45 protein-coding genes, 4 tRNA genes and 1 riboswitch (2 of these 50 running past the window's edge) are annotated in these 57,671 nt (G+C 66.8%); of the genes, 26 read left to right on the forward strand and 23 right to left on the reverse strand.

From position 1 onward, the window contains the following. The 3 genes from IEW19_RS13285 to IEW19_RS13295 form a co-directional block, all read right to left on the reverse strand. On the reverse strand, window positions 1–2,054 hold the 5' portion of the coding sequence (locus IEW19_RS13285) for a carbon starvation CstA family protein (RefSeq protein ID WP_188572099.1). The gene continues 244 nt to the left of window position 1, outside the view; the window shows 2,054 of its 2,298 coding nt (coding positions 1–2,054); it begins with the start codon at window positions 2,052–2,054; the stop codon falls past the left edge of the window. Window positions 2,055–2,212: 158 nt separating this feature from the next. Next, the gene (locus IEW19_RS13290; RefSeq protein WP_188572100.1) at window positions 2,213–2,818 is read right to left on the reverse strand and encodes a PadR family transcriptional regulator; all 606 of its coding nucleotides are present in this window, start codon (window positions 2,816–2,818) and stop codon (window positions 2,213–2,215) included. Between the two features lie 117 nt (window positions 2,819–2,935). Continuing rightward, window positions 2,936–3,919 (reverse strand): NAD(P)H-quinone oxidoreductase, encoded by a 984-nt coding sequence (locus IEW19_RS13295; RefSeq protein ID WP_188572101.1) that lies wholly within the window; start codon window positions 3,917–3,919, stop codon window positions 2,936–2,938. A 109-nt stretch (window positions 3,920–4,028) separates the two neighbouring features. Between IEW19_RS13295 and IEW19_RS13300 the strand changes: the two genes are divergently transcribed. Continuing rightward, window positions 4,029–4,116, forward strand: a tRNA-Ser gene (locus IEW19_RS13300). Window positions 4,117–4,540: 424 nt separating this feature from the next. Next, window positions 4,541–9,061 (forward strand): ExeM/NucH family extracellular endonuclease, encoded by a 4,521-nt coding sequence (locus IEW19_RS13305; protein ID WP_188572102.1) that lies wholly within the window; start codon window positions 4,541–4,543, stop codon window positions 9,059–9,061. Window positions 9,062–9,125: 64 nt separating this feature from the next. Here IEW19_RS13305 and IEW19_RS13310 read toward each other — a convergent pair whose 3' ends face one another. Then, entirely contained in the window at window positions 9,126–11,057 is a 1,932-nt protein-coding gene (locus IEW19_RS13310) for an FAD/NAD(P)-binding protein (RefSeq protein WP_188572103.1), read from the reverse strand. Between the two features lie 83 nt (window positions 11,058–11,140). On the opposite strand from IEW19_RS13310, the gene IEW19_RS13315 reads away from it, so the two are divergent. The 4 genes from IEW19_RS13315 (at window position 11,141) to IEW19_RS13330 (ending at window position 15,725) form a co-directional block, all read left to right on the forward strand. Further along, on the forward strand, window positions 11,141–13,399 hold the full coding sequence (locus IEW19_RS13315; RefSeq protein WP_188572104.1) for a prolyl oligopeptidase family serine peptidase: 2,259 nt from the start codon (window positions 11,141–11,143) through the stop codon (window positions 13,397–13,399). Between the two features lie 5 nt (window positions 13,400–13,404). Continuing rightward, window positions 13,405–13,929, forward strand: a complete 525-nt coding sequence (locus IEW19_RS13320; RefSeq protein WP_188572105.1) for a GNAT family N-acetyltransferase — start codon at window positions 13,405–13,407, stop codon at window positions 13,927–13,929. A gap of 107 nt (window positions 13,930–14,036) precedes the next feature. Further along, window positions 14,037–14,125 (forward strand) — tRNA-Ser (locus IEW19_RS13325). 118 nt (window positions 14,126–14,243) lie between these two features. Continuing rightward, the gene (locus tag IEW19_RS13330; protein ID WP_188572106.1) at window positions 14,244–15,725 is read left to right on the forward strand and encodes an MFS transporter; all 1,482 of its coding nucleotides are present in this window, start codon (window positions 14,244–14,246) and stop codon (window positions 15,723–15,725) included. Here IEW19_RS13330 and IEW19_RS13335 read toward each other — a convergent pair. After that, on the reverse strand, window positions 15,649–17,853 hold the full coding sequence (locus tag IEW19_RS13335) for a RecQ family ATP-dependent DNA helicase (RefSeq protein WP_188572107.1): 2,205 nt from the start codon (window positions 17,851–17,853) through the stop codon (window positions 15,649–15,651). The genes IEW19_RS13330 and IEW19_RS13335 overlap by 77 nt on opposite strands. Window positions 17,854–18,004: 151 nt before the next feature. On the opposite strand from IEW19_RS13335, the gene IEW19_RS13340 reads away from it, so the two are divergent. The 4 genes from IEW19_RS13340 to IEW19_RS13355 all read left to right on the forward strand — a co-directional run bounded on the left by IEW19_RS13340 (window position 18,005) and on the right by IEW19_RS13355 (window position 21,693). Beyond that, window positions 18,005–19,423 (forward strand): phosphomannomutase/phosphoglucomutase, encoded by a 1,419-nt coding sequence (locus tag IEW19_RS13340; protein WP_188572108.1) that lies wholly within the window; start codon window positions 18,005–18,007, stop codon window positions 19,421–19,423. A 6-nt stretch (window positions 19,424–19,429) separates the two neighbouring features. Then, on the forward strand, window positions 19,430–19,927 hold the full coding sequence (locus tag IEW19_RS13345; protein WP_188572109.1) for a hypothetical protein: 498 nt from the start codon (window positions 19,430–19,432) through the stop codon (window positions 19,925–19,927). A gap of 15 nt (window positions 19,928–19,942) precedes the next feature. After that, entirely contained in the window at window positions 19,943–20,392 is a 450-nt protein-coding gene (locus IEW19_RS13350; RefSeq protein WP_188572110.1) for an RrF2 family transcriptional regulator, read from the forward strand. 140 nt (window positions 20,393–20,532) lie between these two features. Continuing rightward, window positions 20,533–21,693, forward strand: coding sequence for a globin domain-containing protein (locus IEW19_RS13355; RefSeq protein WP_188572111.1), 1,161 nt, complete (start codon window positions 20,533–20,535; stop codon window positions 21,691–21,693). Window positions 21,694–21,826: 133 nt separating this feature from the next. On the opposite strand, the gene IEW19_RS13360 is transcribed toward IEW19_RS13355, so the two are convergent. Next, window positions 21,827–23,659: a phosphoenolpyruvate carboxykinase (GTP) gene (locus tag IEW19_RS13360; protein WP_188572145.1), complete on the reverse strand. Its 1,833-nt coding sequence runs from the start codon at window positions 23,657–23,659 to the stop codon at window positions 21,827–21,829. 277 nt (window positions 23,660–23,936) lie between these two features. Between IEW19_RS13360 and IEW19_RS13365 the strand changes: the two genes are divergently transcribed. From IEW19_RS13365 to IEW19_RS13385, 5 genes are all read left to right on the forward strand, one after another. Further along, window positions 23,937–24,013: transfer RNA gene (locus IEW19_RS13365), tRNA-Arg, on the forward strand. A 75-nt stretch (window positions 24,014–24,088) separates the two neighbouring features. Continuing rightward, the gene (locus IEW19_RS13370; protein WP_188572112.1) at window positions 24,089–25,543 is read left to right on the forward strand and encodes a dihydrolipoyl dehydrogenase family protein; all 1,455 of its coding nucleotides are present in this window, start codon (window positions 24,089–24,091) and stop codon (window positions 25,541–25,543) included. Between the two features lie 69 nt (window positions 25,544–25,612). Further along, a complete protein-coding gene (locus tag IEW19_RS13375) occupies window positions 25,613–26,317 on the forward strand; it encodes an ABC transporter ATP-binding protein (protein WP_188572113.1) in 705 nt (234 codons plus the stop codon). Next, the gene (locus IEW19_RS13380; RefSeq protein WP_188572114.1) at window positions 26,314–28,350 is read left to right on the forward strand and encodes a YhgE/Pip domain-containing protein; all 2,037 of its coding nucleotides are present in this window, start codon (window positions 26,314–26,316) and stop codon (window positions 28,348–28,350) included. The genes IEW19_RS13375 and IEW19_RS13380 overlap by 4 nt, the downstream gene beginning before the upstream one ends. Beyond that, window positions 28,347–28,994, forward strand: coding sequence for a TetR/AcrR family transcriptional regulator (locus IEW19_RS13385; protein ID WP_188572115.1), 648 nt, complete (start codon window positions 28,347–28,349; stop codon window positions 28,992–28,994). Before IEW19_RS13380 ends, IEW19_RS13385 begins: the two co-directional genes overlap by 4 nt. Before the next feature lie 550 nt (window positions 28,995–29,544). Here IEW19_RS13385 and IEW19_RS13390 read toward each other — a convergent pair. After that, window positions 29,545–30,549, reverse strand: a complete 1,005-nt coding sequence (locus IEW19_RS13390) for an EamA family transporter (RefSeq protein ID WP_188572116.1) — start codon at window positions 30,547–30,549, stop codon at window positions 29,545–29,547. 72 nt (window positions 30,550–30,621) lie between these two features. Between IEW19_RS13390 and IEW19_RS13395 the strand changes: the two genes are divergently transcribed. Next, a complete protein-coding gene (locus IEW19_RS13395; RefSeq protein ID WP_229748472.1) occupies window positions 30,622–31,596 on the forward strand; it encodes a LysR family transcriptional regulator in 975 nt (324 codons plus the stop codon). Here the strand turns inward: IEW19_RS13395 and IEW19_RS13400 are convergent. The 3 genes from IEW19_RS13400 to IEW19_RS13410 all read right to left on the reverse strand — a co-directional run bounded on the left by IEW19_RS13400 (window position 31,574) and on the right by IEW19_RS13410 (window position 34,815). Beyond that, window positions 31,574–32,101, reverse strand: coding sequence for a SixA phosphatase family protein (locus IEW19_RS13400; protein ID WP_188572117.1), 528 nt, complete (start codon window positions 32,099–32,101; stop codon window positions 31,574–31,576). The genes IEW19_RS13395 and IEW19_RS13400 overlap by 23 nt on opposite strands. 298 nt (window positions 32,102–32,399) lie before the next feature. After that, entirely contained in the window at window positions 32,400–33,266 is an 867-nt protein-coding gene (locus tag IEW19_RS13405) for a winged helix-turn-helix domain-containing protein (protein WP_188572118.1), read from the reverse strand. 583 nt (window positions 33,267–33,849) lie between these two features. Continuing rightward, on the reverse strand, window positions 33,850–34,815 hold the full coding sequence (locus IEW19_RS13410) for a hypothetical protein (RefSeq protein WP_229748473.1): 966 nt from the start codon (window positions 34,813–34,815) through the stop codon (window positions 33,850–33,852). A gap of 224 nt (window positions 34,816–35,039) precedes the next feature. Here IEW19_RS13410 and IEW19_RS13415 point away from each other — a divergent pair, with 224 nt between their 5' ends. The 6 genes from IEW19_RS13415 to IEW19_RS13440 all read left to right on the forward strand — a co-directional run bounded on the left by IEW19_RS13415 (window position 35,040) and on the right by IEW19_RS13440 (window position 43,973). Beyond that, the gene (locus IEW19_RS13415; RefSeq protein WP_188572119.1) at window positions 35,040–35,780 is read left to right on the forward strand and encodes a response regulator transcription factor; all 741 of its coding nucleotides are present in this window, start codon (window positions 35,040–35,042) and stop codon (window positions 35,778–35,780) included. A gap of 12 nt (window positions 35,781–35,792) precedes the next feature. Beyond that, on the forward strand, window positions 35,793–37,271 hold the full coding sequence (locus IEW19_RS13420; protein ID WP_188572120.1) for a sensor histidine kinase: 1,479 nt from the start codon (window positions 35,793–35,795) through the stop codon (window positions 37,269–37,271). 88 nt (window positions 37,272–37,359) lie between these two features. Further along, the gene (locus tag IEW19_RS13425) at window positions 37,360–38,733 is read left to right on the forward strand and encodes a bifunctional glycosyltransferase family 2/GtrA family protein (RefSeq protein ID WP_188572121.1); all 1,374 of its coding nucleotides are present in this window, start codon (window positions 37,360–37,362) and stop codon (window positions 38,731–38,733) included. Next, the gene (locus tag IEW19_RS13430) at window positions 38,730–40,835 is read left to right on the forward strand and encodes an ArnT family glycosyltransferase (RefSeq protein ID WP_188572122.1); all 2,106 of its coding nucleotides are present in this window, start codon (window positions 38,730–38,732) and stop codon (window positions 40,833–40,835) included. The genes IEW19_RS13425 and IEW19_RS13430 overlap by 4 nt, the downstream gene beginning before the upstream one ends. Before the next feature lie 24 nt (window positions 40,836–40,859). After that, entirely contained in the window at window positions 40,860–42,926 is a 2,067-nt protein-coding gene (locus IEW19_RS13435; protein WP_188572123.1) for an ArnT family glycosyltransferase, read from the forward strand. Window positions 42,927–43,093: 167 nt separating this feature from the next. Further along, window positions 43,094–43,254: riboswitch (cyclic di-AMP (ydaO/yuaA leader) on the forward strand. 5 nt (window positions 43,255–43,259) lie between these two features. Next, complete coding sequence (locus IEW19_RS13440; protein ID WP_188572124.1) at window positions 43,260–43,973, forward strand: aggregation-promoting factor C-terminal-like domain-containing protein; 714 nt, start codon at window positions 43,260–43,262, stop codon at window positions 43,971–43,973. Window positions 43,974–44,174: 201 nt separating this feature from the next. Here the strand turns inward: IEW19_RS13440 and IEW19_RS13445 are convergent, their stop codons facing one another. The 3 genes from IEW19_RS13445 to IEW19_RS13455 are packed head-to-tail and all read right to left on the reverse strand — an operon-like array spanning window position 44,175 to window position 46,061. Further along, window positions 44,175–44,564: a VOC family protein gene (locus IEW19_RS13445; RefSeq protein ID WP_188572125.1), complete on the reverse strand. Its 390-nt coding sequence runs from the start codon at window positions 44,562–44,564 to the stop codon at window positions 44,175–44,177. A 45-nt stretch (window positions 44,565–44,609) separates the two neighbouring features. Beyond that, window positions 44,610–45,245 carry a uracil phosphoribosyltransferase gene (gene upp, locus IEW19_RS13450; protein ID WP_056330138.1) on the reverse strand — a complete coding sequence of 212 codons (636 nt, stop codon included), beginning with the start codon at window positions 45,243–45,245 and terminating at the stop codon, window positions 44,610–44,612. A gap of 24 nt (window positions 45,246–45,269) precedes the next feature. Further along, entirely contained in the window at window positions 45,270–46,061 is a 792-nt protein-coding gene (locus IEW19_RS13455) for a phosphatase PAP2 family protein (protein WP_229748474.1), read from the reverse strand. Between the two features lie 56 nt (window positions 46,062–46,117). Between IEW19_RS13455 and IEW19_RS13460 the strand changes: the two genes are divergently transcribed. Next, window positions 46,118–46,624 carry a nucleoside deaminase gene (locus IEW19_RS13460; RefSeq protein ID WP_188572127.1) on the forward strand — a complete coding sequence of 169 codons (507 nt, stop codon included), beginning with the start codon at window positions 46,118–46,120 and terminating at the stop codon, window positions 46,622–46,624. Here IEW19_RS13460 and IEW19_RS13465 read toward each other — a convergent pair. The 4 genes from IEW19_RS13465 to IEW19_RS13480 form a co-directional block, all read right to left on the reverse strand. After that, window positions 46,621–47,715: a glycosyltransferase family 4 protein gene (locus IEW19_RS13465; RefSeq protein ID WP_188572147.1), complete on the reverse strand. Its 1,095-nt coding sequence runs from the start codon at window positions 47,713–47,715 to the stop codon at window positions 46,621–46,623. The genes IEW19_RS13460 and IEW19_RS13465 overlap by 4 nt on opposite strands. Window positions 47,716–47,717: 2 nt before the next feature. Continuing rightward, entirely contained in the window at window positions 47,718–48,113 is a 396-nt protein-coding gene (locus tag IEW19_RS13470) for a 6-pyruvoyl trahydropterin synthase family protein (protein ID WP_188572128.1), read from the reverse strand. 3 nt (window positions 48,114–48,116) lie between these two features. After that, window positions 48,117–49,157, reverse strand: a complete 1,041-nt coding sequence (locus IEW19_RS13475; RefSeq protein ID WP_188572129.1) for a zinc-dependent alcohol dehydrogenase — start codon at window positions 49,155–49,157, stop codon at window positions 48,117–48,119. A 190-nt stretch (window positions 49,158–49,347) separates the two neighbouring features. Next, complete coding sequence (locus IEW19_RS13480; protein WP_188572130.1) at window positions 49,348–50,781, reverse strand: HNH endonuclease signature motif containing protein; 1,434 nt, start codon at window positions 50,779–50,781, stop codon at window positions 49,348–49,350. 186 nt (window positions 50,782–50,967) lie between these two features. Here IEW19_RS13480 and IEW19_RS13485 point away from each other — a divergent pair. Beyond that, window positions 50,968–51,057 (forward strand) — tRNA-Ser (locus IEW19_RS13485). Between the two features lie 160 nt (window positions 51,058–51,217). Here IEW19_RS13485 and IEW19_RS13490 read toward each other — a convergent pair. Continuing rightward, a complete protein-coding gene (locus IEW19_RS13490; RefSeq protein WP_188572131.1) occupies window positions 51,218–51,514 on the reverse strand; it encodes a hypothetical protein in 297 nt (98 codons plus the stop codon). Window positions 51,515–51,720: 206 nt separating this feature from the next. Beyond that, complete coding sequence (locus IEW19_RS13495; protein WP_308419995.1) at window positions 51,721–52,410, reverse strand: GNAT family N-acetyltransferase; 690 nt, start codon at window positions 52,408–52,410, stop codon at window positions 51,721–51,723. Here IEW19_RS13495 and IEW19_RS13500 point away from each other — a divergent pair. After that, the gene (locus tag IEW19_RS13500) at window positions 52,340–52,726 is read left to right on the forward strand and encodes a DUF7793 family protein (RefSeq protein ID WP_188572132.1); all 387 of its coding nucleotides are present in this window, start codon (window positions 52,340–52,342) and stop codon (window positions 52,724–52,726) included. The genes IEW19_RS13495 and IEW19_RS13500 overlap by 71 nt on opposite strands. Before the next feature lie 54 nt (window positions 52,727–52,780). On the opposite strand, the gene IEW19_RS13505 is transcribed toward IEW19_RS13500, so the two are convergent. From IEW19_RS13505 to IEW19_RS13515, 3 genes are all read right to left on the reverse strand, one after another. Next, window positions 52,781–54,400, reverse strand: coding sequence for an ABC transporter transmembrane domain-containing protein (locus IEW19_RS13505; RefSeq protein ID WP_188572133.1), 1,620 nt, complete (start codon window positions 54,398–54,400; stop codon window positions 52,781–52,783). Continuing rightward, window positions 54,397–55,506 (reverse strand): P-loop NTPase family protein, encoded by a 1,110-nt coding sequence (locus IEW19_RS13510; protein WP_188572134.1) that lies wholly within the window; start codon window positions 55,504–55,506, stop codon window positions 54,397–54,399. The genes IEW19_RS13505 and IEW19_RS13510 overlap by 4 nt, the downstream gene beginning before the upstream one ends. Window positions 55,507–55,812: 306 nt before the next feature. Then, the gene (locus IEW19_RS13515; RefSeq protein WP_188572135.1) at window positions 55,813–56,373 is read right to left on the reverse strand and encodes an SRPBCC family protein; all 561 of its coding nucleotides are present in this window, start codon (window positions 56,371–56,373) and stop codon (window positions 55,813–55,815) included. Between the two features lie 406 nt (window positions 56,374–56,779). Here IEW19_RS13515 and IEW19_RS13520 point away from each other — a divergent pair, with 406 nt between their 5' ends. Next, entirely contained in the window at window positions 56,780–57,394 is a 615-nt protein-coding gene (locus IEW19_RS13520; RefSeq protein WP_188572136.1) for a Rho termination factor N-terminal domain-containing protein, read from the forward strand. A gap of 107 nt (window positions 57,395–57,501) precedes the next feature. Here the strand turns inward: IEW19_RS13520 and IEW19_RS13525 are convergent, their stop codons facing one another. Then, window positions 57,502–57,671, reverse strand: partial view of a gluconokinase, GntK/IdnK-type gene (locus IEW19_RS13525; protein WP_188572148.1) — the end only. Its footprint extends 2,110 nt past the window's final position; only the last 170 of its 2,280 coding nucleotides appear in the window; its start codon lies off the right edge, out of view; it ends in the stop codon at window positions 57,502–57,504.

The following is a 57,671-nucleotide window of genomic DNA, read 5'->3' on the forward strand; positions in this document are numbered from 1 at the left end:
TGGATGGCCGTGTTGCGGACAACGGCTTCCATCGCGGCCACCGATTTCGCGGTGCCGAATTCCTTCTTGCCGTCGGCCAGCGCCTTGCTGAAGGCAGCGTTGTTGGCGAAGTAGCCCACCGCAGGGGTAGAGGAGAAGATCTTCTGGTAGCTCGCAGTGATGGTGACCACTGCGGCGAACGCCAGCGGCAGGGCCACGATCCACAGGTACTTGAACGTTCCGCGCTTGGCCACGATGGCCAGGCACACGGCCAGCGCAATGGCGGCCAGCAGCTGGTTGGCGATGCCGAACAGCGGGAACAGGGTGTTGATGCCGCCCAGCGGATCGGTGACGCCCATCAGCAGCACAGCACCCCAGGCAGCCACCATGACGGCGGTGCACAGCCACGCACCGGGACGCCAGGAGGCTTCCTTGAACTTGGGGACGAAGTTGCCGATGGAGTCCTGCAGCATGAACCGGGCCACGCGGGTGCCCGCGTCCACTGCGGTGAGGATGAAGAGCGCCTCGAACATGATGGCGAAGTGGTACCAGAACGCCATCATGGCCGTCCCGCCGATGAACTGCTGCATGATGTGTGCCAGCCCCACCGCCAGGGTGGGGGCGCCGCCGGAGCGGGACACGATGCTCTGCTCGCCGACGTCCTTGGCAGTCTGCGCGAGGACGTCGGGCGTGATGTTGACTCCGGCCAGCCCGAGGCTGTTCACCCACTGCGCGGCCGTTTCCACGGTGCCGCCCGTGAGGGCCGTGGGGGCATTCATCGCAAAGTAGATGCCGCGGTCGATCGAGATGGCTGCAACGAGGGCCATGATGGCCACGAAGGATTCCATCAGCATGCCGCCGTAGCCGATAAACCGGGTCTGGCGTTCCTTTTCGATCAGCTTGGGCGTGGTGCCCGACGAGATCAGGGCGTGGAAGCCGGACAGGGCCCCGCACGCGATGGTGACGAACAGGAAGGGGAACAGTGCGCCGGAGAGCACGGGGCCGTTCTCGCGGGAAGCGAATTCACTGAAGGCAGGGACCGTGATTTCGGGACGGACAACGATGATTGCCAGCGCCAGCATGACGATGACGCCGATCTTCATGAAGGTGGAGAGATAGTCGCGGGGAGCCAGCAGCAGCCACACCGGCAGGATCGCGGCGATGAAACCGTAGATGAGCAGGCCCCAGGCGATGGTCACCTTGTCCAGGTGGAAGAACGCTGCTCCCCATTCCGTGCCTGCTACGGCGCCGCCGCCGATGATGGCGGCCATCAACAGGACGAAGCCGATGATCGAGACCTCCATGACCTTCCCGGGCCGCAGGTAGCGGAGGTAGACGCCCATGAAGAGGGCGATCGGGATGGTCATCCCCACGGAGAACACGCCCCACGGGCTCTCACCCAGTGCGTTGACGACGACGAGGGCCAGGATGGCCACGATGATCACCATGATGAGCAGGGTGGCGATGAGGGCGGCCGTGCCGCCGATGACGCCCAGCTCCTCGCGCGCCATCTGGCCGAGGGAACGGCCTCCGCGCCGCATTGAGAAGAAGAGCACCAGGTAGTCCTGCACCGCACCAGCGAGGACGACGCCGATTATGATCCAGATCGTGCCCGGGAGGTAGCCCATCTGTGCCGCGATGACCGGGCCTACCAGGGGGCCGGCGCCGGCGATGGCTGCGAAGTGGTGGCCGAACAGGACGTTGCGGTCCGTGCGGACGTAGTCCTTGCCATCGGCCTTGTACTCGGCCGGGGTGGCACGGCGGTCGTCAGGCTTGGTGATGTAGCGTTCGATCACCTTGGAGTAGAAGCGGTACCCGATCAGGTAGGTGCACACCGAGGCGAAGACGAACCAGATGGCGTTGACGGTTTCACCGCGGACGATCGCCAGCATGAACCAGGCGACGCCGCCCAGAAGGGCGATGGCGGCCCAGAGAGCAACCTTGCCCGGAGTCCATTTCCGGTCCTCGGCGTCGAGCAGTGCCTGGTCCACAGCGGGCGGGGGAAGATCCGGGTCTGTCGCCAGTCCGCCCTCCGCCCGGGATCCGTTGTTCCGTTGGTCAGGCACTCCGGCCATGTCTCCTCCTTGAGAGATTTCGCACTTCTGCTACGGGCACCCTACCAACCAGTAACCCGCCAGGAGCTACCGACGGCCGCGCGGCGCCGGCCTGTGCGGTGAGCGGCGTCGGCCCGGCGACGAACGACCGGGTCACGCTGGGCAGGGCCGCTGCCCACTCACCGGCGGCTGTCCGCGTTGAGCGGGGCGTCTTCCGTGGCCCCGTTGGACGTTTTGCGTGCTGCCCCCGCGGCAGCGGCCTGCGCCTGCTGGACCATCCTGGCCTCGCAGAGGTCCAGCCAGCGGACTTCCGCTTCGGTCTGGAAGATCAGCGAATCCAGGACCAGGAGCCAGGCGGTATCCGCGGCCCGCTGGTTCGCGGCAGTGTCGCGGCGGGCCTTGGTGTAGTCCTGCAGGGCCCTGATGGACGCCACGCGCTGGGCCTGGATGATGGCCTGGACGTCAACCCCTGGCAAGGTGACGGCGAGCGCGAGCTTGATGGCGAGCTCGTTGCGCGGGGGATTGTTCCGCTCCACGGGGGCGGAAAACCAATTCCGAACCTCGGCTTTGCCCGCGGGGGTGATGCTGTACACCACGTGGCCCTCGCCGTCGTCGCCCTCCCTGGCCACCAGGGCATCGCGTTCCAGCCGGTCAAGTGTGGTGTACACCTGTCCGATGTTCAGGGGCCACGTGGCCCCGGTGCGGTTCTCGAACTCGACCCGCAGTTGGTAGCCGTAGCGCGGCTGGTCCTGCAGCAGGGCGAGTAGGCTGTGCCGAATGGACATTGTGCTCCCCCGGGCTTAGTCATTGCCGGTATGCACAGGCCCCCAAGACCCTGTGCATACCGCGTATACCAAGCCTAAGCCGGAAGCCCTCGCAGGCGCAATACCGGGTATGCAGTTCTACATGACCAGGAGGACCTTGCCCACGTGGTCGCCGCTGTCGAAATAGCGGTGGGCGGCTGCCACCTGGTCCAGCGGGAATGTCTTGGCAACCAGCGGGCGGATCCGGCCATCGGCCACCAGTGGCCAGACAGCATCCCGGACTGCAGCCATAATGGCGCCCTTCTCCGCCACCGGCCTGGGCCGCAGGGCGGTGGCCACCACCGCCGCGCGCTTCTTCAGCAGCAGCCCCAGGTCCAGCTCGCCCTTGGTGCCGCCCTGCAGGCCGATCACCACCAGGCGTCCGTAGTCGGCCAGCGCGTCCACATTCTGCTGGAGGTACTTGGCCCCCACCACATCCAGGATGACGTCAGCCCCCTTGCCGCCGTTCTGCCGCCGAAGGCTCTCCGGGAAGTCTTCCTCGGCGTAATTGATGGCGATGTCCGCACCAAGGAAGGCTTTCGCAGTGCTGACCTTCTCGTCGGTGCCGGCCGTGGTGGCCACCTTGGCGCCAAACGCCTTGGCGAGCTGGATGGCCATGGTGCCGATCCCGCCGGTGGCCCCGTGGATCAGGACGGTTTCACCGGGCTGCAGCTGCGCGGTCATGATCAGGTTCGAGTAAACAGTCGCAGCCACCTCGGGCAGCGACGCGGCGGTGACCAGGTCCACACCGTCCGGGACCCGCAGCACCTGCTCGGCTGGAACGGCCACCTGATGGGCATAGCCACCGCCGGCCAGCAGCGCCACTACTTTGTCCCCCAGTGAGAAGGGCTTGCTGACACCGGGCCCGAAGCCCGCGATCCGGCCCGACACTTCCAGGCCCGGGATCTCGGACGCACCAGGCGGCGGAGGGTAGAAACCACGCCGCTGCTGGACATCGGCCCGGTTAAGGCCGGCAGCCACCACATCAATCAGCACTTCACCCTGGCCGGGCACGCAGGCATCCACGTCCCGGACTTCCAGCACTTCCGGGCCGCCCGGCTCCGATATGTAGACGGCTTTCATGGACCTCTCCCGTTCCTGACTCAAATCCTGGCTGCAACCAGTGTGCACCGGGCACCTTCCCGGGGCCTGTTTTGTTGCAGGCAAGTGCCTATGAAACACTACTAGCTGAGGAAGGTTGTCCGAGCGGCCGAAGGAGCTGGTCTTGAAAACCAGTGTGCGGTAACCCCGTACCAAGAGTTCGAATCTCTTACCTTCCGCAAGGAAACCCCTGGCAGCCGGCACCGGCCGCCAGGGGTTTTTTGCTTTAAGCGGCCGCCCCGGGCCCTGCCGTGTTGCGCGCACGTAAATTCTTTGGAGTAACACCCTGCCGAAACCCGGCCTGAAGACTACCCACCGGTATCGTTTTGTGCCTGCCGGCACACCGTTGGGTTTGCCGGCAGGCATCACTCCCGCCACCAGCATCTCCGGCACGGGTTGGGGAAACCCGGGCCGGAGGGCGGGCCGCTCCGTTGGGGAACGCCCCACCGAATGCACGCTCCAGCCACCCTGCGTTCATTCAGTGCTGTTGTCATATGCCTGGACAACCGCTTGGCCACGGGCACACTCCCGTCCCAGTGCGATCCATGCAACACGCACCCACCGGGCCACCCACCCGGGACACCTCAATGAAAGTAAGAGCCGATGCATCACACACCTTGGAAGTTAGCGCTGGGCACAGCGCTGTCCGCGGGGCTCATCGCAGCCCCGCTGGCAGCTGTCCCGGCGGCCGCGGAGGTCTCAGCCGCGGCCGGCACCTCCCCCGTTGTCATCAACGAGGCCTACCTGAGCGGCGGCAGCAGCGGCGCCGCGTTCAAGAACAAATTCGTGGAGCTGTACAACACCTCCAACGCCCCCGTGTCCCTTGACGGCTGGTCCGTGCAGTACCGCTCCGGTACCGGCACAACGGCTCCCAGCGGGGTAGCTCCCCTATCGGGGTCCATCCCCGCGAAGGGCTACTACCTGGTGCAGGGCAGCAGCAACGGCACCAACGGCGCCGACCTGCCTACGCCTGACATTGCAACCTCCCTGAACCCCAGCGGCACTACGGGCACCATCGTGCTCGCCAAGCAGCGCACCGCCGGCGCGCTCTCCACCGGCTCCGTGGTGGAAACGGCAGGCGTGGCGGACCTCCTGGGCTACGGCACGTCCAACACTTTTGAGACGCAGGCTGCCACGGCACCTGCCGGAAACACCGACGTGACGAGCCTCAACCGGACCGCCGGCGCGGACAGCAACAGCAACGCCGCGGACTTCACCCTCAGCGCCGCCATCACGCCGACGGCCACGGGCGGGGCTGCTCCCGCTCCGGATCCGATTCCCACCCCCGATCCCGTTGCAAAGTCCATCGCCGAAATCCAGGGCACCGGCACTGAAAGCCCGCTGGCCGGCACCACCGTCACCACCAAGGGCAAGGTCACCGCAGCCTTCCCCACCGGCGGGCTCAACGGCTACTACATCCAGACCGCCGGCACCGGCGGTGACCTGACGGCCACCAACCACGCCGCGTCCGACGGCATCTTCGTCTACTCACCCGCAACGGTGGGGTCGGTGCAGACCGGTGACTTTGTTCAGGTAACCGGCACCGTGGCCGAGTACTACGGCATGACCCAACTCAACGTCACGGCGGCTGCGGGCCTCACCAAGCTCACCGAGGCCGCACCCGAGGTCAAGCCCACCATGTTCACCCTCCCCTCCACGGAAACCTTCCGCGAGTCGCTGGAAGGCATGCTCCTGGCACCGCACGGCGCCATGACGGTGAGCGACAACTACAGCCTCAACCAGTACGGCGAGATCGGCCTGGCCGGCGGAACCGCTCCCCTGGTCCAGCCCACCGCCGTGGCGCCGTACGGCTCGGCTGACTACGCCGCCGTCGTTGCCGACAATGCCGCCCGCAGCATCAAGCTCGACGACGGGTCCAGCACCAACTTCCTCAAGGACGCCACCACCAAGGCCGAAGTCCTGCCGTATCTCACCACCACGGACCCCGTCCGGGTCGGCTCGCCGGCCACTTTCACCACCAACGTGGTCCTGGGCTACGCCAACAACTCCTGGAAGCTGCAGCCACTCGCGCACCTGACTGAGGCCAACAAGGCTACCGTCCAGCCGGCCAGTTTCGGCCCCACCCGCACCGAGGCCCCTGCAGCCGTGGGCGGCAACCTGAAGATTGCGTCCTTCAACGTCCTGAACTACTTCCCCACCACGGGCGACACGCTGTCCGGGTGCACGTTCTACGAGGACCGCGCGGGCAACCCGATCACCGTTCGCGGCGGCTGTGACGCCCGCGGTGCGGCCAATGCCGAGAACTTCAAACGCCAGCAGGACAAGATCGTCGCCGCCATCACCAAGTCCGGCGCCGACGTGGTGACCCTGATGGAGGTCGAAAACTCCGCGCAGTTCGGCAAAAACCGCGACGACGCCCTGGCCAAGCTCGTGGAGGCGCTGGATATCCCCACCCCGGGCATCTGGGACTTCGTCCGCACTCCCGCGAACGCACCCCCGCTGGCCGACGAGGACATGATCCGCACCGCGTTCATCTACAAGAAGGCGGCGGCCGAACCGGTCGGCGAATCGCTCATCCACAACGACACCGTGGCCTTCGCCAGCGCCCGCAAACCCCTGGCCCAGGTGTTCAAGCCCGTCGGCGGGGGCGCCGGCAGCGAGTTCATCGCCATCGCGAACCACTTCAAGTCCAAGGGCTCGGCAGCAACCCCGGACGACACGGACAAGGGCCAGGGCGCATCCAACATCGCCCGCACGGCGCAGGCCAAGTCCCTCCTGGACTTTGCCAACTCCCTGCAAGCGGCCAAGGGCACCGACAAGGTGTTCCTGATCGGTGACTTCAACTCCTACGGCAAGGAAGACCCGATCAACGTCCTGACCGGCGCGGGGTACGTGAACCAGGACGATAAGGCCAAGAACGCCGACGGTACCGCCAAGCACTCCTACCTCTTCGGCGGCCTGGTCGGCTCGCTGGACCACATCCTGGCTTCACCCGCGGCCAATGCGGTGGTCGCCGGTGCCGACATCTGGAACATCAACTCGGTTGAATCCGTGGCGCTGGAATACAGCCGCTACAACAACAACGTCACCAGCTACTACGCTCCGGACCAGTTCCGTGCCAGCGACCACGACCCCGTGGTGGTGGGCCTGAACCTGGCCTCCACGCCAGCAACTGTTGACCTGAACCTGCTGAACATCAATGATTTCCACGGCAGGATCGACGGCAACACCGTCCAGTTTGCCGGCACCATCGAGAAGCTGCGTTCCGCAGCCGCCCCGGGCGCCACAGCCTTCCTGTCGGCAGGTGACAACATCGGCGCGTCCTTGTTCGCCTCGGCGGTTGCCAAGGACCAGCCCACCATCGATGTGCTGAACGCCCTGGAGCTGAAGGCCTCTGCCGTGGGCAACCACGAGTTCGACGGCGGCTGGGCGGACCTGCGCGACCGCGTCATCGCGGGCGGCACCAACGCGAAGTTCCCCTACCTGGGTGCGAACGTCTACAGAAAGGGCACCACCGAGCCGGTCCTTCCGGAGTACACGGTGCTGGACCTGAACGGCGTCAAGGTTGCCGTGATCGGTACCGTCACCCAGGAGGTCCCTTCACTGGTGACTCCCGCCGGGATCGCCGACCTCGACTTCGGAGACCCGGTGGACGCCATCAACCGGGTGGCGGCGAAGATCACGGCGGACAAGCTTGCCGACGTCATCATTGTTGAGGATCACGACGGCGCCGGCTCCGGTGTGGTGGAAGGCGCCACGCTGGAGCAGGAAGTGGCAGCCGGCGGCCCGTTTGCCAAGCTGGTCACCGAAACGTCCCCCGAGGTGGACGCCATCTTCACCGGCCACACCCACAAGGAATACGCCTGGGACGCCCCCGTTCCGGGCGTTGCCGGCAAGACGCGGCCCATGGTGCAGACCGGCAACTACGGGGAGAACGTGGGCCAGATCCAGCTGACCGTGGACACCGCCAGCAAGCAGGTGGCCTCGTACAAGGCCGGAAACGTCAAGCGCACCGCTGACCCCGCCGCCAACCTGGTGGCAGCCTACCCGCGCGTGGCCGCGGTGAACGCCATCGTCAAGAAGGCCCTGGCGGATGCCGCCGTGGTGGGCAACCAGCCAGTCGGTTCGGTCACCAAGGACATCACCACCGCGTTCACCACGGACGCAACCGGCGCCGCCAAGCGTGATGACCGCGGCAGCGAATCCACCCTGGGCAACCTGGTGGCGGACTCCCTGCGATCCTCCCTGCAGCCGGCTGAGGCCGGCGGTGCGGAGATCGGCGTCGTCAATCCAGGCGGCCTGCGCAACGAGCTGTACTACGCCCCGGACGGCACCATCACCTATGCCGAGGCAAACGCTGTGCTGCCGTTCGTGAACAACCTGTGGACCACGTCCCTGACCGGTGCACAGTTCAAGACCCTGCTGGAGCAGCAGTGGCAGACCAACCCGGACGGCACGGTTCCCAGCCGCGCCTATCTCCAACTGGGCCTGTCAAAGAACGTCAACTACACCTACGACGCTGCGCGCAGCGCAGGTGACCGGATCACCTCGATACGGGTGAACGGCGAACTGCTGGATCCCGCCAGGTCCTACCGGGTGGGCACGTTCAGTTTCCTGGCAACCGGCGGCGACAACTTCCGGATCTTCACGGCAGGCACCAACACCCGGGATTCCGGGCTGGTGGACCGGGACGCGTGGATCGGGTACCTGCAGAAGAGCAGCCCGGTTTCCCCTGACTTCTCCCGACGCACGGTGGCCGTCACGAACACCACCGCCGCTGGGGTCAAGCCCGGCGAACCCGTCACCCTGGCGGTATCCAAGCTGGACCTGACGTCCCTGGGCAGCCCGGTGAACACGTCCCTGTCGGCTTCGTTCACGGACGCTGCCGGCACGGTGACGCAGCTGGGCTCAGTTCCGGTGTCCTCCGGCGCGGCTTCCGTGAACCTTGCGGTCCCGGCCGGGGCGGCTGCCGGGACCGGCACCCTGGTGCTCACCGCCGTCGAGTCCGGCACCGTGGTGAAGGTCGGTGTGCTGGTGGGCGCGGACACCCCGGCGCAGCCGGTCTGCGTCCCGCCGGTGAAGCCCACCCGCCCGGCGGACGTCAACGGCCAGGCGAACTACGGACAGGCTATGGCCGCCTACCGGGCCTGCCTGCGCGGCTAATCCCCCAGATGCGCCATCACCTGTGGCCCCTGTTCAGGGACCACAAGTGATGGCGCATCGCCAGTTAAACCCTGCGCAGGATTGCGGCGGCGATCTCGTCGGCGTCGCGGAGCGTGCGCTGGCCGCTGCGGTACGCGGGCCCGCCCTGTTGGCGAGCCTCGGCGGCGATCGCGGTGCCCCACTGGGTGGACGACAACTGCAGGCCCAGCACGAACAGGCCCTCGGTGACGGACCCGTTGGCGGCAACGGGGCGGTAGGGATGGGGCTCCACGTCCAGACCCGTGGACTGGACCGGCGCTCCTTCGGCGGTCATCATCAGCTTGGAGCGCACCAGCCCGTCGGACAGCAACTGTTCCAGCACCGGCGAGTCATTGGCCGAGACCCGGTTGCCGGGGGCCAGGGCCTCCACCATGGTCCGGGCCGTCGCCGGCGGCCCGGAAACCCAGGGCGAGGAGGCAGTGAACATCGCTGCCTTCCGGTCCACCCGGAATTTCGGGTCCGGCCCAACAAAGCTGACCACCCCGGCCCTTGCCAGCGCGGCGAGCTGTTCGGACCGGAGCGCCGGCGGTCCGCTGGCCAGGCCTTCTACAAACGACTCAAACCAGCCGCGCAGGCCGGCGACCCACGACTCATCGGTGATGCCGCCGTCGGCCACTGCTGTCTTCAGGACGGCGCGACCGTGGTGCAGTGCCGCAATGGCCATCTTGACCGGATCGTCCTCGCCCAGGGCCGAGCGCCGTGCATCATCAAGCAGGAACTCCACCACAGCGGCATCATGCTCGTTGCGCGTGGCGAAGGAACGGCCGGCCAGCGGAGCCGCCAGGCCCGGCAAATCCAGGCGGTGCCGGGGACCGACGTGCACGGCCAGGACGCTCTCAACGCTGTCTTCCCAGTTCGCCGCGCTGTGCGCGTGCGGCTGCAGGGCCTCCTCCAGCGCTGCGAGGAACGCCTCTGCATCGGGCACCGCGCCGGGCTGCGAGCGCACCAGCGTTGAATAGTAGGCCCAGAGGGCGTCGCGCTGCAGCAACGGCCAGAGGTCATGGTCGAACGCTGGCCGGATTCCTGCCTTGGCCAGCCGCCCGATGGCCGCCTCGGTGAGGTAGCGGAGCGTAATGGACGAGGCGTAGTAGCCGTTCAGCGCAGCTTTTGCCCGGTAGGGTGTCCCGCGCCGGGACGCCGCGATGATCAGGGGCTCCTGGCCGGAGGGTTCGTAATCGAGGCGGCTGTTGGTGGACACGAACTTCCCGCCCCGGCCTTCGGTGAGCTGGCCCATGGTGTCAAAGAAATTCAGGCCCATGCCGCGGACCAGGACCGGCTCGCCGGCGGGGATCCGGGACCAGTCCACGTCCGCGGGCGCAGCCGGGGGAAAGTAGTGCAGGCCCAGTTGCGCGGCCGAGGCCTGCAGATCACGCTGTTCCGGGTTCAACCGCGATGGGATGTGCCCCAGGGCCAGCACCACGGAGTTGGCCCTGAGGGTCACGCCGGTGCCCAGGCCGACGTCGAACATCCCGTCCCCCACGGGACGCACCGACACTGCCGACGTTTCGCGGAAGTCGATCGTGACGCCGTCGGGAGCCTTGTCCAGCAAGTCCTCAACCGTGCAGCGAAGGTAGCGTCCATAGAGGGCGCGGCTGGGGAAGTCGTTCGACCCCAGCACCGCCAGCTCCGCCCGTTCATCGGCGGTGAGGGCGGGCAGGGGGTCCCGCTGCTGCCTCACCCGCCACTGGTCGAAGGTGGTGCCGGCAACCGGTGCGGGCAGCGACGGGTCCTCGGGAATCAGCGTGGGGTAGAAGGACTGGGTGTTCATGAGGAACAGCCGGGACTGGCCGGGCTGCCATACATGGCCGGGACCTGCCGGGTAGGGGTCCACGACGTCGACCTGCAGCCGCACTGGGCCTTCCGCCGCGGCCGTGTGGGCGAGCAGCCGCTCCAGCACGCTGGTGCCGCGCGGGCCGCCGCCGATGATGACGGCCCGGTTGCTCTGCGATAATTCCACGGCATCCAGCGTACGGGCTGAAAGCGGGGTGTGCGCTGCACGCTTGACTTGCCAGCCTTGGGGGATGTTGTTTGGATGGGCGCATGACCACCACAGCAGCTGATCAAGCGTCCGTTCCCGGTCCCGGCCCGGACACCTCCGGCACCGCCTCCCAGGAAGCAGCACCGGAGCCCGTCGACGAAAATGTGTGGCTGGAGGACATCTACGGCGAGGAGCAGCTGGCCTGGGTCAAGGAGCAAAACTCCCGCACCGAGGACCTGCTGGAGGGCGGCGGCTATGCCGAACTAGAGGCCGCCATCCTGGAGGTCCTGGACTCCACAGACCGGATCGCCATGGTGGGAAAGCGCGGCGACTGGTACTACAACTTCTGGAAGGACGGGCAGAATCCCAAAGGCCTGTGGCGGCGCACCACCTGGGAGAGCTACTGCACTGACTCCCCCCAATGGGACGTCCTGCTGGACATTGATGAGCTGTCCCGGACCGAGGGCCACGAGTGGGTGTTCCACGGCGCTACGTTCCTGCGCCCTGATGCCGGCGAGCCCTACCGGCTGGCGCTGCTTGCCCTCTCCCCCGACGGCGGCGATGCAAACCGCTACCGCGAGTTCGACGTCGAGGCACGCGGCTTTGTTGATCCCGCCCACGGTGGATTCGACCTGCCGACGGCGAAGGGCAACGTGTCGTGGCTGGACGCGGATACGCTGCTGGTCGCCTCCACCGCGGACGGGTTGCCCAAGACGGCGTCCTCCTACGCCCGTACGGCGGTGACCCTCAAGCGCGGCAGTTCCCTGGCCACGGCACCACGCCTTTTTGAGGTGCCCGAAGACCACATGATGGCTCTGGTGGCGCACGATTCAACCCCCGGCTTCGAGCGGACCTTTGCCGTGGACTACATCGACTTCTTCAACCGCAGCAACTTTGTGTTGCAGGACGGTGGCTGGGTCCAGATCGATGTGCCCACCGACGTCAACGTCAGCGCCCACCGGGAATGGCTGCTCTTCCGGCCCCAGCAGGACTGGGTCCTGGACGGCATCACGTATCCATCCGGAGCCCTGCTCGCCGCCGGCTTCGAGGACTATCTCGCCGGCGTCCGGCGGCCCACCGTGCTGTTTACTCCCGATGCCCACACCTCCCTGCAGTCCTGGAGCTGGACCCGGAACTTCCTGCTGCTCAACCTGCTCAAGGACGTCTCCTCGGAGATCCGGGTGCTGGACCCGTCATGGGCCGCCGGCGGCGAGGAAGGCGGCTGGGCGGCCACCACACTGGACGCCTGCCCGCCGCTGCACGACGTGAACGCTTACGCCGTGGACGACGAGGACGCAGGGCCGGCCGACGGCGGCGCCGGCGACGACTTCTGGCTGGTCGCCACCGGCTTCACTACCCCCACTACGCTGATGCGCGGCACCCTGGAACGGGCTCAGGCGGAGCAGGACGACGCCGGGACGTCCGGCGTGGTGAGCCGGCAGGCGACAGTCAAGGCCTCGCCGTCGTTCTTCGCCGACGGTGACTATGAGGTGGAGCAGCACTTCGCCGTGTCCGACGACGGCACCCGGGTCCCGTATTTCCAGGTGGCTCCGCGGGGCCTGGCTTTGGACGGGCAGAACCCCACCCAGCTTTCCGGCTACGGCGGGTTCGAAGTCTCGCGGACGCCCGCCTACAGCGGCACGGTGGGCCGGGCATGGCTGGAGCGACGGACCCCGCACTCGGACGGAAGCGACGGGAAGGACCCGCACTCGCGCGGCGGAGTGTACGTTGTGGCGAACATCCGCGGCGGCGGCGAATACGGGCCTGCATGGCACCGCGCCGCGCTGAAGGAAAACCGGCACCGCGCCTACGAGGACTTTGCAGCCGTGGCCCGGGACCTGATTTCCCGCGGAGTCACTTCCCCGCGGCGGCTGGGCTGCGTGGGTGGCTCCAACGGCGGCCTCCTGGTGGGAAACATGCTCACCCGGTATCCGGAACTGTTCAGGGCCGTCTCCTGCGGGGTGCCCCTGCTGGACATGCGCCGCTACACCAAGCTTTCGGCCGGGCATTCGTGGATTGCCGAGTACGGTGACCCGGACGTTCCCGAACAGTGGGAGTACATCAGGACCTTCTCGCCCTACCACCTGCTCAAGGACGCGGTGGAGTATCCGGAGACCTTCATCTGGACGGCAACCTCGGACGACCGCGTGGGCCCGGTCCAGGCGCGGAAAATGGCGGCCCGGATGCTGGCCATGGGCATCCCCAACGTGTGGTTCCACGAAGCCCTTGAGGGCGGCCACGCCGGCGCCTCCGACAACCGGCAGGCCGCGGCGCTGCAGGCGCGCAGCCAGCACTTCCTGTGGAAGGCGCTGGCGGGCTGACCTCGATGGCACCCGGGTTGGTGGTCAGGAGGGCAGGCGCAGGCGACATTGATCGGCTGGCCCACGTGCACGTCCGCTGCTGGCAGGAGACCTATCGGGGGATGTTGTCCGACGGGTTCCTGGCCGCCGCGGATCCGGCGGACCGGCTACGGCTCTGGCGGCACCTGCTGGACCGCCCCGAACCCGCCGATGCGTGGGTGGCGTGCGACGGCGGGACGGTAGTTGGGTTCGCGGGTGCGCGCGTGCTGCCTGCTCCCGGTTCCCCGGAAGGGCACCCGCCGCCGGCTTCCGGAGACCTTGAGTTGTGGGGCCTGTACCTGCTGGCGTCGCACCAGGGCCTTGGCCTGGGCGGCCGGTTGCTCGCCGCAGCCCTTGGCACCAATGCGGCAAGCCTGTGGGTGGCAGCGGGCAACACCCGGGCCATCGGTTTCTACCGCCGTTTCGGCTTTGAACCCGACGGCGCCGAGGACGTCCTGCCAGACTGGGAGGACCTGCCGGAAATCCGGATGGTCCGCCCGGTGCAGAGCTGAGCGCAAGCGCCGCGGACCACGTCCGCCGGCCTGAACAACCTGTGGCGGGCACGTTTTGCACTGCATGGCAGGATCTGCGTATCCTTGGTGGGCTAGGAATAGCACCTGGAGACGTGCCAGAGCGGCCGAATGGACTTCACTGCTAATGAAGGGTCGGGGTTAAACTCGACCGGGGGTTCAAATCCCCCCGTCTCCGCGTTTGGCCCCGGTCCTCGGACCGGGGCCTTTTGCGTCCCCCGGAGCAGGGCGGAACGCGCTGTCCAACAATCGGACGCGGAGGGCGCCGGCCGTTTCCGTGGTGGCAGGATTAGCGCATGGCCGCACGCAGCACATCAGACCGACCGGAAGGTATCCGGACGGCGTGGAATCCACGCCTGGCACTCCTGGTGGCGGCAACATTCTTCATGGAATTCCTGGACGGCACGGTCCTCACCACGGCAATTCCCAGCATTTCGGCGGACTTCGCCGTTCCCGCCGCAGACGTCAACATCACCATGACGGCGTACCTGCTGACCGTAGCCATCGGGATTCCCATCAGCGGTTGGCTGGCAGAGCGGTTCGGCGCCAGGCGGATCTTCTGTAGAGCCATCGCCGTGTTCACCCTCGCCTCCCTGGCCTGCGCCTTCAGCCAGGACCTGGCCACGCTGACCCTGAGCCGCATCGCCCAGGGCGCCGGCGGGGCCATGATGGTCCCGGTGGGAACCCTGGTGGTCCTGCGGGGCACCCCGAAGTCCGAGTTGTTGCGTGCCACCGCGTTCCTGGTGTGGCCGGGGCTCCTGGCACCGGTCCTCGCACCACTGGTGGGCGGGGCGCTCACCACGTACCTGTCGTGGCACTGGATCTTCCTGGTGAACATTCCCCTTGGCGCCGCTGCATTTGTGGCTGCCCTGCGCCTGGTTCCTGCGGCACCAGGGGATCGCGGCAGGCGGTTGGACTGGCCCGGGATGGCGCTGACCACCGTCGGAGTGGGTGCGCTGGTGGCCGGCCTGGAGCTGGCCAGCAGCCACCCGGAGCTGCCCTGGGCCGGGATAAGCGCCCTTGCCGGGGTCGCCGCGCTCACCGGCGCCGTGCTCTGGATGCGCCGGACTCCCCATCCATTGTTCAACCTGCAGGTCTTCCGCACCAGGACGTTCCGGGCCATGGCCACGGGCGGATTCGTGTACCGGGTCACCATCAGTTCCGTCCCGTTCCTGCTGCCGCTGATGTTCCAGGCCGGGTTCGGCTGGTCACCGCTGCACGCGGGCGCCCTGGTGGCAGCAGTGTTCATCGGAAACATCGGGATCAAGCCGGCCACCACGCCGCTGATCAGGAAGTTTGGCTTCAAGGCCGTGCTGGTTTTCGCCTCGCTGGCATCGGCGGTCACGTTCGCCCTCTGTGCACTCCTGACACCGGAGACGCCCGAAGCCTTGATGGTTGTGCTGCTGGTATGCAGCGGCGCCTTCCGCTCCATCGGGTTTTCGGCCTACGCCTCCGTCCAGTATTCGGACATCCCGCCCGCGCAACTGACATCAGCCAACACGGTTTCCGCAACGCTGGTGCAACTCGGCACGGGCTCCGGCATTGCGATCGCAGCCCTGCTGATCCGGACCTTCGACGGGCTGGCCTCAGGACCGCAGGATCCCGCCGCGCCCTTCCGCGGCGCCTTCCTGGCGATGGCCGTCCTGATGCTGGCCAGCACCGTGGACAGCATCCTGCTCCCCCGGCATGCCGGGGCTGCGGTCAGCCGGCCTGGGCCAGAACCAGTGGAAGGACGGCTCCCGCCCCGGCCTGCCGAAGGGCCCGCCCCGCGACGGTAAGGGTCCACCTGCTGTCTGCGAGGTCGTCGATCAGCATCACTGCCTGGCCCTGGGCAGGCTGCAGGGCCGCTTCGAGCTCCGGGCCCACCACCAACCGGTCCCACACTCCCGCGAGCCGGTACGCACTGTTGCCGCCGCGGCCGCCCGTGGGACCGCCGTGCGCCGGCTGCAGCTCGCCAAGGTAGGGAATGCGCCCGATATCGGAGATCCCCCTGGCAAGCGAACCCACTAACTGTGGTTTGCTCCGGGACGGCACCCCCACGATGGCGGCCGGCCTGCCTGCCCCGCTCCACCCTGGGTTCCGGGCGTCACCCGTACCCCATTCGCGCAGGACCTGCACGCACGCCTGCAGCATGCCAGGATCCACGGGCCGGTCCTCCGCGCCAGCTGCAAACAGCTCCCGCAAGGCACCGCCCCACCCCAGGTCCGTCAGCCGGGCCAGGACCCGTCCCTCCGAGAGGCCTTCGCCCGGCTTGAGCTTCCCCTTCACGGGAACCCCCAACCGGTCCATGCCGCTGGGCCACTGAAGACGCGGTTCCAGGACCCCGCCCGCCCTGCTCAGGGTCTGGCTGGCAGCAGCTGTGGCGTCTGCAGCCACGTCCCCCGGAAACCACTGGCCTGCGCAGTTGTCACACCTCCCACAGGGACGGGCTGTCTCATCGTCCAGCACCGAGGTGATGTACTCCATCCGGCATCCCGCGGTGTCCTGGTAGATCACCATGGAATCCTGCTCGTCCACGCGTGCCTCGGCAATCCGGCGGTAACGCTCCGCGTCGTAGGCCCACGGCTGGCCGGTGGACCGCCAGCCCCCGCCGACCCGTTCCACGGCCCCGTCCACGGACAACACCTTCAGCAGCAGCTCAAGCGGTGTGCGGCGAAGGTCCACCCTGGCTTCCAGGGCCACCGTTGACAACGCCGTTCCGGCCTCGGCCAACGCAGTCAGCACGGCCCCTGCCTTCTCCTCCGAGGGCATGGACGCGGTGGCGAAGTACTGCCAGATCTCGCGGTCCTCGGCGCCGGGCAACAGGAGGACGTCGGCGTTGGCGGCGCCACGGCCGGCGCGGCCCACCTGCTGGTAGTAGGCCACCGGCGACGACGGCGCACCGAGATGGACAACGAAGCCAAGATCGGGCTTGTCGAAGCCCATTCCCAGTGCGGAGGTGGCTACCAGCGCCTTGACCTGGTTGTCTTTGAGCAATTGCTCGGCCCTTTCCCGGTCAGCTGGGTCGGTCCGCCCGGTGTAGGCCAGCACGTTGTGGCCTGCCTCAGCCAGCAGCCGGGCGGTATCCTCGGCCGCTGAAACAGTCAGGGTGTAGATGATCCCGCTGCCGGGAAGGTCGGCCAGGTGGGTCAACAGCCACCCCAGCCGCTCCTTCGAATCAGCCAGCGGCAACACGCCCAGCCGAAGCGAGTCGCGGCCCAGGGAACCACGGATGGTCAGGACCCCCTCGCCGAGCTGCTCTTCGATGTCGTGCACCACCCGCGAGTTGGCCGTGGCAGTGGTGGCCAGGACCGGCACCGTCTCCGGAAGGCGCGTGATGAGGTCCGCGATCCTGCGGTAGTCAGGCCGGAAGTCGTGGCCCCAGTCAGAGATGCAGTGGGCCTCATCGATGACCAGCAGCCCAGTCCGGCGGAGAAGTTCGGGCAGCTGGGTCTCCCGGAAAGTGGGATTGGTCAGCCGTTCCGGGGAAACCAGGAGGACATCCACTTCATCGGCGGCCAACTGCTCACGGACTGTGTCCCACTCGAGCTGGTTGGCGGAGTTGATGGCGACGGCGCGGACCCCGGCGCGGGCAGCGGCCGCCACCTGGTCCCGCATCAGGGCAAGCAGCGGCGAGACGATCAGCGTGGGGCCGGCGCCCCGGCGGCGCAGCAGCAGCGATGCCACGAAGTACACGGCAGACTTGCCCCAGCCGGTGCGCTGGACCACCAAAGCCCGCCGCCCGCCGTCGACCAATGCCTCGATGGCTTCAAACTGCCCGTCGTGGAAGACGGCGGCGGCGTTCCCCACCAGGCCGCGAAGGACCTCGAGTGCCTCGGCGTGCGTGGCGGTCGCCGGCGCCTGCGCGCTTGCCGTGTCTGCAACGGCGGTAGCGGAATTTGTGGACGTGTACTGGTTTTGGGCCATTGGTTCAGTATCCCAGCACCCTCCGACATGCTGCACGGCGCAGGGCTGCTATGTGGAAACCGTCCCAACGCCCGCTGCAAAGCCCCGGCTGTTACGAAAGTGCTCCCCAAACCGCCTTGGCCGCGGGCGCCGCCCACGTAAGATAAAGCCCGTGACTAGCGAACAGACAACGACATTTGATCTCTCGGCATCCTTCAAGGCCTACGACGTCCGTGGGATTGTGGGCGAGTCGATCACCGCCGAAATCGTCGAAGCCGTGGGGGCCGCGTTCGTGGATGTCCTGCAGCTTGAAGGCCAGACCATCGTGGTGGGCGGGGACATGCGTCCCTCCTCCCCCGAGTTCTCCAAGGCCTTCGCCAACGGAGCGGCAACCCGGGGTGCCAACGTGGAGCTGCTGGACCTGATCTCCACGGATGAGCTGTACTTTGCCTGCGGGTTCCTCAACCGCGCCGGGGCAACCTTCACCGCCAGCCACAACCCCGCCGAGTACAACGGGATCAAGATGGCGAAGGCGGGCGCCGTCCCCATCTCCTCCGAGTCCGGCCTCAAGGAAATCCAGGCCCTTGCCGAGCAGTACCTCAATAAAGGTGCCATCCCCGCTGCCGGCACCCGTGGCCTCATCAGTGTCCGCGACGTGCTCAAGGCCTACTCCGAGTACCTCCGCAAGCTCGTGGACCTTTCCGCGTCCCGCCCCCTGAAGGTGGTGGTGGACGCCGGCAACGGCATGGCCGGCCTGACCACCCCGGCCGTCCTGGGTGACGCGCTGCTGCCCAAGCTGCCCTTCGACGTCGTTCCGCTGTACTTCGAGCTGGACGGTTCCTTCCCCAACCATCCGGCCAACCCGCTGGAGCCGGAGAACCTGCGCGACCTGCAGGCGGCTGTTATCGAGCACGGTGCGGACATCGGCCTGGCCTTCGACGGCGACGCCGACCGCTGCTTCGTCATCGATGAGAAGGGCCAGCCCGTGTCGCCGTCGGCCATCACGGGCATGGTGGCGCGCCGCGAGATCGCCCGGGCCAAGGCCCAGGGCGAGGAAAAGCCCGCCATCATCCACAACCTGCTCACCTCACGCGCCGTCCCCGAGCTGGTGGAGCACGACGGCGGACGCGCCGTACGCACGCGCGTGGGGCACTCCTTCATCAAGGCAGTCATGGCAGAGGAAGGCGCAGTGTTCGGCGGAGAGCACTCCGCGCACTTCTACTTCCGCGACTTCTGGAACGCTGACACCGGCATGCTGGCTGCCATGCACGTCCTGGCAGCCCTGGGCGAGCAGGACGGCCCGCTCTCCGAACTGGCGCGCGAATACGAGCCCTACATCAGCTCCGGCGAGATCAACTCCGAGGTGGAGGACAAGCCGGCCGCGGTGGAGCGTGTGCGCCAGGCGTTCGCGGACGACGACCTCACCATCGATTCCCTGGACGGCAGCACCTTCACGGCCAACGACGGCAGCTACTGGTTCAACCTGCGCCCGTCCAACACCGAGCCGTTCCTGCGGCTGAATGCCGAGGCCACGGAGCGGGCCACCATGGAACGCGTCCGCGACCGCGTCCTGTCCCTGGTGCGGGCCTAGCAGCGGATGACTGACCACACCGGGCAGGCAACGGAAGGGCACGGCGGGCAGGAGGGCTGGCGCGATTCCGTCTCCGAGGCCACGGCAACGGACCTGGAGAACCTCCTGGGCACGGGCGTGAGTGCGGCCCAGGAGCAACTCCAGCGCAACGGCGGCTTCCTGCCGTTCGCGCTGACGGTGCAGAACGACGGCGAGGTGCGGCTGGTTGCCGTCTCGCCCTCGGATGCCGCGGCGGGGACAGACGGGGATTTCGACGCCGATGCCATGATCCACGACCTGCAGGCCCTCCTCCGCCAGAACCGGGACGACTTCCGCGCCGCCGCCGTGGTCTGCGACATCCTGCTGGTTGAGGAGGATTCGGACGCCATCCACGTGGCCGCCGAGCACCGGGATGGTTCCCTTTTCGCAGCCGTGCTGCCGTACGCTGCCAACGCAACCACCCAGTCCTGGGAATTCGGCGAGCTGGGTGCGGATTCCAGCGAACCCGCCATCTGGGTGGACTAGACCGGACCTGCAGCAATGAAGATCAATGCCTTCGCTGACGTCAGCCTGCGCGCACTCATGGTGCTCGCAGCCGTTCCGGACGGCACGCTGCTCACCACCCAAAGCATTGCGGACTCCGTGGGAACGCCCTACAACCACGTGAGCAAGGCAATGGCCAAGTTGCGGAGCATGGGCCTTATTGAGGTGGTCCGCGGCCGCTCCGGGGGTTCGCGGCTCAGTCCTGCGGGACGCATCGCCACCGTGGGCCAGATCCTGCGCCAGCTTGATACCCGCACCGATCCCGCCGAGTGCATGGCACCCGGGGGCAACTGCCCCCTGATCAATGAGTGCAGGCTCCGCGGGGCGCTGGCGCGGGCCCGCGAGGCCTTCTATGCCGAGCTTGACTCCGTGGTCATCGCGGACCTCCCGCAGGCCCGGCAAATGGCACCGGTCTTCCAGATGATCGGCCTCCGCCCCGGGCTTTAAGCGCCGAGTATCCGGGCGCGCGCTATCGGTTTGATTTCAAACTTCTACAAGGTGTAGAACGGAGGCAGAAATACTCGCATTCCAAATACGAGTTTTCCCCCGGCCGGACGAAGGCCCCGGCCATAACCTCAGGAGTTCAGATGCTCTCGGACAAGTCCCGCCCCGTCATTGAGGCCACCCTGCCGCTGGTCGGCTCCAGGATCGGATCCATCACCCCCAACTTCTACGCCCGCCTCTTCGCGGCGCACCCCGAACTGATGGATGGCCTGTTCAGCCGCTCCAACCAGCGCTCTGGCAACCAACAGCAGGCCCTCGCCGGGAGCATCGCCGCTTTCGCCACCCACCTGGTGAACAACCCGGGCACCATGCCGGAAACCGTCCTGTCACGCATCGCTCACCGGCACGCCTCCCTGGGCATCACCCAGCCGCAGTACCAGGTGGTCTACGAGCACCTGTTCGGGGCCATCGCCGAAGACCTCGCCGAGGTCATCACCCCTGAGATCGCCGAAGCCTGGACCGAGGTCTACTGGCTGATGGCGGACGCCCTGATCAAGCTCGAAAAAGGCCTCTACGCAGCCCAGGCCAATGACAGGATGTGGATGCCCTGGCGGGTGGCGGCAAAGACGCCCGCCGGCACCGGCTCCATGACCTTCACCCTCGAGCCCGCCGATGACACCCCGGTCACCCCCGCCCTGCCCGGCCAGTACGTCAGCGTGAAGGTGGCACTTCCAGACGGACTGCGGCAGGTCCGCCAGTACTCGCTCTCCGGCGATGCAGGCACCAGCCGCAGCTTCACCACCAAACTGGACGACGGCGGCGAGGTCTCCCCCGTGCTGCACAACACGGTCCAGGTGGGCGACGTCGTCGAGATCTCCAACCCCTACGGCGAGATCACGCTCAAGGAGGGCGACGGTCCGGTGGTCCTCGCGTCCGCCGGCATCGGCTGCACCCCCACCGCATCGATCCTCCGCTCCCTCGCCGAGTCCGGCTCCGACCGCCAGGTCCTGGTTCTGCACGCGGAAAGCACCCTGGACAGCTGGGCCCTGCGCAGCCAGATGACGGACGACGTCGAACGCCTGGATGGAGCCGAGCTGCAGCTCTGGCTGGAGAAGCCGGCGGCCGGCGCCAAGGAAGGATTCATGTCCCTGCGCGAAGTGGACCTGCCCGCCGACGCCTCCCTGTACCTGTGCGGCCCCCTGCCGTTCATGAAGAACATCCGCAACGAGGCCATCAACGCCGGCATCCCGGCCACCAAGATCCACTACGAGGTCTTCGGCCCGGACATCTGGCTCGCCAGCTAAGGTCACTTCGACTGCTCCGTACCGGCCGTTTTGACCCCTCAGAAGGGCCGTTGCGGAGCAATCGATGGAGGAACGACGGCGGCCCCGCACCTTTTCGAGAGGGTGCGGGGCCGCCGTCGTTGGAGCCTGCAGGCTAGTGCGCGGACATCCGTTCCTTCAGGGAATCCAGCTCGGCGCGCAGGGCGTCCGGCAGCGAGTCACCGAACTTCGCGTACCACTCCTCGATGGACGCGAGCTCGGCGTCCCATTCCCCGCGGTCGACGCGGACGGCATCTTCAACATGGGCGTGGGTCATGTCAAGGTCGGTGAGGTCCAGGGAGTGCCCGGCGGGAACGTATCCGATGGGGGTTTCAACGGCATCGGCCTTGCCTTCGATACGCTCGATGGCCCACTTGAGCACGCGGGCGTTGTCGCCGAAGCCCGGCCATGCAAAGCCGCCGTCCGCGGTGCGGCGGAACCAGTTCACCAGGAAGATGTGCGGCAGTCGCTCCGGGTTGGCCTTGCTGGACACGCTGATCCAGTGCTTCAGGTAGTCGCCGGCGTTGTAACCGATGAACGGCAGCATGGCCATGGGGTCGCGGCGGAGCACGCCGACCTGGCCGGCCGCGGCGGCCGTAGTCTCGGAGGAAAGTGTCGACCCCATGAAGATGCCGTTGGTCCAGCTGCGGGCCTGGGTTACCAGGGGAACGGTGGTCTTGCGGCGTCCGCCGAAGAGGATGGCGGATAATTCCACACCCTCCGGGCTGTAGTACTCGTCGGCAAGCATGTCGATCTGGGCGATCGGCGTGCAGAAACGGGAGTTCGGGTGCGCGGCGGGCTTGTCCGAGTCGGGTGTCCAGGAGTTGCCCTCCCAGTCGGTCAGGTGCGCCGGAACCTCGTCCGTCATTCCCTCCCACCACACGCCGCCGTCGTCGGTAAGGGCAACATTGGTAAAGATGCTGTGTCCCTTGGCAATGGCGCGCATGGCGTTGGGATTGGTGCCCCAGCCGGTGCCGGGGGCAACGCCGAAGAGGCCGGCTTCCGGGTTGGTGGCGCGGAGTTCGCCTTCCTTGCCGATCCGCATCCAGGTGATGTCGTCACCCAGGGTCTCGACTTCCCAGCCTTCGATGGTGGGGTCCAGCAGCGCGAGGTTGGTCTTTCCGCAGGCAGACGGGAAGGCCGCCGAGACGTAGTAATTCTTCTTCTCGGGGGAAGTCAGCTTGAGGATGAGCATGTGCTCGGCAAGCCAGCCCTCATCCCGGGCCATCACGGAGGCAATGCGCAGGGCGTAGCACTTCTTGCCCAGCAGCGCGTTGCCGCCGTAGCCGGAACCGAAGGACCAGATGGAGCGCTCTTCGGGGAAGTGGACAATCCACTTGTCCGGGTTGCAGGGCCAGGAGACGTCTTCCTGGCCCTGCTCCAGCGGGGCACCCAGGGAGTGCAGGGCGGGGACGAAAAACGCGTTGGTGCGGGTGATCTTGTCCAGCACGGCCGTGCCGATGTTGGCCATGATCCGCATGGAGGCAACAACGTAGGCGCTGTCGGTGATCTCCACGCCGAACTTGGGGTCCTCGGCGTCGAGGTGGCCCATGACGAACGGGATAACGTACATGGTGCGGCCGCGCATGGAGCCGGCGAATAGCCCGCGCAGCTTGTCCTTCATCTCCCGCGGGTCCATCCAGTTATTGGTGAAGCCGGCGTCGCGCCTGTTTTCCGAGCAGATGAAGGTCTGTTCCTCGACGCGGGCAACGTCAGCGGGATCCGAGAACGCGGCGAAGGAATTCGGGAACAGGTCCTGGTTGAGCCGGGTCAAAGTTCCGGCAGCCACAAGCTCGTCGGTGAGACGGGTGTTTTCCTCTTCGGACCCGTCAACCCAGTAAATGCGGTCCGGCTGCGTAAGCTCAGCAACCTCTTCGACCCATGCCAGCAAGCCGGCATGTGTGGTGGGTGCTTTCTCAAGCAGCGGCTTCTGCGCCAGATCGCCCATTGCAGTTCCCTTCCTCGGGTTCATCGGTGTGTCCTAAATGCTATGGTCCGGACCAGTGGAGTTTTTGGGGAGTTTGCCTGACATATCCGGTGACCGAAAGTGAATTCCGCGGAAAATCAAGGAATTATAGCGACAAAATCGGACATTAAGTGACGAAGGTCACCTAGACCGGTATAGTTGCGGAGATTACAGCTTTCCCGATTTGGCACTACGGGCCCTGCTCGCGTAAAGTAATTCGAGGTTCGGGGAGAGCGGTTCTTCTCCCGGGACACGCAATGCGCCCATAGCTCAGCTGGATAGAGCGTCTGTCTACGGAACAGAAGGTCAGGGGTTCGAATCCCTTTGGGCGCACCAACAAGGTCCGCACTGGTACGCCGGTGTGGACCTTTTTTGCGTCGCCAGGACGGTGATCCCCGCTAGGCTTTGCACATGGAGCCCGAGGCCGTTGAGCGCGAATTTGATGTTGTAGTTATCGGCGCAGGCGCCGTAGGGGAAAACGTTGCGGACCGCATTGTCCGGGGCGGCCTGACAGCCGTACTGGTGGAAGCGGAACTGGTAGGCGGCGAATGCTCCTACTGGGCGTGCATGCCATCGAAGGCACTCCTCCGGCCCGGCACGGCACTCCACGGGGCGCAGACGACGCCGGGCGCCAAGGAGGCTGTCACCCGAACCCTTAGCGCCGCTGCGGTCCTGGAACGCCGGAACTACTTCACGTCCAACTGGCAGGATGACAGCCAGGTGTCGTGGGTGGAGGACACCGGCATCGAACTGCTGCGCGGCCACGCGTGGCTGACCGGCCCCAAGTCAATCGAGGTGGCTGGCCTGGACGGAAATCAGCACCTCTTACGGGCGCGGCACGCCGTAGTGCTGGCCACCGGCTCAACCCCCAACACCCCGCCCATCGAGGGATTGCAGGACGTGCAGGTATGGGGCACCCGCGAAGCGACGTCGGCACGCGAGGTTCCAGAGCGCTTGACAGTATTGGGCGGCGGAGTGGCTGGAACGGAACTGGCCCAGGCCTTTGCCCGGCTGGGCTCAAGGGTCACCCTGGTGGCGCGCAGCGGACTGCTGCGCAATTTTCCGGAGGAGGCGGCCACCCTGGTGGCCGCAGGGCTGCGGGCTGACGGCGTCGAACTCCGGCTCAACTCCGCCACGGAGCGGATCAGCAGGAACGACGACGGCACACTCACCGTCAGCCTGGCGGACGGCACCAGCGTCACGGCCGGGAAAGTCCTGGTTTCCACTGGGCGCCACCCCGCCCTGGAAGGCCTTGGGCTCGAAAGCGTTGGCTTCGAGCCGGACGAATCCGGGCACCTGGCCCTGTCAACGGACACCTCGGGCCTGGTTCAGGGACTGCCCGGCGACGACCCTTGGCTCTACGCGGTGGGGGACGCCGCAGGCAAGAACCTCTTCACCCACCAGGGCAAGTACGAGGCACGCGCCACCGGGGAAGCCATCGTGGCACGCGCCAAGGGCGAGCTCAAGGGAACCCCCGATGACTGGAGCCGCTGCGCCCAGACCGCCAACCAGCATGCGGTGCCCAGCGTCGTATTCACGGACCCGGAGCTGGCCAGTGTGGGACGAACCGTGGAGGCGGCAAGGAAGGACGGGTACAACGCCTCCTCCGTGGAACTACCCATCCAGGTGGCCGGGTCCTCCCTCCACTCTGAGAACTATGAGGGGTGGGCGCAGCTGGTGGTCGACGAAGACCGAAAGGTCCTGCTGGGCGCAACGTTCGCGGGCCCGGACGTTGCCGAATTGCTGCATGCGGCCACGATCGCCGTGGTGGGCGAAATTCCACTGGACCGGCTCTGGCACGCCGTGCCGTCCTACCCCACCATCAGCGAGGTATGGCTCCGCCTGCTGGAGAAATATGGCCTGTAAGGCGTTTATTTGAACTGACTGGTCAGTTCGGTTAGCCTTGATGCAGACTTCTTCTGCGAAAGGCAATCCTTGCTCTCAGCACACCAGCTCCAGGCCAAAGGACGCCGGGATCCGCTGCTTCCCCCCACTTCACTGACTGCCGCCCGCGGCGAACTGCTGCTTGTCGCCGGAGGGCGGCAGGACCAGCGCACCGCATTGTCCCTCCTGCTCAGCGGCAGGATGAAGGCGGCCGGCGGCCAGCTCAGCTGGAATGGCAGTTCCCGGACCAAGCAGCTCCGCCTGGCCGCGGCCCTGGTGGACTCCCCCGGCGTCAATGAACCCGAGGAGCACCTCAGCGTCCGCGACCTGGTGACCGAGGACCTGGCCCTGATACCCCGCCGCTACCGGGGGGCGCTGCTCAGCGGCCCGTGGCTCAAGGTCAATCGCTTCGAGGACATCGCGGGCCTGTGGACGGAACAGCTGGACCCCCAGCGGCGGCTCGAACTGCTGACCTCGCTGGCCCTGGCCAATCCCCGCACGGACCTGCTCGTGGTGGACTCCCCGGACCGCCACAGTGCAGATGAACTCACGTGGCTGCCGCGCCTCAGGGAGTTGGCGTACGACGCCGGGCGGCCACTCGCCGTCGTGGCGGCAGTCAGTGCCGTCCCCGCGTCGTGGGACGGCCCGGTTGCCGTAATCGGCAACGCCGCGCCTGAACCGGCCCCTGCCACCCTTGGCGGCGGGACCTCCCCGGAAAACCATGAATTGAAACTCGAAACCGAGGTCGCCAAGTGACTGTCCTGCGGCTGGCCCGCTCCGAACTCAAACGCATGACCGGTGGACTGCTGCCCAAGCTGACCATCCTGGCGCTGACCATGGTGCCGTTGCTGTACGGCGCGGTCTACCTCTACGCGAACTGGGATCCCTACGGGCACCTCAATAACCTGGATGCCGCCCTGGTGGTGGAGGACTCCGGCGCAACCACTGCCGACGGCACGCGGCTGGAGGCCGGGACAAAGGTGGCGGACAGCCTGGTGGATGGCAATGTTTTCCACTGGGTGCCGGTGGGCAGCTCGACGGAAGCCGATGCAGGGGTCAGCAGCGGCCAGTACGCCTTCGCGCTGAAAATCCCCAAGGACTTCTCGGCCAACCTGGTCTCCCCCGGCAGCTTCGACTCGGCCAGCCAGGCCATGCTGAACGTGACCACCAACGATGCCAACAACTACCTCCTGAGCACCATCGTGGACAAGCTGACCACTGCCGTGCACACCACGGTGGCCAAGGAGGTGGGCGAGGAAACCGCCAACCAGCTGCTCACCGGTTTCGGCACCATCCACTCCAAGATGGTCCGGGCGGCGGATGGCGCGTCCCAGCTTGCCGACGGGGTGGCCACGCTCAGGGACGGAACGGTCACCCTCCATGACGGGACCTCGGCCTTGAGCAGCGGTGCGGACCAGTTGTACGCCGGCCAGCTGAAGCTCCGGGACGGCGCCAACCAGCTGACCGACGGCGCGGGGCAGCTCAGCAGCGGCCTGGCAGTCCTCAAGGACAAGACGGCCACCCTGCCCACGGATACCCAGACGCTCGCATCCGGCGCCGCCCGGGTGGCCGCGGGCAACGCGCAGTTGAACGCCAAGGTGCAGGACGTGGCGGCCCAGCTGGATGCAGCGGACCAAGGGCTCCGCAACCGCGTGGTGGAATCCAACAGCAGGCTCGTGGCGTCCGGCGTCCTGACCCAGGCACAGGCGGACAAAGTCCTGGCGGATTTCGATGCCACCGCGGCGACCAGTCCAATGGCCGCTGCAAAGGGCAAAATCCAGGCAGATGCGGCCCAGGTCCAGCAGCTGGCCAGCGGTTCCGAGGCAGTCAGCGTCGGGGCCGCCCAACTGGCTGCCGGGATGCCGGCGCTCAAGGGGGGCATCGCGCAGGCCTCCGCAGGGGCTGACCAGCTCCACACGGGTGCCGCCGCCATGGCAGACGGTGAGCAGTCCGCCGTCGACGGCGCCGCCGGGCTTGCGGACGGAGCGCGGAAGGTTGATGCCGGGGCAGCCCAGGTTTCGGATGGCGCCGCCCAGGCCACCACCGGCTCCCGCACCCTCGCCGACGAGATCGGTAAGGGCGCCGGGCAGGTCCCTAACCCCGATGACGCCCAGAAGAGCAACCTCTCCGAGGTGATGGCCGATCCTGTGGCCGTCAGTAACGTCTCGCAGGCCAAGGCCGGATCGTATGGCGCCGGGCTGGCACCGTTCTTCCTCACGCTCGCCATGTGGATCGGGATCTTCATGCTGGTCCAGGCCATGCGCCCCATCACGCAGCGGGCACTGGCCTCCAACGCGCCATCGTGGAAGATCGCCTTGGGCGGCTGGCTGCCCTTCTTCCTGGTCTCGGTGGTGCAGGCGTCGCTGTTGACTTTGGTCGCGGATGTGGCGCTGGGACTCAATCCCGCCCATCCGGTTTTGATGTGGCTGTTGATGCTGGCCGCTGCCATGGCTTTCAGCGCGCTTATCCAGGGCGTGGTGGCCCTGCTGGGCTCCCCGGGCAAGCTCGTGGTGCTTATCCTCCTGGTCCTGCAGCTGGTGTCGTCCGGCGGCACGTTCCCCTGGCAGACCACCCCGGAGCCGCTGCATGTGGTGCACCAGATCCTGCCCATGGGATACGTTGTGACCGGAATGCGGCACCTGGTCTACGGCGGGGACCTGTCCATGATCGCTCCCACCTTTGCCGGCCTGCTGGGCTACGCACTCCTCGGCGCGACCCTGTCCACGCTCGCGGTGCGGAAGAACAAGTACTGGACGCTCAAGACACTGAAGCCGGAGATCGCAGTATGACCACAGAGCCAACGTCCGCGGCCAAGGCGCTGCGGCCCGCCCGGACCAACGCCACCCGCCAAAAACTCTTCGATGCCTCCATGGAGCTGATCGGCGAGCGCGGCGCCGCCAGCGTCACGGTGGATGAGATCGCGGCAGCAGCTGGAGTTTCCAAGGGCACGGTCTACTACAACTTCGGCAGCAAATCCGAGCTCATCGCCCAGCTGCTGCGGCACGGCGTGGACATCCTCAAGGCCCGGCTGCTCGAGGCGGCCGACGGCGGGGGCACCGGCCGCGACCCGCTGCTGGCCATGGAGGCGATGATCGGGCAGGCCATGGATTTCATGGCGGAATACCCTTCCTTCGCCCGCCTGTGGGTCAGCGAGAACTGGCGGATCCCCAGTGAATGGCAGGGCACCTTTTCCGTCCTGCGGGCCGAGCTCCTGGAAGTCATTGGCCAGGCGGTGGAAAAGGTTGCTGACGTGTATCCCGTTGATGCCTCGGTGTCCAGGGGCAGCCTGGAGACGGCCATCTTCGGTGCCTGCTTTGTGGTGGGCCTGGACCGGCAGACGTACAACCCCGAGCGCACCCGTGACCAAAGTGTTGCAGCAATCATGGCCATCATGCGCGGCTACGTCCTGAAGGAGCCTGCCCCTCAGGGATGATGGAACACATGCGCCATACGGGGAAGAGCGGAAAGTTTGCGGTCATCTGCGGCGTCGTTGCCGCAGGGCTGCTGGTGCTCACGGGGATGACCCTCGCCGAGCCGGTGTTCGTTGCGTTCCTTGGCGTCCTAGGGCTGTCCTACCTGGCAGCTCTTGCCGAGATCCTGATACGCAGGCGCCGCCTTGCCCTGCTCGCCGCGGGCGCCGGGACGGCCCTCGCCCTCGGGTTTTCCCTGGCGTTCCTCAGCACCTGGGAGCTGGCGTTCGACGGGCAGTCATCGTTCCTGGGCACCCCGCTCCCCACGCGTGATCCGGACAACTATTTCGTGGGTGCCGCGTGCGCGTTGGCGGCAACCTTCGGAGTCCTCTTCCTGGGTGCCTTGTGGCCCGGAAAGAGACGGAGGACGACGGCGGCGCGCAGCAGGGCCGCAGCGCCACGCCCGCGTCCGCAGGGTGCCCCGCGTTCCCAGGGTGCCGCGGGTTCCCAGGCTGCACCGCGGTCTGCAGCGGCGCGAACTGCTGCGCCGGCGCCCAAGCAAGCCTCCGTCCCTCAGCGACCCTCCGGCGCCCGCAGTGCCGGCCGGGAGTCTGCAGCGGCCGGCAAGCGCCCGCCGTCGTCCGGCTCACCTGGTGCCAAGCTGGCACCCAGGTCCGGCAGCGGCGCACTCCCCCGGCGCTGACGCCTCCTGCCGGCTCCGGTGAGCACCGCCGTCGCCACACCGCCCAGGAGAAGCAGTCCGCCCGCCAGCTCCGTCGGTGACGGCACCTCCGCGAGGACCAGCCAGGCGGCGCTCATGCCCACCACCGGGACCAGCAGCGTGAACGGAACAACGGCCGACGACGGATGGCCGGCCAGGAGCCGGTTCCAGATTCCGTAGCCCACCAGTGAGGCGAAAACAGCCGTATACAGGGCGCTCAATATGGTTGGCGCCTGAAGGCTGGACAGCGAATGCCACACGGTTCCGGGCCCGTCAACCAACACCGACAACGCTCCCAACGGGAGTGGCACCACGGCGCCCGACCAGACCACCAGCCCCAGCCCCGAGGCAGCCCTGGCCTTCCTGGCGATGACGTTTCCGGCCGCCCAGGACAGTGCCGCGGCCAGGACGATGACCAGCGGCAGGAGCGGCGCCACGCCGCTCCGTCCCACGGCCACGACGGCGAGCCCCGCAATGCCCAGCCCAACACCCGCCAGCTGGCGCCCACTGGGCCGCTCGCCCAGGAACCCGGCGGCGAGCAAGACGGTCAGCAGCACCTGCGCCTGCAGGACCAGCGACGCGAGCCCTGCCGGCATTCCCAGCGCCATGGCCAGGTAAAGGAGGCCAAACTGGCCTGCACTCATGAAAAGCCCGACGCCGATGATCGCCTTCCAGGTCACGTCCGGCTTCCTGACAAAGAAGATCCAGGGGACCACCACCAGGACGAAGCGAATGGCCACGAACAAAAGCGGCGGAAAGTCTTGGCCGCCCGCATGCAGCCCGATATCGATGGCCACGAAGTTCAGGCCCCACAGCAGGGCCACGAGGACGGCAAGGAGGGAGTCGCGCAGGTTCACGCTCCTACTCTGGCAGAGAGGCCAATGAAGCACCAGCGCCTAATTCGGCGTTAAATCATGTACGTTTGCTTCATGATTGACGTTGGGTCCTTGCGGGCTTTGGCCGCCATCGAGCAGCACGGCACTGTCATCGCCGCAGCCGAGGCCATGGGATTCAGCCCTTCTGCGGTGTCCCAGCAGGTGAAGAAGCTGGAGAAAGAGGGAGGCTTCGCAGTCCTGGAACGCCGCGGCCGCGGGGTTCTGCTGACCGAGCGCGGACTCGCCTTGGCTGCCTACGGCCGGCGCATCCTGGCTGAGCTGGAGGAGTTGGAGTCCACGCTGCTGGCCGATCCGGCCAAACCCACCGGCAGCCTCCGCGTGGTTTCGTTTTCCACTGCCTGCCGAGGGCTGGTGGGACCACTGCTGGCCCGGGTTGGGCAGTCGGGGGCGGCGCTTGATATTTCCGTCCTGGCGGAGGATCCACGCGAGGCCGTGGCCCGGGTTGCCAACGGTGAGGCCGACCTGGGCCTGGTACATAACTGGAACTCAGTCCCACTGGTGATTCCGGAGCACCTGGCCCTGGAATGGCTGTGCGTGGACGTGGCGGACGTCCTGGTCCACCGCGGGCATCCACTCGCGCTGGCGGCGGAGGTTGAGCCCGCCCATCTGGTCGACGAACGCTGGATCAGTACGCCGGGTGGGGCGATCTGCAATGAAGCCCTGTTGCGGATTTTCGCCGACCTGGGGCGGGTCCCGGATATCAGGGTGTACGACCCCGATTTTGCCACGCATATCGCCATGGTGGAGCAGGGGGTGGCGGTTGCGCTCGTACCCCGCCTGGGCCGGCCTGCGCTGCCTCCGGACGTCGTCGCCATTCCGGTGGTCAACCCGGTCCAGGCGCGGCAGGTGGGGCTTGTCCATCGCAGGACCATGACCGCCAGCCCGGGCATCAGGCATGTCGCGGCGCTGCTGCGCGGGATTGCGGCGGGTGATCCCGGGGATGGTGGGGTCGGTGCTGGTGGCGTCGGTGCTAGTGGCGTCGGTGCTAGTGCGCCCGGGGAACCTTGAACCTGGTGATCCGGGCGTCCTGCCCGTCGAGTTCCGCCCATGGCTTCTCCGTCTCCAAAACGGTGAGCGCATTCGTGGGGAAGCGGGTGGCGGCGTCCATGTAGGCGTCGTGATCGGAACCCCGTGAGGCCAGGTGCATGGCCAGGTCCTGCACGCCGGGCAGGTGCCCGATCAGCATCAGCGTGGTCACCGTGTCCGGGACATGGTTCACCACCGCGAGCATCCGGAGTGCCGACGCCGCGTACAGGCCGTCTTCGAGTTTGGGCGTAGGGGCCTTGTCGCCGAGTTCGGAGCAGACCCAGGTGCACGTTTGGCGGGTGCGCAGCGCGCTGGAGCACAGGATGAAGTCCGGAACGATGTTGTGCTTGAGCAGCCAGCGTCCTGCCAGCGGCGCCTCGCGGTGTCCACGCTCCTCCAGCGGCCGCTCGTGGTCAGCCACCCCACCCGGCCAGTCAGCCTTGGCATGGCGCATGATCACAAGGCGTCGAACATGGTGCGAACTCATGGCCCAAGCCTAGCCCGAGCAAAAGCAGGCAAGGACAGGAAGGCAGCCGGAGAAGCGTCACGCAAAGCACGCTTCCAGGGGCCCTCGAAGGCGACAGTCCCGGGAAATCAGGGCGCAGCCACAAACAAGGCCCTGAAAGCCTGCCCACAGTGACGCGAGGCCCCAGCAGCCGCGGAGGCACCGTACTCGGAGAGGGCTCCACCTACGCTAAAGGCGGCACATCCCGACAGCGCCGTTGTTGCGCGAGGAACGAGCGCAGGCGCAGAGGGATCGTGCCGCCTTTAGGGCAGAGAGGGAGTCAGATCGAGTACTCCGGAGCGGCCCAGACAATGACCTCCGGGTGCTCGTAGAACCGGTAGCCCTGGCCGCGGACGGTGCGCACAGTGTTGGCGAGGCGGCCCAGCTTGGAGCGGAGGCGGCGGATGTGGACGTCGATGGTGCGCTCGTTGGGCACTTCCTCGGCGTTGCGCCACAGTCCCTCGAGGAGTTCGTCGCGGCCCACGGTGCGCGTGCCGTTTTCGACGAGGTAGTTGAGGAGCTCAAACTCCTTGAACGTGAGGTTCAGGGATTCGCCGTCTAGGTGGACTTCGCGGCGGGCGAGGTCGATGAGCACGCCGGAGGGGCGCGGCTCCTGCGACTGGGCAGGACGGGCGGCTTCGGTGCGCTGGCGGGAGTTGACCGTGGGGTCACCGAAGGTGGAGCGGACGACGTCGAGCGCGGAACCGGGGGTGCCTGCGGGAGCCACCGCCACCGCGGCATAGCTTTCGGCGCCGGAGACCAGTGACTGGGCGTAGGCGCGGATCTCCTGTGCAAGCTTGGCGATGGATGTTCCGGCTGCGGCCGCGGTTTCCTCGTCAATGCCCATGTAAAGGACGAAACCGCGGGCGACGTTGTCGTTGGCCACCGGGCGGACCGGGTTTGGGCCGGCCACGACAGGGGTAGGGGCAGTAACGGGAGCGGACTCGGCGGGGTGCACAGCGCGAAGCTGGCCGTAAGAGTTCGGGTTGTATCCCTGCGGGGCGAAACCCGGGGCCGGAAAGCTGCTTCCGGAGTTGGAGGGAGCAATCGAGGGACGCGGGCCGAAGCCGGGACGAAGGCCGGAGGGCTGGCCCGCCTTGGCGGCGTTGCGGACAGAGATGTGGACGTATCCGGATGCAACTGACATGAAATACTTACCTCAATGTGAAATGGCCGTCTCCGCGGCTCGAATGCTGGCTTCCCCGTCACGCGGACCGGGGAGGGGCGCCCGACGCTGGGCTTGGGGGCGAATGCCTAAGAACTTCGGTGGGTGGGAAGGTCAGGCGTGCATTCGACAACAGCGCATGTTGGCAGCAGCGGATGTGCTGGGCCAGTATTCTGCGGCTGCAGGTGCTGTTGAGTTCTTGTTCACATTGGAAGTGTGCAGCGTAACAATGCCAACTTGCAAGTAACAATGGACTCGATCGTCCGCATTGTGAGACAAATCCGGGAATTGTGCTGCAGATCACGATTTCGGAAGTGGGAAATAATAAGGTCGCTTATCCAGACAATGGGCTCGCATTGCTGCTTTTTCCGCATATTGTTCGCTTGAATCGCGGTTGACCGAATCGAGCTGAAATTCAATCGCTTGACATAGAATCGGCCGGACAAGGAAGTCCCGTGTCCAGCCGATGCCCTGCTTCTCATAATTTTTTTCGCCGCGGCCCGGCCCTGGGCGCTCCCCGGAGTGCCCTGGACCGGAACCGCGGGCTTGTTTTATTCCCTGGACCTCAGTTGCTGCTGGTGCCGGAGCCCTGCGCCGTGGCCGTGGCCGTGGTTGCCAACTGGATGCCCTGGGCAGTGTACGTGTCCGAATCCTTCAGTGCCGTCACACGCACGCTGGCTCCGGTGGCCACGTTGGACAGACTGAGCGTGCTGCCGGTGGACCCGCCGCGCTGCCGCACCCCCTGTGACACCTGCACGTCGGAAGCGACAGCGTAGGTCCGGGAAAAGCCGTCGTCGCTCTTGACGGTCAGGGAAGTGGCCGAAACCTCCGTCACGGTGCCCGTCTGGCCTGCCATGGTCACATAGCTGGAACCCTGGAGGACCACGTATTCGGAGTGGACGGCGGCATTCAGGCCGGCCGATCCCATGCCCAGGCCGCCAGGGCCGCCATCCATTCCCATGCCGCTGCCGTCCGTGCGGCTTTGGCCGCCCGGGCCTGCCATGCCGCTTTGCCCGCCCGGACCGAATTGTCCCGCCGCACCTGTGCCCTGGCCATTGTTCCCAGAAGCAGTTGCGGTCCCGTTACCGGCGGCGTAGGCGCCGGCACCTGCCGCCGCGGCCACAACCACCGCAACACCGCCCACCAGCAAGCCCTTCTTTGCGGTCCAGTTCCCCTTCCCGGGGCGGGAGGAAACGTTGGGTGCGTACTGCTGGGGTGCGCCCCAGCCCGTGCCGGCATCAGGCACCTGGCCGGGTGCCGCCGTCGTACCCCACCCTGCGGAACGCGGACCCGGAACGGCCGTGCCCCAGCCCTGTGCGGGTTGCCCCTGCCGGGATTGGCCCTGGTCGCCGCCAGCCTGGACGTCCGGGGCTTTCCGTGGGGGCGTCGCGCCACCGGGGGCGGCGCCGTCCGCCGCTCCTTCCCAGACCGGCGCCGGCTGGCCCTGCTGTCCCCAGCCTTCCGCTGCGGGGCGCGGCTGCCCGTTCTGGCCTGATGCCCCGGGGACGGCGCGGTTGTCTTGCTGATCCATGGCTTTCTCCAAGAAGTTGTAACTGTTGGTGGTGCTGTTGTCCCAACAGGCTCTGCCGCTTTGCTGTGCTGGGGCTGTGCGGCAGGCCACGCCATCCTGTGACTGTCAGGAGACTCGCTTGCAAGGGAGCACTTGCCGCAGCCGCAGGTGGCTAGGCTGGAGCTCACAGCTGGAACACAGCAACGGCAAAGCATCGGCAAACCGACAGATCGGAGAGTTGTCCCATGGCATCCCCGCACCCCATGACCAACAACCTCCCCCAGCTCACCCACCCGGACGGTTCCCCGATCCGTGCCCTGGTGGTGGACGACGAGCCCAGCCTTTCGGAACTTATGAGCATGGGCCTGCGCATGGCCGGCTGGTCCGTGGCCGTGGCCGGGGATGGGCCCACCGCCGTCAAGCTTGCCAAGGACTTCCATCCGGACGTCCTGGTGCTGGATGTCATGCTGCCGGGGTTCGACGGCGTGGAGCTGCTGGGCAGGATCCGCGCCTTCGCGCCGGAGGTGCCTGCGCTCTTCCTGACGGCGAAGGACGACGTCCAGGACCGCATCGTGGGACTGGCAGCGGGCGGGGATGACTATGTCACCAAGCCCTTCAGCATGGAGGAAGTCCTGCTGCGCCTGCACCGCCTTGTCCAGCGTTCCGGGGTGGCCGCCATGGACACCGCCGAGCTGGTGGTGGGCGACCTGGTCCTGAACGTGGACACCAGGGAAGTCACCCGTGCCGGGGAGGACATCCAGCTCACAGCCACACAATTCGAGCTCCTCCGCTACCTGATGGAAAACCCCAAGCGAGTGGTCAGCAAGGCCCAGATCCTGGACCACGTGTGGGACTACGATTTCGGCGGCCAGGCGAACATCGTGGAACTGTACATCTCCTACCTGCGCAAGAAGATCGAAGCCAACCATCTGCCGATGATCCATACCGTGCGCGGAGCGGGTTACGTTATCAAGCCCGCAGACTAGCCAGGGAACCGCATGTCGTCGCTTTCCGGTGTCCCCCGGCCCACGGGCCGCTCCTGGTTCAACCCTTCCACCTGGCACCTCCGCACCCGCCTCATCCTGCTGTCCATGGCGCTCCTGGTCGCCATCTCGGGCGCGATCGGGGTGGTCAGCTACGCCTCCATGGATGTGGTCCTTTCCAACCAGCTGGATGCGCAGCTGGCGCTGGCCTCCCGCGGCCGCCCGCCGGAAGGCAACCCGTCCGGCCGGCCCGACCCCCTGGATGCGCGCGGGCAAAGCGTGGGAACGCTCAATGCCAGGGTGGTGGGCGGACAAGTCAGCCGGGAAGCCGGCTTCCTGTCCTCTGATGCCACCCGCACGGCACTGACCTCCCGGGACGTTGCCACCCTGCAGGCGCTCCCCCACAATGGCGTGCCGGTGGACCGCCAGTTGTCCAACGGCGACTACCGGCTGATGGCAACTGAGAGCCCGTACGGTGACGTGGTGATCACTGGCCTGCCGCTGGCAACGAAACAAAGCACAGAGGCCTCACTGGTGCTGACCATGGTGCTGGTATCCCTGGGCGGCCTTGTCCTTATCGGGCTGGCCGGCACTGCATTGATCCGCCGGACCATGCGGCCGCTGGAACAGCTGTCCGACGTCGCCACCAAGGTGTCCAAACTGCCACTGGACGCCGGGGAGGTGGCGCTCGCTGTGCGTGTCCCGCCGGCCGCAGCGCACCCCACCACCGAGGTGGGCAGCGTGGGCCACGCCCTGAACCTGATGCTGGACAACGTCTCCAACGCACTGGAAGCCCGGCAGCGCAGCGAGATGAAGGTGCGCCAGTTCGTTGCCGACGCCTCCCACGAACTTCGAACACCGCTGACCGCCATCCGCGGGTACACCGAGCTGATGCGGATGACCGAACACCTCACCGAGGACGGGCAAAAGTCGCTGGGCCGCGTCCAGAGCCAGTCCGAACGGATGACCGCGCTGGTGGAGGACCTGTTGCTGCTGGCCAGGCTGGACGAAGGCAAGGCAACCGAAACCACTGATGTTGACCTAACCCAGCTGGTGGTCGAAACCGTCAGCGACGAAAAGGTCATGGCCCCGGACCACACCTGGCAGTTGCAGCTGCCTGACGAACCCGTCACGGTCCGCGGGGACACCACCCAGCTCCACCAGGTGCTGGCCAACCTGCTCTCCAACGCCCGGAAGCACACCCCACCCGGAACCACCGTGACCACTGGCGTTATGCGCTCCGCCGACGGGAGCGTGGTGGTTACGGTCACCGACGACGGCCCCGGCATCCCTGCCGAATTCCAGGGCAGCATCTTCTCGCGCTTCACCCGGGCCGACGCCGCCCGCTCCGGCTCGGAGGGCTCGTCAGGCCTGGGCCTTTCCATCGTCGAATCCATCGTCGCCGCCCATAGCGGCACCGTGGAACTGGTCTCCCGGCCTGGCAGGACCGAGTTCGCCGTCCGGCTTCCCGGGGCCGCCCCTGCCAGGTCCTGACACACGGCAACCCGGGCAGCACCATTTACACAGGCACGTCACAGGTTGTGCCTAAAGCCCACAAATTTGTCAGCGCCACTCTTGATTCATGACGCTCACCGACTCCACCTCAGGAACCCTGCCGGACGCCGCGGTGGCGCCGCTGGGCCTTCCTTCACCCGGACTTCCTGCGCCGGGCCTTCCTTCGCGGGGACGTGCCGTGCGGCGCGCCCCCGTGGACACCCGGACCACCGTGCCCGTCCTCGATGTCACCATCCCCGTTTTCAACGAGGAACGCGACCTTGAGGAATGCCTCCGAAGGCTCCACGGACACCTGCAAGACACCTTTCCGCACAGCTTCCGGATCACCGTGGCGGACAACGCCAGCACGGACGGGACGTTGAAGATTGCCGAACGGCTGGCCCGGGAGTTCCCCGAGCTCGTGGTGGTCCACCTTGATGAGAAGGGCCGCGGGAACGCCCTGCGCAAAGTGTGGCTGGCCTCCCCGTCGCCGGTCCTGGCCTACATGGACGTGGACCTGTCCACCGACCTCGCAGCCCTGCCCCCGCTGCTGGCGCCCCTGATTTCCGGGCACTCGGACCTGGCCATCGGCACCCGGCTCACCCGCAACTCCCGCGTCGTCCGCGGGCCCAGGCGGGAGTTCATCTCGCGCAGCTACAACCTGATGCTCCACTCCTTCATGGGTGCCCGGTTCAGCGACGCGCAGTGCGGCTTCAAAGCCATCCGCGCCGATGTCGCCCAGCGGCTCCTTCCCTACACCGTGGACAACTCCTGGTTCTTTGACACCGAACTCCTGGTCCTCGCCGAACGCTGCGGACTTCGCGTCCATGAAGTTCCCGTGGACTGGATCGACGATCCCGACTCCAGCGTGGACGTGGTCCGCACTGCGCTGGCAGATGTCCGCGGAATGGCCCGCCTCACACGCGACCTGGTCTACGGCCGGATCCCGGTTCCGGAACTGCGCGCAGCCCTGGCACGGGGTCCGCTTCCGGCGTCATCCCGGGCGGACGAACAGACCCGCGGCAGCAGCCTGTTCGGCCAGCTGGTCCGGTTCGCCGCCATCGGCGCCGCCTCAACCCTGGCCTACCTGCTGATCTTCCTGTTCTGCCGGGGCTTCATGGATCCGCAGCTGGCCAACTTCCTGGCGCTGCTGATCACGGCCGTGGCCAACACAGGCGCCAACAGGCGGTTCACGTTCGGCATCCAGGGCGGAAACCCGGCCCGGCACCATTTCGAAGGGCTGATCGTGTTCGGCATCGGCCTGCTGCTCACCTCCGGAGCACTCGCCCTGGTCCACCGAACGACGACGCCTGACCGGTGGGCGGAAGTCCTCACCGTCGTGGCGGCCAACCTTGCAGCCACGGCAGTGCGGTTCCTGCTGTTCCGGCTGTGGGTCTTCCGGGCAGCAAACACCACCACTTCCACAGGCGCCACCACTTCCACAGAAACGGCAGCATCATGACCTCCACCCTCTCACCGGCAGGTGCCGGCTCCACCGCCGGCCCGCAGCCCTCACAAACGGGCCATGCTGCGTCCTCCGGGGGGACAGCCAAGCGGGCGCTCCGCTGGACCCGCTACGCCTTCGGCGCCCAGCCCCGCTGGGTACGGCCTTCCGCCGCAGGGCTCCTGGTGGCCACCGCGGTCCTGTACCTGTGGAACCTGGCAGCCACCGGCAACGGCAACTCCTTCTATGCGGCAGCCATCCAGGCAGGAACCAAGGACTGGACCGCGTTCCTCTTCGGGTCGCTCGACGCCGGCAACGCCATCACCGTAGACAAGCCGCCCGCAGCGCTGTGGATCCCCGCCCTGGCAGGCCGCATCTTTGGATTCTCGCCGCTGAGCATGCTGGTGCCGGAGGCACTCATGGGTGTCGCCGCCGTCGGTTTCCTCTACCTTGCCGTCAAACGGGTCTCCGGACCCGCCGCGGGCCTCCTGGCAGGTGGCGCGCTGGCGCTGACACCCGTGGCGGCGCTCATGTTCAAGTTCAACAACCCGGACGCCATGCTCACCCTGTGCCTGGTGCTCGCCGCCTACTTCACCACCCGCACCATTGAGCGGGCGGGCTGGAAGTGGCTCGTGGCGGCCGGTGCCGTGATCGGGCTGGCGTTCCTCACCAAGATGCTGCAGGGCTTCCTGGTCGTTCCTGCGCTCGGCCTTGCCTACCTTTGGGCTGCCCCCACCTCCATCGGACGCCGGCTCGTCCACCTGCTGGGCGCATTGGGCGGGATCGTTGTTGTTGCCGGCAGCTACATCGCCCTTTTCCAGCTGACTCCGGCGTCGGCGCGACCATACATGGCCGGGTCCACCACCAACAGCTTCCTGGAACTGACCTTCGGCTACAACGGCCTGGCCCGGATCACCGGCTCGGGTGAGGGCATGCCAGGCGGCGGAGCGGGAGGCGCGGCAGGCGGACCCGGTGGCAGTCCCGGCGGCGGCAACAGTGGATTCGGCGGGGCCGCAGGGCTGCTGCGGATGTTCGGAACGAGCTTCGGCGGCGAAGTCTCATGGCTGCTGCCCGCCGCCTTGGTCCTGCTGGTGGCAGGCCTGTGGTTCACCCGGCGTGAAGTCCGCGCGTCCCCGAGCCGTGCGGCACTGATCCTGTGGGGCGGCTGGCTCCTGGTTACTGCGGGTGTCCTCAGCTTCATGAGCGGCATCGTCCACCCCTACTACTCGGTGGCACTGGCGCCGGCGATCGCAGCCCTGGTAGGCATCGGTGCAGTTGAGCTCTGGCGCGGCCGGGCGTATTGGCCTGCCCGAATTGTCCTTGCGGTGTCCGTCCTGGGCACGTCGATCTGGTCGTCCGTCCTCCTGGGCCGGGACGCATCGTGGCTCCCCTGGCTGCGCGTGGCCATCATTGTCCTCGGCATCCTTGCGGCAGCTACCATCCTGCTCCGCCTCGACGCACTGGGCGCCCCCGGACGGTTCCGGCGGGCAGGCGCGGCCGCCGTCGTCGTCGTATCCCTCCTGGCCGGAGGACTTGGCGCAGGCGCCTGGACCCTCGCCACCGCCGCAACCGCACACTCAGGCTCCATTCCGACGTCGGGGCCCGCGGGTTCGTCGGCGGGCGGCTTCGGCAACCGGGCCGCTGGCTTCCGTGGCGACCGGACTGACGGCGCAGACATCACACCGGACGCTGCCCCGGGCAGTGACGGCCTCGACCCCGCGGGTGGCGCCGGGGGCGGGCCAGGCGCCCCCGGCGGTGCGGGAGCCGGTGGTCCCGGTGAAGGAACCGCCGATGCCGCGGTGACTGCCCTGTTGAAAACCACCGGCACAAAGTGGTCGGCGATCGTCTCCGGCGCCAGCCAGGCAGCCAGCCTGGAACTCGCCACGAACACGAACGTCATTGCCCTCGGCGGCTGGAACGGCGGCGATCCCTACCCCACCCTGGCTGAATTCCAGGACATGGTGGCCAAAGGCCAGATCGGCTACTTCATTGAAGGCGGCGGCATGGGCGGCGGCGGCATGGGCGGCCGGGGCGGCAACTCCGAGGTCGCTGCCTGGGTCCAGGCCAACTTCCAGGCCCAGACCGTGGGCAACTCCACCGTGTACCAGCTCACCAAGTAGGACGCCATGGCCAGCCAACACACAATGACCGTAACTAACGAAGCCCGCACGGGAAGGAAGCCGCAGGCCCTCGAGCGGCAGCCGGGGAGCCGGGACCGGTTACCCCTTCAGCAGGACCGTGCGGCCGTCCGCCAGCGGCTGGAACTGGCAGTCGTGTTGGCTGGGACGGCCGTGCTGTACCTGTGGAACCTTGGAGCTTCCGGCTGGGCCAACGCGTTCTATTCCGCCGCGGCCCAGGCCGGATCGCAGGACTGGGCAGCATGGTTCTTCGGTTCCTCGGATGCCGCTAATGCCATCACGGTGGACAAGCCGCCGGCGTCGCTGTGGATCATGGGGCTGTCAGTCCGGACCTTCGGCCTGAGCTCATGGAGCATCCTGGTCCCCCAGGCACTCATGGGGGTTGGCTCGGCCTGGCTGGTCTACCTGTCCGTGCGGCGGGCTGCGGCGCCGGCAACGGGCGACGTCCGGCTTGCGCACCGGGCCGGGCTGCTGGCAGCTGCGGTCCTGGCCCTCACCCCGGTTGCCACGCTGATGTTCCGGTTCAACAACCCGGATGCCCTGTTGGTGCTCCTCATGACGGCAGCCGCGTATGCGGTCCTCCGCTCAGTCCAGGAGGACCGGCTTCGCTGGGTCCTCCTGGCCGGGGTATTCCTGGGTTTCGGGTTCCTGGCCAAACAGCTGCAGGTCCTGCTGGTGGCTCCCGGTTTCGCCCTGGCGTACGCGGTGGCAGCCCCGGGCGGCCTCCCGCGGCGGATGCTGCGGCTGGCAGCCGCGGCGGGAGCGATGGTGGTATCCGCTGGATGGTGGCTGCTGGCCGTGGAGCTGACGCCGGCCAGCATGCGGCCTTACATCGGCGGATCGCAGAACAATTCAATCCTGGAACTGACCCTCGGTTACAACGGCCTGGGCCGGCTGACGGGCGACGAAACGGGCAGCGTTGGCGGCGGCAACGGCTGGGGCGTTCCTGGCCTGCTACGGATGTTCAGCGACGAGTTCGGCGGACAGATCGCGTGGCTGCTGCCGACCGCGCTCATCCTTGCAGCGGGTCTGCTCTGGGTGGGGCGGCGGGCCCCGCGAACAGATGCCGTCCGGGCTTCCGTCATGGTCTGGGGCTCGTGGGTACTGGTGACAGGCCTGGTGTTCAGCTTCATGGCCGGCATCATCCATCCCTACTACGCGGTGGCGCTGGCTCCGGGAATAGCCGGACTGACGGGATTGGGCGCAGTCCTGCTGTGGCAGCATCGCCGGCAGGCCGCGGGCGCCATATTCCTGGCTTTAGCGGTGGGCGCGGCAGCCCTCATTGCCTTTTACCTGTTGGGAACCACGTCCGCCTACGGCCCGTGGCTGCGCTGGATGGTGCTTGGCGGAGGTTTGGCAGCAGCGGCGGGCATAGGGCTCAGCAAGTTCCTGCGGGTGCGTTACGTGCAGCGGACGACGGCGGTCCTCGCCATCGCTGCGTCCCTCGCCGGGCCCCTGGCCTACTCCGTTTCCACGGCCGCGGCGCCCCACAGCGGGGCGATCGTCAGTGCAGGGCCGGCCGCGGGCTTCGGTGCCGGCGGCCGCGGCCCCGGGGGCTTCAGTGCGGGCGGCCGGAACGTCTCCGGACGCGGCACGGGGCAGGGCTTCACAGGCCAGGGCTTCCAGCAGCAAGGCACCCAGCCGGCCACCCCAGGCGGATCTGGCACGACAACCCCTGGCGGAGCTGGATTTCCCGGCGGCCCCGGAGGGGGCATGGGCGGTCTCCTCGGCGCACCTACTCCAACCGCAGACGTTGTGGCCGCGCTCAAGAGCGGTGCATCGAATTACACCTGGGCAGCAGCCGTTGTGGGCTCCAACAACGCCGCTGGCTACCAGCTGGCGACTGAACTGCCGGTCATGGCGGTGGGTGGCTTCAACGGCACCGATCCCTCCCCCACGCTAGCCCAGTTCCAGGACCTCGTGACGCAGGGAAAGATCCACTACTTCATTAGCGGCGGGACGATGCGGTCCTCGTCCGGTTCGAATGCCGCTGCCCAGATCGCGCAGTGGGTTTCGGAGAACTTCACTCCGCAGAACGTCGGCGGCACTACTCTCTATGTCCTGGGTAGGTAACCACGGCTTGTGCCCCGGAAGTAACGGCTGGCCGGCCCGCTGGCAGCAAATCGACGCGCTGGAAATCGTTAGTTCCGTTACCTAAATGTGACTTCTGCTCAATCTTCCTGTACCGTCGATTGGGTGCGGCCCGCGTTCGGGCCGCATATCCCGGGATGACGCCAAGCTCTGCCGCTTCCCCGGATTCCGATTGAGCAACGGCAGAGGCGGGGGACCCACCGTCCCGGGCAATGAATGCCCTTGGGGTTAAGCCAGTACGTGATCTTTCCGTACGGCCGGATGCCCTCATCCGAACCCGACAGCTAACTCCGCAGGTGTGAGAGGCGATCAATCATGTCCAAAAACACGGCAGAACCAGGCCTGCACGCCAAACATCGGGTTAAGCAGGCAAAAAAGACTACCCTGGGCCAGCGCGCCACCGTCCTTGCAGCATCCTGCGCAGTGCTGGTTGGAGTAGGCGCGGCAGGTCAGGCGACCAGCAGCATGACTCCGGTGGCCTCCACTGGGTCAAACTCTTCCACGGCAGCGTCGGACTCCCAAATGAGCATCGAGCAGAGCGAGATCCGTTCCAACCCGGCAGCGAACTCCGCTCCCGCTGCAATCAGCGTGGCTCCGCAGGCGGCGGAACCTGCTCCCGCAGCCGCACCGGCGGCCCCAGCTGCCGAGGCACCTGCTCCTGCCCCGGCGCCCGAGCCCGCCCCGGCACCTGCTCCTGCTCCGGCAGCCGCCGTCGCGGTTAATGATCCCGCCGGCGCCCAGGCCTACGCCGCCAGCCAGCTGGCATCCTTTGGATGGAGTGCCGACCAGATGCAGTGCCTCCAGACGCTGTGGACCAAGGAATCGGACTGGACCACCACGGCCACCAACGCCAGCAGCGGGGCGTACGGCATCGTGCAGTCCCTCCCGGCCGAAAAGATGGCAACCTCCGGCCCGGACTACCTCACCAACTACCGCACCCAGATCAACTGGGGCCTGGACTACATCAAGAAGAGCTACCAGTCGCCCTGCGGCGCCCTGAACTTCCACCTGGCGCATAACTGGTACTAGGCACCGCTTGGTACTGGGCACCGCTCCCCCAGCGGCAGGGCCTCGAGGGGGGCGCCTAGAGCTGAGTCTCCCCGGCTTTTGGCGGCGGACGACGGCGCGTCCCCGGCCATCCGCCGTCGTCCGCCACGGTGAAGGGGTAAAGCAGGGGATTCCACCGCCAAACCGCGGGCCGCATCCGCATGATGCGGCCCGCGGTGCGCGTTAATCCGCAGGCTGCCCGGCGTTCCGCCACGGGATGTACTGGACAGACCATTTGTTTCCGTCCGGATCGGCGAAATACACGAAGTGGCCCCATTCCTGCGCGTCCACGTCGCTGACATCCACGCCGTTGTTTTTCAGGTAGTCGTGGGCAGCCTTGATGTCGTCGACCACCAGCTGCAGGTTGGACCCCGTGCCGGGAGGGGCGTCGGTGAGCCCCTCCCCGATGCAGATGGAACAGGCCGAACCAGGGGGCGTCAACTGCACAAAGCGGATGGTGTCCGAGGGCCGCTCGTCGTAATCGGCGTTGAAGCCAGCCTTGTTGACGTAGAAGTCCTTGGCGCGGTCAACGTCGGATACGGGGACAAAGACAAGTTCGAGTTTCCAGTCCATCCGCACAGGCTAGCGGCGGGGCACCGGTTTGAAAAAGGGTGAAAGCTACCCTGCGATGCCGTAAAGGCGGTCTCCGGCATCGCCCAGGCCGGGAACGATGTAGGACTTCTCGTTCAGCTTCTCGTCGATGGAAGCCAGGACGATGTGAACGTTGGCCCCTGACAGCTCTTCCTCGAGCCGTGCCAGGCCCTCAGGAGCGGCCAGCAGGCAGATGCACGTGACGTCGGAAGCGCCCCGCTTGAACAGGAACTTGATGGCCTCGCGCAGGGTTCCGCCGGTGGCCAGCATGGGGTCCAGGACGAAGACCTGGCGGCCGGTCAGATCCTCCGGCAGGCGCTCCGCGTAGGTGATGATGTCCAGCGTCTCCTCATCCCGGGCCATGCCCAGGAAGCCCACCTCGGCGGTGGGGACCAGCTTGGTCATCCCCTCCAGCATGCCAAGCCCAGCACGCAGGATGGGGACCACCAGCGGCGTGGGCTTGGTGAACGCGGTGCCAACCGTGGTGCTCACAGGCGTCTGGATGGTGACGGGCTCGGTGCGGACCTCCCGCGTGGCTTCGTAGGCCAGCAGGGTCACCAGCTCCTCCGTCAACTGGCGGAAGACCGGCGACGGCGTGTTTTTATCCCGCAGGACGGTGAGCTTATGGGCGACCAAGGGGTGGTCAACAACGAGAGTACGCATCCCCCAAAACTATCATCCGGCGCCCTATTTCCCAGGTCCGGAGGACCCGCCGTCGTGCACTTCCTCGGCCAGCACGTCGCGGACTATGGGACGGTCAAACGACGGCGCTGCACCGGCGTGCTCGCGCCTGCGGACCAGGTGGAACAGCCTGTGGGCCAAAATCACCACACCCACCCAGGCGAGCCCCAGCAACCACCCCGCCATGACGTCCGTCAACCAGTGGTGGCCAAGGAAGACCCGGCTCAGGCCCATGGCAACAATGAAGATTGAACCGGCTGTGATGGCCGCGACCCGGACCTGCAGGGTGTGGAATTGCAGGCAGATGAGGTACACCACCAGGCTGATCACCACCGTGGTGTTCAGGGTATGGCCACTGGGGAAGGACGGGGAGTCTTCGTAAGGGGGAACCGCGTCGGCATGGTCCGGACGGGTGCGGCCCACGAGTTTCTTGCCAAGCGTTGTGGCCAGGATGGAGACTCCCGCCGCCCCACCGATCAGGATAAGGGGACGCCAGTTCCGGCCGAGGAACATCAGCCACGCGGTGAGGATGCTGGCAAGGATGGGCATGCCAACGCCGCCGCCGATGTTGGTGAACCCGGTAACGAAAGCATCAAGTCCGGGGCTGCGCAGGCCCTCGGCTAAAGCCAGTGCCGGCTTGTCCAGATTCGCCAATCCCGCAGAATCCACCACGTTGTCGTAGACTTCGGCACCGAGCAGGGCCAACGACACGATGACCACGCCACCCACCAAGATGGTAATGACCAGCGCCGCGTACGGTTTGAACCATAAACCTAGACGGTCCCGAAGCGTGTCCATACTGCCTCCCGACATCGGTCAGTACCCTGAGTATCCCTCGAAACTATCATTGACCCATGCCGCTGCCTGAAAAGAAATACGACGCCTGGATGGGCCTTGCCCTGGCCGAGGCCCGCCGGGCACTCGCCACGGAGGACGTGCCCATCGGCGCCGTGGTGATGGGGCCCGACGGCGATGTGCTGGGTTCGGGCCGGAACCAACGGGAGGAACTGGGCGACCCCACAGCCCACGCCGAGGTGGTGGCCATCAGGGAAGCGGCCGGCCGCCTGCAGGAACGGGCACGGCTCGACGGCGGCCGGGGGGACGGCTGGCGGTTGTCCGACTGCACGCTGGTGGTCACGCTGGAACCCTGTGCCATGTGTGCCGGCGCAATTGTTTTGGCCCGGATCCCCCGGGTGGTGTTCGGAGCCTGGGATGAGAAGGCCGGCGCCGCGGGGTCGGTGTTCGACATCCTGCGCGAACGGCGGCTCAATCACTGGGTTGAGGTGTATCCCGGGGTCCGAGAGGAAGAGTGTGCGTTGTTGCTGCGCGAGTTTTTCGCGGCGCACCGGACCGGGTTCTAGCTTTGCCGTCCGTCCCGCCCGGACAACAGGGCCAGCATCTTTTGTGCCGTGGTGTCCCAGCCTGGAAGCCTCGTCCGCGCGTCCAAAGCTGCGGCTCGCCAGCTTTCCCGGACGTCCGTGCCCTCAAGCCACCCTCGCAGGACCCCGGCCAGCCGTCCAGGACTCTCCTGCGTTCCCGTGGGAAGTGGCACCGCCGCCCCCGGAAGGCGTGGGCCGCCGTCGGCTGTTGCCAGTCCTGCCATGCCGAGCGCCTCCACCGCCCCTGTACCGTCGCGGACCAGGACGGGAATGCCGTGGGCCAGGGACTCGCTGACCGCCATCCCAAAGGCCTCGATCTGTGACACCAGCAAGCTCAGGTCTGTCCGCGCCCATTCAGCTTCCAGCGCTTCACCGGTCAGCTCGCCGCTAAGCCGCACCCGTTCCTGAAGCCCGTTCGCACTAATGGCCGCACGGACCTCCTGTGCGTAGTCCGGATCCACCTGGTCCGACCCCACCAACGACGCAGTCCATTCAAGATCCGGAATAAGGGCCAGGGCTTCCACGGTCAGCAACTGGTCCTTATTGGGCAGCAGTGCGGCGACGACAGCGAAGTGCGGCGGCGTGGAACCGGCGGCCTGGGGAGCGGGATCGACTCCGGGAAGAATGACCTCTACCCGGGGAAGCCCTCGTTCCATGACTGCGGACGCTGCCGACGTGCTGGTGCAGACCACGCCCGTTGCCGCCCGGAGAGCCCTGGCCTCTTTTGCCAGGGCCGCCGTCCCGGAACGTTCCGGCACGGGCATATGCACCAGGACCCATGTTTGCCGTCCGGCCTTGGCCGCGGATTCCAGTTCATCCGGCACACCCACGGCGACGAGTCCATCCACGACGACCACTTCCCGCCCTGGTCCGGCATCCTGGTCCCATGCTCCCAGGAGGGTGCCCAGCCGGCGTCGTTCCCTGGCGCCGGCATCCGGCCAGTTCCCCTGGACTGCGATAACGTCCACCTCGGCACCGAGTGCCTCCAGGCCGGCAACCAGGCGCGCGTTGTAGACGTTGCCGCCCGAGCTGTGGCGGATGTTGCCGGGAACCAGCAGCCGTATAGGGCGCACGGTCAAGCGGTGAGGTCCAGTGAATAGGTGGCCCACGCGTCGGGATTCTCGCGCAGGGTGACATCGATGCCCGCCAGTTCGCGGCCGTCGTCGCTGTCCTTGATCTGGGCGGCGACTTTCTGGGCAATGTACTCGGCGAGGGCCTCCGTGGTGGTTAACTTGCCGTCGAAGTCCGGGTGGTCGTCCAGGTTGCTGTAGTTCAGGCCGGCGAGCACGTCCTCGATGATGGTCCCGGCGGCACCGATGTCCAGGACGATCGCGTCGGCATTCAGGGCGTGGCGGCGGAAGGTCACTTCGGCGACGAAGGTTGCCCCGTGCAGGCCCTGGGCGGGCCCGAAGGCCTCACGGGGAAGGCTGTGGGCGATCATGAAGTGGCGGCGGACGGTCAGGCTGAACATGGGTTACCTCGAGTTTTCCGGGTTGTCGGTGGCTGGGCTGGATGCGGTAGCGCTGGCGGGGTATTCGACGACGTGGCACAGGGCTTCCAGGGAGCCGTCTGACAGGCGCTGGACAACGCCCGGCAGGTCCTCGAACCGGGATGAGCCGGTCAGGAAGGCATCGAAGACGGGGTCCTTGAGCAGCGATACGGCGAGGTCCAGGCGGTCTGCATTGGTGCGGCGGTGGCGCCGGGCACGTGCCACCATGCCTACCTGGCTCGCCCTGATGGACAGCCGCCTCGCGTGGAAGTCCTCCCCCAGCGGCACCGTCACTTCGCGGTTGGCGTACCAGGACATCTCGATGACGTCGCCTTCATCGCCCACGAGCTGCAGGCTGCGCTCCAGGCCTTCCTGCGACGCCGAGCAGTGGAACACGATGTCGCAGTCGGCCAGGGCGTCATCCGGGTGCGCGAAATCCACGCCCAGGGTGTCCGCGAGCTTCTTCCTGCCGGGGTCAAGGTCCACCAGCTGCAGGCGCTGCAACGGGAAGGTGCGCAGCAGCGTCGCCACCATGCCGCCCACCAGGCCGGCGCCGATGACGGCTACCCGGTCCCCGAGTCGCGGCCCGGCTTCCCACAGGGCATTGACCGCCGTTTCGACCGTGCCGGTGAGGACCGCGCGCCGGGATGGGACGTCGTCCGGGATCCGGGTCAAGGAGGCCACCGGAACCACGTAGAGGTCCTGGTGCGGGTTCAGGCAAAAGACGCGCTGGCCTTTCCACCCCTCGGGCCCTTCCTCAACCACTCCCACGGAGAGGTAGCCGAATTTCACGGGTCCGGGGAACTGCCCTTCCTGGTGCGGGGCGCGCATTGCTTCTGCGACGCGCGGGGGTACAGCCCCTGTATGGACCACCATTTCGGTGCCCTTGCTGATACCGGAATAGAGCGCACGGACCAGCGCTTCATCTGGCCCCGGGGCAGGCACATCTTCAGCCCTGAGCTCGCCGTGCTCCTTGGCAGTGGTCCAGTATGCGGTTGCGTGGATCGGTGTCTCTGAATTTGTCATCTTGCTGATGAATCTAACCGGACGCGCATGGGCGGGGAAAGTCCGACGGCGGGTGGCGGGGTTTCGTGGCGGTCTGCTGGCATGCTTGCGCGCGCAGCCAGGGACGGAAGATACAGCAACAGGACGGACGCGACCGGGTCCGCACCGCCCGGCGGCCGGTGATGCCCTTGCTGTGCCACGGCGCGCCCAGTCATGAGGCGAGGTGGTCAAGGAGTGCCTCCTCGAGGAGGCTTCGTTCGCCGGGCATGAACCCGGGCGGCCATTTGGTTGGTTCCCAGTCCTGGTGTTCGCTTGGGTAATGCCGGCCGGTGGGTGAAATCCAGCCGGGCGGCTCGTTTTTGGTGGCCGGGGTGGGTTTCCATCCTGTGCTGTGCCGGAGTTTATGGTGCTTCGGGCAGGGCTGTCCCAAGTTGCTGATCCCGGTGGTGCCGCCCTTGGCCCAGGCCAGGATATGGTCGGCGTCGTTGTCCAACGAATTGTTGCTGCACCCCGGGAACGGGCATTTTCCGTCCCGCATCCGCAACCAGGCCCGCATCGCACCAGTCACCCGATAACTCGTCCGGCCGATCTCCAGCGGCGCGCCGTCCCGCGGATCCACCAACACCCGGTAAAACGACCCCGCACCCTCCGCCACGAGATCCCGGGCCATTGAGGGTGGAATGGGACCGTACCCGTCCAGCATCACCGGTTCATCCGTCAAACCCATCAGGGAGTGCACCGGGACCGTGACCAGCACCTTCGCCCGGATCGGCGAAGGCAAGTCTCCCTGCCCCGCACCGCTGGCGCGGCCGGAGGCAGTGCTGCTGGAGGCGGTGCTGCTGCCAAGAACCGCGTCGGCGAAGTTGTCGGCCCGCAGCTGCGGCATGCTGCGGAACTCGTCGGCTCCCTGCATACCGCGGGAGATCGCGGTGAGCCGGTTCCACCCCGCCAGCGCCTGGCCAGCCGGCAGGCACGCGGACAGCCACGCCATCCCGTCCTGGTCCGGCCGGAACTCCACCCGCCGATCCAACACCCCCCGAACGTGCCGGGTTTCGATGCTCTCGGCATGGTGGCGTTCCCGCCAGGTCCTGGCTTTGGCCCTGAACCGGTGCGCCGGCATCTCCCCCACCGGACACCCTAGCGCCGGGTTCACAACGTCCGGGTCAAGGAAATGCCCCTCCAACGCCGCAGCACCCGCAGCATCCAGGCAAGCAGCCTCATCGGCCATGACGGTGGCGTGCTGCCACGACAACACCCCCGCCAACAGCCCAGCCAGGGTCCGCGGCAACGAGCCTGCCAAAGCATAAGAGGTGGCAAGGAACGAGCCCGCCGCCCGCGGCCCCAACGCCAGCACACACCCGATCTCCGCCGCGACCGCCATCTCCTGCGCCTGCACCGGCGCATCCGGCCCAGCAACAGCACCGGCGGTGTCCGCGTACCTCACCGCGGCCCTGGCCTTCAACGCAGCAATCCCGGCCTCCGCCTCCCGCGCCCCCGCCAGAATGTCCAGGCACCCATCCGCCAAACCAGCCAACGGATCACCCACCGAAAACCGCACCGAACCCGCCCCGTCCACCTCCGCAATAAGCACAGCGACAGCGGCCCTGATCTCCTCAAACGCCTTAGCCACCGCCGCTTTCCCCATAACCCCATCATGGCAAGGGAGTACGACATTCACGCGAGATGGCATTTCACGGCAATCCCACACGCCGGGACTGCCGCCAAGTGCCACCTCGCGGAGACCGTGGGCCACCGAGGCGACCCCCGCAAACGGCGCCGGCGTGCCCACGTTTTGGGGATGCAAGCCTTGCTCCGGTACCCTATTGAGGTTGGTGACGTGTCCGAGCGGCCGAAGGTGCAACACTCGAAATGTTGTTTGGTGTAAAAGCCAACGTGGGTTCAAATCCCACCGTCACCGCCAATGAGAAAGGCCCTGCTTCCCCGTAAACAAGGAAAGCAGGGCCTTTTGCTTTGTCTGGAATCCTTTCCCAGCGTCGACGACGCGCGCGTCGGGCAGCAATTGCTGCACGGGCGCGGCCACTGTCGTCTTTCCCGCTCCGGGGGGCCGTTGAGCCAGCTGCTCAGGATGCAACATCGCCGCGCTTGGCAGTGTCTGAGCCGGCTGCCTTCCTGACTTCCATTTGGTAGAAGGCGTACGGGATGGCGAGGAGTATGACTGCGATAGTCGCCGAGGTCGCGACCAGTTCCGTGGGTGAGAACGGGTCACGACCCTGAAGCAGGTTGAATACCGCAGCGGCGATGAAGCCAAGTACGGCTGCACCGGCCACCGCGAGCCACACCAGCGGTTGCCGTAATCGCGGGCCTGCCCATCGGAAGAAGCTTCGTGGTGCAGGACTCGCGCTGTTATTCCTGATCATGCCGTCAAGCTAAGGGACGAATGGTGCCCCTGGGAAGGGTGATACGCCTGACTCATCTGGCAACAGGCATTTGCACGGCAGGACAGAGTCAACCATGCGAGTTCATCACCCCTGGCGTTCCTTGACGATCCGGATGGCGGCAGCGTGCGGTATGGCCGGCGGTTAAAGAATCCGCTGGTACATGCGGTGGTCCTGCCACCGGCCAGCTATCTGTAGATACGCACGGGCCGTGCCGTAGGCCTCGAAACCGTTCTTTTCCAGCACTCTTTGGGATGCGACATTGTGGACCAGGTTGCGGCTTCGAGGCGGTGGAGGCCGAGCTGGTCTCTCGCGATGTCCACGGCCGCAGCCACCGCCACCGTCATCACCCCTGTTCCCTGGACCTCATGGGAAATCCAGTAGCCGAGGTGGGCGTTCTGGAATGCGCCGCGAACTATTGGGCTGATGGTCAACACGCCCAGGATAGCCCCATCCCGTGCCAGCACCAGTGGAAGTGCCGCGCCTGATGCAAGCTCAGCCCGTCGCCCTTTGATCACTTCTGATTGGCCCTCGACGGTGTAAAACCTTTCAGTCCTAACGGGCTCCCATGGGGCAAGATGCTCGCGGTTCGCCTGAAACACCGCGGCCAGGGCCCTGGCATCCGATTCCTGGACGGGACGGAGCCCGAGGCCATCAGCAAATTCACACAAGAAGTCCACTTGACCAGAGTAGGCGGAAATGGGGCGACGGCCGCTTGACCAGCCAAAACACCCTTCCCAACCCTCTGGACTTTTTGTCGTACTGTTCGGGCAGAATGGGGTTTCGACCATCTGGGGGAAATTAGGAATGAACGAATTCTTCACCGCGTCTTGTGAAAAAGGCGTGCTGCGGTTGCAGTGGGTGCCGGAAGTCCACATAACGTACGAGATTGCCGTAGGCGCTGCCCGCGTTCTGGAGGGTCTCAGTGGCGGCCGCGCCCTACCTCTTCTCGTAGATCTCGCCGGAGTTGCCGGGTTGACCCCTGAAGCCAGGGCCGGCATGAACGTTTACCGCGGGTTCTCCGCCGTTGCCCTGGTTGGGGATGGACCAACGGGCAAAGTCGTGGCGGCGTTCTCCCGGCGGTCCCTGACGCCCACGGGCTATTTCACCAATGAATCCGAAGCCCTTCGCTGGTTGTCGGAGCAGGGCAACCGGGCCAGCGCGCCAGGCAAGGCACAACACAGGGAGCATTGAGGGCCGGCCCCGCTGCGCTCATTCAGGTCCGCGCTGCAGCCCCCGCGGCCTGCTTCATCCGATGAGTTGTGGTTCGCGCTGGGCTCCTGGCCAGATGCGGTGGGAGCTGGGCAGGAGAGCGGGATTGTTGGTCGCCGCGATGACAATGCCGGGATAACCGGTGAGGATGTCCCGGAGCGCGTCCACACCCTGGGCATCCAGGTCGGCGTCGATGTGGTTGAGCAGCAGCAGGGGCGGGTCGCCGAAGGTGGCACGTGCCAGGTGGACCTTGGCCCGTTCCGGTGTGCTGAGCGGTTCACCGCCGCGCCGGAGAACCGTCAGGTCCCCCTTGGGCAGCCGGGCTATCGTGTCGCCGAGCCCGGTGCCCTGGATGGCCCTGGCGAGCTGGGCATCACTGGCTTTCGGGCTGCGGTACCGGATGGCGCGGCCGATCTGCCCTCTTTCCAGGGCCAGGCCGCGGGCCGCGTACCCAACGCAGCGCCGGCGCTCGGATGGACTCATCGCGGGCAGGCTCTTGCCGTTGAGGACCACGCTTGCAGTGGAGTCGGGGCCTGCGGTGTTGAGTCCCAGGAGAGCTTCGAACAGCTCCTCCACGTCAGCATGGCTGGCCGAGGCCAAGAGGATGGTTTCTCCCGGGGCGGCCGCCAACTCGGGCATCAGGTTTCCGTTGACCTCCAGGCCGGTCACCACCAAGCCGGTGCAGTCGGCTTGGGCCGCATCGTCGTAGGTAATGCCAGCCAAAGGACGATGCAGCGCTGGAGCGATGCTCTGGCGTGCGGCCCGGTAGCTTTGCCGGTATTCGACAATGCGTCCGAGGTCGTGGACGGGGCCGCTGATCATACTGACCACGGTCAGTGCCCCGGCGACGAGCCCCCGGTCCAGTCCCATGAAAGCGCCGGTGGCAGCGACGGCGACAGCTGTGGCCGAGGCTGTGCCGATCGCGGTGGCGCGCAGGGATCCGGCGAGGGTTGCGCGTTCGACCGCTGTGGCTGCGACCTCCCGGCCGTGCCTGTCGACCCGGCCGAGCTCACGCTCCTCGCCGCCAGCGGCCCGGACAGCCATGGCGGCGTTGACTGTGTCCGTGATCTGCCCTGCCAGGCGCCCGCGGGCCTTCCTGAGTGCCCGCGCCTTTTCGTACGTGGGCCGCGAAAGGAGCGCCAGGAGTGCCACCGCAACAAGCAGCGGCCCCATTACAGCCAGAGCTAGGAAAGGGGCCATGAACCACAGGGCCGCGGTGAGGGCGAGGATCAGTGGGATCCCGGACACTGCCCCGGCGATGCCGTGGGTGACCCAGTTCCGGACGCTGTTGAGATCGTTGGTCGTCCTTGCGACAGTGATCCCGAGGGAAGGGTTGCGGCCAGGGGCGAGGGCCCCCCGAATGAGTTCCTTGCGGATCTGGTGCACATAGTCCTGCCCCAGCCTCTCGGCGACGCGCCGTTCCAGCACCCGCAACCCGGAAGCAGCGCCAACCAGAAGTAACAACCCACCCACTAACAGGATTCCCCCGCCAGGATCATGCTCGTGCGAGAGTATCGACACCAAACGTGCGGTCCCGGCCGACAGGAGCGCCACCGTCACAGCGATGCCCACCAGGGCCCCCAGGAGGGCGCGGCGCCCGCCAACAGCGAACCGTGGGAGTATCTGTTCGCCGGTTGCCTCTTGCCGGTCGCTCACTGGGGTGCGGGGGCCAGGAACCGCATCGCGGTCTCGGCCTGCGCGAGCTCGTAGGTGCCCAGAACGGGGACATCCAGCTCGGCCTCGGCCTCCGCGGCGGCCAGCGGAGAGACGGTAAGCAGCCCGGTCACTGCCGCTGGATCATGGCCGGCGGCGCGCAGCAGACCCACCCCGGCGGACGCTCCGAGTGCGTCGGCGGCGGCGAACAGGACGCTGTCCACCAGCGGGTGTAGGAACTTTGCGTTCAGCAGCTGCCGGGTCTCGCCCTGGTAGACGCCATCGGCGATCTCGACGACAATCGCCTCGGGGTCCGAACCGGCCAGCTCGTTCACCATGGACATGGCGAGCCCGCGGAGCTCGGCCTCCTCAAGCCGGAAGGTGGTCGGGTAGCCATAGTCGGTAAAGTCCAGGACAGTCACCGCTCCTGCGTCGTGGAACAGGCGAGGGTCTCCCCCGGCCCCTGTGCCCGTGATCTTTCCGGCAGAGACACGCAGCCCGGCGTTGGTCAGGCCCTTGATGAGGCACGCTGCTGCGGTGGTCTTGCCCGAGTTCATGGAAGTGCCGAGAACGGCGACGACGTGGGGCCGGACGCGGGGCTGCGCATCTTGATCGAGCGAGTAGGGAGCGAAGCGCTTGAGGTTTAGTCGTCCGTGGCCGTCGGCGAGGAGTCCAATCGGCAACAGCTGCGTCGGCTTCCCTATGGACCCGTGGCTTACGGTGACTTTTCCTGCCAGGCCGCCGGCGGCTACCAGATGGCACGGCTCGAGGTCGCCAGGGACCTCGGCCAGGACCTGGTCCGGGGCGTAACGGTTAGCATAGGCCACCAGGACCTCGTCCCCGACGAAAAGCGTCTGCCGGCGCGAGACCGGGCTTTCCAGCCGCGGCAGCTGGCCGATGCGCTCCACGCGTGCCAGGACGATGTCACCGGGAGCAGGGTTCACATCGGGGCCAGTGAGCAGCCGGTAGCCGGACGGGTCAGCCTGCAGCGAGTCGGCCAGGAAGCGGGTGGTGTATGCCTTTTTGGCGGCCGTCAGCCGCTGCTCGAGGCTCTTCTGTCCGGCCCGTTCAAGCGGCGCCGCGGCAGGGTGGAGTGTGGGGGTACTCATCGAGGGTGCCTTTCCAGGTCATCGTAAATTAGATGCGCACCGCGGGGACGGAAACGCGGGGACAGCTCGCCCAGCTACCGGGTTCGGAAGAAACGTATTGCACCCAGCATCGGGAGACCCTGAATCCCTGTGAATCCTGTGCAACTACTTGCCTAAAACTAGGTTTCAGTGTCGCCCGGGGTGAAACAGCAGTCGCTGGTGTGCTGACGGCGGGTTTTCGTTGTTCCTTCCCGGACTCCAGCCCGGTCGAGCCAAAAGGAACCCCGCCCAGACGGACTGGACGGGGTCTCCCTGGTGAGTGTTTGCCTAGGCACCGACGACGGCGGTTTCCGTACGTGCCTCGCTGTCGGCGCGCTTCTTGATGCCCAGCAGCATGGCACGCTCCATGACGAGATAACCGGGGCGAAGGAGGAAATCCGTGACGCGAAGGCCGACGGGGCGTCCCGGGCCGGACCGCGACCTCAGCAGCAGCCTGGTACCGGCAGCTCCGTCGTCGTGCAGGACGAACTGCCAAGTCCCGGTCACTCTCCCGGGCGCCGCGCCAGGGCTTGAGTCCAGAACCAGGTGCCGGCCGCTCTCCAATGCCACCACCCGCGGTCCCATCCGTCCTCCCGGATACCGCTCGGGCATGAATGCAATGATGTCTCCAACCTGCAGGTCCTGCCATTCCGGGTGGATGCGGTCAGCGTTGGTGACCCCCAAATGGAGCAGCCCGTTCTCCACCCACGTATAGGAATACAGGCCGGCCCGGTCCACGCCCATTTGTACGAGCCAGGGCCAGATCTGTTCAGGACGGGCAGAGATGGCTACCGCCATTGTCTGGACTTCGTCGGGGTCGGGAATCAGGTCGTCGCCCGGAAGTGGCATCGATCCTTCGGACTGCGTCGCTCCCCACGTCCGCAAGGCGCGTGGCAGGACAGCGTGCGTGAAGAACGCAGCCGCTGCGGCTGCGCCGAGAAACCCCGGAAAGCGGCGGGGCATACCAACGGACGCGGCCGCGGACCGCTGTAACGGCGCGACGAGAGCCAATAGACCCAGTGCCATTCTGCTCATGGTCCACCTTCGGGGATTCGGAATGAATCGAGCCTAGGGATGGTGCTCCCGTACCCCCAGAGTCCGAAGGCCCCTGCCCACTACCCACCGTGGCCGGACCGCGAGCCGGGGACCGCCGCTTGACGCCACATCCGGCACCGGATAGAAAGTAAGCAACCTTAGTATTCGTCGGTTCGACAAAACAGTTCCGCAAATGAGTTCCGCAAAAGGAGGACATGCCATGAGTGACAAGCCGGGTAACCAGACTCCCAACACCCAAGACGTCAGTGAAACCGAACTGCGCAAAATGAAGGTGGACGAACTCCGCAAGGAGGCCAAGGAAGAACACATCGCCGGCGCCTCCGGCATGCGCAAGGAAGAGCTGGTGAAAGAGGTGGCCGGAGCCCGGCAGGAAGGCGCGAACCGCGGCCGGAACGCAGACACCGGCGAAGAAGATGCGAAGGACCTGGGCGCGGGCCCGGACGGCGGCAAGATCCGCTACGGCGACGAATCGTCCAAGTCATTGAAGTATTCGCAGGAAATCACCTCCACCGAAGAGGAACCCGAACGCGAAGGCCGCAGCCTGGCCACCACCCACCACGAGGTCATCAGGCAGTGGGCCGAGGAACGCGACGGCGTCCCGGCGACGGTCGACGGCACCGAACATGGGGACCACCTGGGCGTCCTGCGCATCGATTTCCGGGACAAGGACGCCAATCTTCGCGAAGTCAACTGGAGGGAATGGTTCAAGACGTTTGACCAGCGGCGCCTCAATTTCATCTACCAGGAACAGCGGTCCGATGGAACCCAGTCCAACTTCTTCCGGCTGGAGAACCCGGAACGCGAAGACGCCTAAAACGGCGCGTGAATAAGACGCCTGGAGCCATTCGGGTAAAGGCGTTACTGGCCGGGCGAAGCAGGAATTTCCTGCTTCGCCCGGCCAGCGCGCGCTCAACGAAACGGCTACAGCCGCGTATCGAATGACCCGCAGAATACGTTCTCGTTGAACGTCCCCTGGAACTCCGACTTGCCTTGGATCTTTTCCACCGCGGCACGGATGGCTTCCCGCGTTCCTGCATGGGCATGAATGGCGGTCCTCACCATGGGCACGTCGATCAGGTGGTTCGGCTGGT

Source organism: Arthrobacter liuii (assembly GCF_014639275.1).
GTDB lineage: Bacteria > Actinomycetota > Actinomycetes > Actinomycetales > Micrococcaceae > Arthrobacter > Arthrobacter liuii.

Coding starts and splice junctions, on each gene's coding strand:
- IEW19_RS13290 (WP_188572100.1), bottom strand. CDS start 2,818: ATGTCCATTCGGCACAGCCTACTCGCCCTGCTGCAGGACCAGCCGCGC.
- IEW19_RS13295 (WP_188572101.1), bottom strand. CDS start 3,919: ATGAAAGCCGTCTACATATCGGAGCCGGGCGGCCCGGAAGTGCTGGAA.
- IEW19_RS13305 (WP_188572102.1), top strand. CDS start 4,541: ATGCATCACACACCTTGGAAGTTAGCGCTGGGCACAGCGCTGTCCGCG.
- IEW19_RS13315 (WP_188572104.1), top strand. CDS start 11,141: ATGACCACCACAGCAGCTGATCAAGCGTCCGTTCCCGGTCCCGGCCCG.
- IEW19_RS13320 (WP_188572105.1), top strand. CDS start 13,405: ATGGCACCCGGGTTGGTGGTCAGGAGGGCAGGCGCAGGCGACATTGAT.
- IEW19_RS13330 (WP_188572106.1), top strand. CDS start 14,244: ATGGCCGCACGCAGCACATCAGACCGACCGGAAGGTATCCGGACGGCG.
- IEW19_RS13335 (WP_188572107.1), bottom strand. CDS start 17,853: ATGGCCCAAAACCAGTACACGTCCACAAATTCCGCTACCGCCGTTGCA.
- IEW19_RS13345 (WP_188572109.1), top strand. CDS start 19,430: ATGACTGACCACACCGGGCAGGCAACGGAAGGGCACGGCGGGCAGGAG.
- IEW19_RS13350 (WP_188572110.1), top strand. CDS start 19,943: ATGAAGATCAATGCCTTCGCTGACGTCAGCCTGCGCGCACTCATGGTG.
- IEW19_RS13355 (WP_188572111.1), top strand. CDS start 20,533: ATGCTCTCGGACAAGTCCCGCCCCGTCATTGAGGCCACCCTGCCGCTG.
- IEW19_RS13360 (WP_188572145.1), bottom strand. CDS start 23,659: ATGGGCGATCTGGCGCAGAAGCCGCTGCTTGAGAAAGCACCCACCACA.
- IEW19_RS13370 (WP_188572112.1), top strand. CDS start 24,089: ATGGAGCCCGAGGCCGTTGAGCGCGAATTTGATGTTGTAGTTATCGGC.
- IEW19_RS13385 (WP_188572115.1), top strand. CDS start 28,347: ATGACCACAGAGCCAACGTCCGCGGCCAAGGCGCTGCGGCCCGCCCGG.
- IEW19_RS13395 (WP_229748472.1), top strand. CDS start 30,622: ATGATTGACGTTGGGTCCTTGCGGGCTTTGGCCGCCATCGAGCAGCAC.
- IEW19_RS13400 (WP_188572117.1), bottom strand. CDS start 32,101: ATGAGTTCGCACCATGTTCGACGCCTTGTGATCATGCGCCATGCCAAG.
- IEW19_RS13405 (WP_188572118.1), bottom strand. CDS start 33,266: ATGTCAGTTGCATCCGGATACGTCCACATCTCTGTCCGCAACGCCGCC.
- IEW19_RS13410 (WP_229748473.1), bottom strand. CDS start 34,815: ATGGATCAGCAAGACAACCGCGCCGTCCCCGGGGCATCAGGCCAGAAC.
- IEW19_RS13415 (WP_188572119.1), top strand. CDS start 35,040: ATGGCATCCCCGCACCCCATGACCAACAACCTCCCCCAGCTCACCCAC.
- IEW19_RS13420 (WP_188572120.1), top strand. CDS start 35,793: ATGTCGTCGCTTTCCGGTGTCCCCCGGCCCACGGGCCGCTCCTGGTTC.
- IEW19_RS13425 (WP_188572121.1), top strand. CDS start 37,360: ATGACGCTCACCGACTCCACCTCAGGAACCCTGCCGGACGCCGCGGTG.
- IEW19_RS13430 (WP_188572122.1), top strand. CDS start 38,730: ATGACCTCCACCCTCTCACCGGCAGGTGCCGGCTCCACCGCCGGCCCG.
- IEW19_RS13435 (WP_188572123.1), top strand. CDS start 40,860: ATGACCGTAACTAACGAAGCCCGCACGGGAAGGAAGCCGCAGGCCCTC.
- IEW19_RS13440 (WP_188572124.1), top strand. CDS start 43,260: ATGTCCAAAAACACGGCAGAACCAGGCCTGCACGCCAAACATCGGGTT.
- IEW19_RS13445 (WP_188572125.1), bottom strand. CDS start 44,564: ATGGACTGGAAACTCGAACTTGTCTTTGTCCCCGTATCCGACGTTGAC.
- upp (WP_056330138.1), bottom strand. CDS start 45,245: ATGCGTACTCTCGTTGTTGACCACCCCTTGGTCGCCCATAAGCTCACC.
- IEW19_RS13455 (WP_229748474.1), bottom strand. CDS start 46,061: ATGGACACGCTTCGGGACCGTCTAGGTTTATGGTTCAAACCGTACGCG.
- IEW19_RS13460 (WP_188572127.1), top strand. CDS start 46,118: ATGCCGCTGCCTGAAAAGAAATACGACGCCTGGATGGGCCTTGCCCTG.
- IEW19_RS13470 (WP_188572128.1), bottom strand. CDS start 48,113: ATGTTCAGCCTGACCGTCCGCCGCCACTTCATGATCGCCCACAGCCTT.
- IEW19_RS13475 (WP_188572129.1), bottom strand. CDS start 49,157: ATGACAAATTCAGAGACACCGATCCACGCAACCGCATACTGGACCACT.
- IEW19_RS13480 (WP_188572130.1), bottom strand. CDS start 50,781: ATGGGGAAAGCGGCGGTGGCTAAGGCGTTTGAGGAGATCAGGGCCGCT.
- IEW19_RS13490 (WP_188572131.1), bottom strand. CDS start 51,514: ATGATCAGGAATAACAGCGCGAGTCCTGCACCACGAAGCTTCTTCCGA.
- IEW19_RS13500 (WP_188572132.1), top strand. CDS start 52,340: ATGAACGAATTCTTCACCGCGTCTTGTGAAAAAGGCGTGCTGCGGTTG.
- IEW19_RS13495 (WP_308419995.1), bottom strand. CDS start 52,410: ATGTGGACTTCCGGCACCCACTGCAACCGCAGCACGCCTTTTTCACAA.
- IEW19_RS13510 (WP_188572134.1), bottom strand. CDS start 55,506: ATGAGTACCCCCACACTCCACCCTGCCGCGGCGCCGCTTGAACGGGCC.
- IEW19_RS13515 (WP_188572135.1), bottom strand. CDS start 56,373: ATGCCACTTCCGGGCGACGACCTGATTCCCGACCCCGACGAAGTCCAG.
- IEW19_RS13520 (WP_188572136.1), top strand. CDS start 56,780: ATGAGTGACAAGCCGGGTAACCAGACTCCCAACACCCAAGACGTCAGT.